This window comes from Serratia microhaemolytica (assembly GCF_004011885.1).
Taxonomy (GTDB): Bacteria; Pseudomonadota; Gammaproteobacteria; order Enterobacterales; family Enterobacteriaceae; genus Serratia_G; species Serratia_G microhaemolytica.
In genome coordinates this window covers 1-56,322 of the sequence record NZ_SBEF01000023.1, presented here as the reverse complement: position 1 = coordinate 56,322, position 56,322 = coordinate 1, and the positions used below count along the sequence as shown (strand labels likewise).

At 48.9% G+C, this 56,322-nt stretch carries 47 protein-coding genes, 3 tRNA genes and 2 rRNA genes; 28 read left to right on the top strand and 24 right to left on the bottom strand.

Going from position 1 to position 56,322, the window contains the following annotated elements; genetic code table 11:
• The 3 genes from EOJ37_RS09210 to speA form a co-directional block, all read right to left on the bottom strand.
• Positions 1 to 329 (bottom strand): contractile injection system protein, VgrG/Pvc8 family (locus EOJ37_RS09210; protein ID WP_276318277.1); only part of this gene is annotated, 329 nt, incomplete at its 3' end.
• 46 nt (positions 330 to 375) lie between these two features.
• A complete protein-coding gene (locus EOJ37_RS09205; protein ID WP_127959629.1) occupies positions 376 to 726 on the bottom strand; it encodes a hypothetical protein in 351 nt (116 codons plus the stop codon).
• A 368-nt stretch (positions 727 to 1,094) separates the two neighbouring features.
• Positions 1,095 to 2,993: a biosynthetic arginine decarboxylase gene (gene speA / locus EOJ37_RS09200; RefSeq protein WP_127959628.1), complete on the bottom strand. Its 1,899-nt coding sequence runs from the start codon at positions 2,991 to 2,993 to the stop codon at positions 1,095 to 1,097.
• Between the two features lie 643 nt (positions 2,994 to 3,636).
• Here speA and metK point away from each other — a divergent pair.
• Entirely contained in the window at positions 3,637 to 4,791 is a 1,155-nt protein-coding gene (gene metK / locus EOJ37_RS09195) for a methionine adenosyltransferase (RefSeq protein WP_127959627.1), read from the top strand.
• Between the two features lie 150 nt (positions 4,792 to 4,941).
• Here metK and EOJ37_RS09190 read toward each other — a convergent pair whose 3' ends face one another.
• Positions 4,942 to 5,850: a LysR substrate-binding domain-containing protein gene (locus EOJ37_RS09190; protein ID WP_127959626.1), complete on the bottom strand. Its 909-nt coding sequence runs from the start codon at positions 5,848 to 5,850 to the stop codon at positions 4,942 to 4,944.
• 878 nt (positions 5,851 to 6,728) lie between these two features.
• Here EOJ37_RS09190 and cydA point away from each other — a divergent pair.
• The 13 genes from cydA to EOJ37_RS09125 all read left to right on the top strand — a co-directional run bounded on the left by cydA (position 6,729) and on the right by EOJ37_RS09125 (position 16,070).
• The gene (cydA, locus tag EOJ37_RS09185) at positions 6,729 to 8,297 is read left to right on the top strand and encodes a cytochrome ubiquinol oxidase subunit I (RefSeq protein ID WP_127959625.1); all 1,569 of its coding nucleotides are present in this window, start codon (positions 6,729 to 6,731) and stop codon (positions 8,295 to 8,297) included.
• A 15-nt stretch (positions 8,298 to 8,312) separates the two neighbouring features.
• On the top strand, positions 8,313 to 9,452 hold the full coding sequence (cydB, locus tag EOJ37_RS09180; protein WP_127959624.1) for a cytochrome d ubiquinol oxidase subunit II: 1,140 nt from the start codon (positions 8,313 to 8,315) through the stop codon (positions 9,450 to 9,452).
• A 17-nt stretch (positions 9,453 to 9,469) separates the two neighbouring features.
• Positions 9,470 to 9,583 (top strand): cytochrome bd-I oxidase subunit CydX, encoded by a 114-nt coding sequence (cydX, locus tag EOJ37_RS09175; RefSeq protein WP_127959623.1) that lies wholly within the window; start codon positions 9,470 to 9,472, stop codon positions 9,581 to 9,583.
• A 14-nt stretch (positions 9,584 to 9,597) separates the two neighbouring features.
• Complete coding sequence (ybgE, locus tag EOJ37_RS09170; protein WP_127959622.1) at positions 9,598 to 9,876, top strand: cyd operon protein YbgE; 279 nt, start codon at positions 9,598 to 9,600, stop codon at positions 9,874 to 9,876.
• 129 nt (positions 9,877 to 10,005) lie between these two features.
• Complete coding sequence (ybgC, locus tag EOJ37_RS09165) at positions 10,006 to 10,410, top strand: tol-pal system-associated acyl-CoA thioesterase (RefSeq protein WP_127959621.1); 405 nt, start codon at positions 10,006 to 10,008, stop codon at positions 10,408 to 10,410.
• The gene (gene tolQ / locus EOJ37_RS09160; RefSeq protein ID WP_206194040.1) at positions 10,407 to 11,096 is read left to right on the top strand and encodes a Tol-Pal system protein TolQ; all 690 of its coding nucleotides are present in this window, start codon (positions 10,407 to 10,409) and stop codon (positions 11,094 to 11,096) included. Before ybgC ends, tolQ begins: the two co-directional genes overlap by 4 nt.
• A gap of 8 nt (positions 11,097 to 11,104) precedes the next feature.
• Entirely contained in the window at positions 11,105 to 11,533 is a 429-nt protein-coding gene (gene tolR, locus EOJ37_RS09155; protein WP_127959619.1) for a colicin uptake protein TolR, read from the top strand.
• Positions 11,534 to 11,587: 54 nt separating this feature from the next.
• A complete protein-coding gene (tolA, locus tag EOJ37_RS09150) occupies positions 11,588 to 12,715 on the top strand; it encodes a cell envelope integrity protein TolA (protein WP_127959618.1) in 1,128 nt (375 codons plus the stop codon).
• Between the two features lie 130 nt (positions 12,716 to 12,845).
• Positions 12,846 to 14,138, top strand: coding sequence for a Tol-Pal system beta propeller repeat protein TolB (tolB, locus tag EOJ37_RS09145; RefSeq protein WP_127959617.1), 1,293 nt, complete (start codon positions 12,846 to 12,848; stop codon positions 14,136 to 14,138).
• 137 nt (positions 14,139 to 14,275) lie between these two features.
• Positions 14,276 to 14,806: a peptidoglycan-associated lipoprotein Pal gene (gene pal / locus EOJ37_RS09140; RefSeq protein WP_420820628.1), complete on the top strand. Its 531-nt coding sequence runs from the start codon at positions 14,276 to 14,278 to the stop codon at positions 14,804 to 14,806.
• A gap of 9 nt (positions 14,807 to 14,815) precedes the next feature.
• A complete protein-coding gene (gene ybgF, locus EOJ37_RS09135; RefSeq protein WP_127959616.1) occupies positions 14,816 to 15,544 on the top strand; it encodes a tol-pal system protein YbgF in 729 nt (242 codons plus the stop codon).
• Between the two features lie 327 nt (positions 15,545 to 15,871).
• Positions 15,872 to 15,947 (top strand) — tRNA-Lys (locus EOJ37_RS09130).
• A gap of 47 nt (positions 15,948 to 15,994) precedes the next feature.
• A tRNA-Lys gene (locus tag EOJ37_RS09125) sits at positions 15,995 to 16,070 on the top strand.
• Between the two features lie 162 nt (positions 16,071 to 16,232).
• Here EOJ37_RS09125 and EOJ37_RS09120 read toward each other — a convergent pair.
• The 8 genes from EOJ37_RS09120 to bolA all read right to left on the bottom strand — a co-directional run bounded on the left by EOJ37_RS09120 (position 16,233) and on the right by bolA (position 26,387).
• Entirely contained in the window at positions 16,233 to 16,616 is a 384-nt protein-coding gene (locus EOJ37_RS09120) for a ComEA family DNA-binding protein (protein ID WP_170174637.1), read from the bottom strand.
• Between the two features lie 384 nt (positions 16,617 to 17,000).
• The gene (gene ppiD / locus EOJ37_RS09115; RefSeq protein WP_127959615.1) at positions 17,001 to 18,884 is read right to left on the bottom strand and encodes a peptidylprolyl isomerase; all 1,884 of its coding nucleotides are present in this window, start codon (positions 18,882 to 18,884) and stop codon (positions 17,001 to 17,003) included.
• Between the two features lie 169 nt (positions 18,885 to 19,053).
• On the bottom strand, positions 19,054 to 19,326 hold the full coding sequence (hupB, locus tag EOJ37_RS09110; RefSeq protein ID WP_127959614.1) for a nucleoid-associated protein HU-beta: 273 nt from the start codon (positions 19,324 to 19,326) through the stop codon (positions 19,054 to 19,056).
• Positions 19,327 to 19,530: 204 nt separating this feature from the next.
• Positions 19,531 to 21,894, bottom strand: a complete 2,364-nt coding sequence (gene lon, locus EOJ37_RS09105; RefSeq protein ID WP_170174635.1) for an endopeptidase La — start codon at positions 21,892 to 21,894, stop codon at positions 19,531 to 19,533.
• 195 nt (positions 21,895 to 22,089) lie between these two features.
• Positions 22,090 to 23,361, bottom strand: coding sequence for an ATP-dependent protease ATP-binding subunit ClpX (gene clpX / locus EOJ37_RS09100; RefSeq protein ID WP_127959612.1), 1,272 nt, complete (start codon positions 23,359 to 23,361; stop codon positions 22,090 to 22,092).
• 250 nt (positions 23,362 to 23,611) lie between these two features.
• A complete protein-coding gene (gene clpP, locus EOJ37_RS09095; protein ID WP_127959611.1) occupies positions 23,612 to 24,235 on the bottom strand; it encodes an ATP-dependent Clp endopeptidase proteolytic subunit ClpP in 624 nt (207 codons plus the stop codon).
• A 306-nt stretch (positions 24,236 to 24,541) separates the two neighbouring features.
• Positions 24,542 to 25,846, bottom strand: coding sequence for a trigger factor (gene tig, locus EOJ37_RS09090; RefSeq protein WP_127959610.1), 1,305 nt, complete (start codon positions 25,844 to 25,846; stop codon positions 24,542 to 24,544).
• Positions 25,847 to 26,072: 226 nt separating this feature from the next.
• On the bottom strand, positions 26,073 to 26,387 hold the full coding sequence (gene bolA / locus EOJ37_RS09080) for a transcriptional regulator BolA (protein WP_127959609.1): 315 nt from the start codon (positions 26,385 to 26,387) through the stop codon (positions 26,073 to 26,075).
• 385 nt (positions 26,388 to 26,772) lie between these two features.
• Between bolA and ampG the strand changes: the two genes are divergently transcribed.
• The 6 genes from ampG to cyoE all read left to right on the top strand — a co-directional run bounded on the left by ampG (position 26,773) and on the right by cyoE (position 33,236).
• A complete protein-coding gene (ampG, locus tag EOJ37_RS09075; protein ID WP_127959608.1) occupies positions 26,773 to 28,251 on the top strand; it encodes a muropeptide MFS transporter AmpG in 1,479 nt (492 codons plus the stop codon).
• A gap of 189 nt (positions 28,252 to 28,440) precedes the next feature.
• Complete coding sequence (gene cyoA / locus EOJ37_RS09070; RefSeq protein WP_127959607.1) at positions 28,441 to 29,397, top strand: cytochrome o ubiquinol oxidase subunit II; 957 nt, start codon at positions 28,441 to 28,443, stop codon at positions 29,395 to 29,397.
• A gap of 4 nt (positions 29,398 to 29,401) precedes the next feature.
• Positions 29,402 to 31,393, top strand: coding sequence for a cytochrome o ubiquinol oxidase subunit I (gene cyoB / locus EOJ37_RS09065; RefSeq protein WP_127959606.1), 1,992 nt, complete (start codon positions 29,402 to 29,404; stop codon positions 31,391 to 31,393).
• Entirely contained in the window at positions 31,383 to 32,003 is a 621-nt protein-coding gene (locus tag EOJ37_RS09060) for a cytochrome o ubiquinol oxidase subunit III (RefSeq protein WP_127959605.1), read from the top strand. The genes cyoB and EOJ37_RS09060 overlap by 11 nt, the downstream gene beginning before the upstream one ends.
• Positions 32,000 to 32,338 (top strand): cytochrome o ubiquinol oxidase subunit IV, encoded by a 339-nt coding sequence (locus tag EOJ37_RS09055; protein ID WP_127959604.1) that lies wholly within the window; start codon positions 32,000 to 32,002, stop codon positions 32,336 to 32,338. Before EOJ37_RS09060 ends, EOJ37_RS09055 begins: the two co-directional genes overlap by 4 nt.
• A 16-nt stretch (positions 32,339 to 32,354) precedes the next feature.
• The gene (cyoE, locus tag EOJ37_RS09050; RefSeq protein ID WP_127959603.1) at positions 32,355 to 33,236 is read left to right on the top strand and encodes a heme o synthase; all 882 of its coding nucleotides are present in this window, start codon (positions 32,355 to 32,357) and stop codon (positions 33,234 to 33,236) included.
• Positions 33,237 to 33,371: 135 nt separating this feature from the next.
• Here the strand turns inward: cyoE and EOJ37_RS09045 are convergent, their stop codons facing one another.
• From EOJ37_RS09045 to cysJ, 5 genes are all read right to left on the bottom strand, one after another.
• Positions 33,372 to 33,863, bottom strand: a complete 492-nt coding sequence (locus tag EOJ37_RS09045) for a YajQ family cyclic di-GMP-binding protein (protein ID WP_127959602.1) — start codon at positions 33,861 to 33,863, stop codon at positions 33,372 to 33,374.
• Positions 33,864 to 34,326: 463 nt separating this feature from the next.
• The gene (ampE, locus tag EOJ37_RS09040; protein WP_127959601.1) at positions 34,327 to 35,181 is read right to left on the bottom strand and encodes a beta-lactamase regulator AmpE; all 855 of its coding nucleotides are present in this window, start codon (positions 35,179 to 35,181) and stop codon (positions 34,327 to 34,329) included.
• A 254-nt stretch (positions 35,182 to 35,435) separates the two neighbouring features.
• A complete protein-coding gene (locus EOJ37_RS09035) occupies positions 35,436 to 36,170 on the bottom strand; it encodes a phosphoadenylyl-sulfate reductase (protein ID WP_127959600.1) in 735 nt (244 codons plus the stop codon).
• 16 nt (positions 36,171 to 36,186) lie between these two features.
• Positions 36,187 to 37,902 (bottom strand): assimilatory sulfite reductase (NADPH) hemoprotein subunit, encoded by a 1,716-nt coding sequence (gene cysI, locus EOJ37_RS09030; protein ID WP_127959599.1) that lies wholly within the window; start codon positions 37,900 to 37,902, stop codon positions 36,187 to 36,189.
• Positions 37,902 to 39,698 (bottom strand): NADPH-dependent assimilatory sulfite reductase flavoprotein subunit, encoded by a 1,797-nt coding sequence (gene cysJ, locus EOJ37_RS09025; RefSeq protein ID WP_127959598.1) that lies wholly within the window; start codon positions 39,696 to 39,698, stop codon positions 37,902 to 37,904. The genes cysI and cysJ overlap by 1 nt, the downstream gene beginning before the upstream one ends.
• 586 nt (positions 39,699 to 40,284) lie before the next feature.
• Here cysJ and hutU point away from each other — a divergent pair.
• A complete protein-coding gene (hutU, locus tag EOJ37_RS09020; RefSeq protein WP_127959597.1) occupies positions 40,285 to 41,976 on the top strand; it encodes a urocanate hydratase in 1,692 nt (563 codons plus the stop codon).
• Entirely contained in the window at positions 41,973 to 43,508 is a 1,536-nt protein-coding gene (hutH, locus tag EOJ37_RS09015) for a histidine ammonia-lyase (protein WP_127959596.1), read from the top strand. Before hutU ends, hutH begins: the two co-directional genes overlap by 4 nt.
• Positions 43,509 to 43,643: 135 nt before the next feature.
• On the opposite strand, the gene gyrB is transcribed toward hutH, so the two are convergent.
• The 4 genes from gyrB to dnaA all read right to left on the bottom strand — a co-directional run bounded on the left by gyrB (position 43,644) and on the right by dnaA (position 49,796).
• A complete protein-coding gene (gene gyrB, locus EOJ37_RS09010) occupies positions 43,644 to 46,058 on the bottom strand; it encodes a DNA topoisomerase (ATP-hydrolyzing) subunit B (RefSeq protein WP_127959595.1) in 2,415 nt (804 codons plus the stop codon).
• A gap of 18 nt (positions 46,059 to 46,076) precedes the next feature.
• The gene (recF, locus tag EOJ37_RS09005) at positions 46,077 to 47,162 is read right to left on the bottom strand and encodes a DNA replication/repair protein RecF (protein WP_127959594.1); all 1,086 of its coding nucleotides are present in this window, start codon (positions 47,160 to 47,162) and stop codon (positions 46,077 to 46,079) included.
• A gap of 133 nt (positions 47,163 to 47,295) precedes the next feature.
• The gene (dnaN, locus tag EOJ37_RS09000; RefSeq protein ID WP_127959593.1) at positions 47,296 to 48,396 is read right to left on the bottom strand and encodes a DNA polymerase III subunit beta; all 1,101 of its coding nucleotides are present in this window, start codon (positions 48,394 to 48,396) and stop codon (positions 47,296 to 47,298) included.
• Between the two features lie 5 nt (positions 48,397 to 48,401).
• Positions 48,402 to 49,796, bottom strand: a complete 1,395-nt coding sequence (dnaA, locus tag EOJ37_RS08995) for a chromosomal replication initiator protein DnaA (RefSeq protein WP_127959592.1) — start codon at positions 49,794 to 49,796, stop codon at positions 48,402 to 48,404.
• A 470-nt stretch (positions 49,797 to 50,266) separates the two neighbouring features.
• On the opposite strand from dnaA, the gene rpmH reads away from it, so the two are divergent.
• The 6 genes from rpmH to EOJ37_RS08965 all read left to right on the top strand — a co-directional run bounded on the left by rpmH (position 50,267) and on the right by EOJ37_RS08965 (position 55,826).
• Positions 50,267 to 50,407 (top strand): 50S ribosomal protein L34, encoded by a 141-nt coding sequence (rpmH, locus tag EOJ37_RS08990; RefSeq protein WP_000831330.1) that lies wholly within the window; start codon positions 50,267 to 50,269, stop codon positions 50,405 to 50,407.
• Between the two features lie 18 nt (positions 50,408 to 50,425).
• Positions 50,426 to 50,785, top strand: a complete 360-nt coding sequence (rnpA, locus tag EOJ37_RS08985) for a ribonuclease P protein component (protein WP_127959591.1) — start codon at positions 50,426 to 50,428, stop codon at positions 50,783 to 50,785.
• Entirely contained in the window at positions 50,749 to 51,006 is a 258-nt protein-coding gene (gene yidD / locus EOJ37_RS08980) for a membrane protein insertion efficiency factor YidD (RefSeq protein ID WP_127959590.1), read from the top strand. Before rnpA ends, yidD begins: the two co-directional genes overlap by 37 nt.
• Before the next feature lie 2 nt (positions 51,007 to 51,008).
• The gene (yidC, locus tag EOJ37_RS08975) at positions 51,009 to 52,646 is read left to right on the top strand and encodes a membrane protein insertase YidC (RefSeq protein ID WP_127959589.1); all 1,638 of its coding nucleotides are present in this window, start codon (positions 51,009 to 51,011) and stop codon (positions 52,644 to 52,646) included.
• Between the two features lie 130 nt (positions 52,647 to 52,776).
• The gene (gene mnmE / locus EOJ37_RS08970) at positions 52,777 to 54,141 is read left to right on the top strand and encodes a tRNA uridine-5-carboxymethylaminomethyl(34) synthesis GTPase MnmE (RefSeq protein WP_127959588.1); all 1,365 of its coding nucleotides are present in this window, start codon (positions 52,777 to 52,779) and stop codon (positions 54,139 to 54,141) included.
• Between the two features lie 569 nt (positions 54,142 to 54,710).
• Positions 54,711 to 55,826 carry an alpha/beta hydrolase gene (locus EOJ37_RS08965; RefSeq protein WP_240651689.1) on the top strand — a complete coding sequence of 372 codons (1,116 nt, stop codon included), beginning with the start codon at positions 54,711 to 54,713 and terminating at the stop codon, positions 55,824 to 55,826.
• A 105-nt stretch (positions 55,827 to 55,931) separates the two neighbouring features.
• Here the strand turns inward: EOJ37_RS08965 and rrf (EOJ37_RS08960) are convergent.
• The 3 genes from rrf (EOJ37_RS08960) to rrf (EOJ37_RS08950) all read right to left on the bottom strand — a co-directional run bounded on the left by rrf (EOJ37_RS08960) (position 55,932) and on the right by rrf (EOJ37_RS08950) (position 56,314).
• Positions 55,932 to 56,047 (bottom strand): 5S ribosomal RNA (gene rrf, locus EOJ37_RS08960).
• 59 nt (positions 56,048 to 56,106) lie between these two features.
• Positions 56,107 to 56,182, bottom strand: a tRNA-Thr gene (locus EOJ37_RS08955).
• Positions 56,183 to 56,198: 16 nt separating this feature from the next.
• Positions 56,199 to 56,314, bottom strand: a 5S ribosomal RNA gene (rrf, locus tag EOJ37_RS08950).
• Between the last annotated feature and the right edge of the window lie 8 nt (positions 56,315 to 56,322).

Sequence of the window (56,322 nt, the reverse complement as noted above, 5' to 3'; positions counted from 1 at the left end):
ATGCGGCTGTCCTGTTTCATGGTGAGGCGCAGCATCGCCGGGCGCAGCGTGACACGGTAGACGGTGTAGTGGCGGTGGTGTTCGCTCTGGGTGATGTCGGCAACAATGCCGTTGACGGTGCGTTGCAGCACCCCGGCTCGGCTGAAGGTGAAGCTGCCCGCTTTCAGCAGCAGTTTTTCCAGCGGCAGATCGTCGCGTGCGCTGGTTAGGGTCAGCGACAGGGTGAACAGCGTGGAGAGCGCTTCATCCAGGGTAAACTGGCTGACGACAAAGGTGTCGGGGGGTAATCCGCTGATGTTGAAGTTAAAATGTATACCATTGTCTTGCATGAGTTTTCCTTCCTTAACAATCTATTTTTCGTCAGGGTAAGTCGCACTACATTGCCGGTCGTAGCCCCGGCTGGGCTAAAAATCTCCAATTGGTTTCGCCAGGGCGTGGCCCTAACCCAATGCTGTCGATGTTGGGGACGGCAAGCGATCGCCGGTAGCGGATGCTGTGATAACGGGATAACGGATGCTGTGATAACGAAGGGGGTGATAATGGATCGTGTGAAAACGGATTGAGTAAAAACGGATCGTGTGGGCACACTGATCGCGTGTTGGTCGCGTGATCGTTGATGAGTGGCATCGTAAAGCGCTCCATTCCCTTCTCTCCCTGTGCGCAGCCCGACTGGCGGCGTTTTTCCGTTGGTGGTGTTTGGTCACAGTGAATAGCTAAAAAAGTCACCCGCTCCTGAAGGGTGTTTATTGCTTCCCATGCTGTTATTTTCTCGCCACAATGTCAATAATTACTTATTTTTCATAAGGTAAAGTGTACTTTTTGTGTTTATGTGCGCTTTTTCACTGGGCGCTGGTTAGTGCCGCTTATGACTGGTTGTTTTTTAACTTTTTATTTATCTGATAGGCACCGAGGATTGCCCGTTATCGGTTCAATTAAAAAGACTATTGTGCTGATTTATCTTTTATTTCTTAAGTATTACTCTGTTAAAAAAGTAAATAATCAGCATCAATACCGCTATTGTGAAGTTATCTTGCTAGACGCGAAGGCTGTTGGACAAGAGCGGTGGTGTTGACACCACCGCTTGGAGTTAGCAACTACTCATCTTCAAGGTAGGTATAGCCATACAGACCAGACTCAAATTCAGCAATAAATTGCCGTTGCAGATCAGCACTGAGATCGGTTTTTTTCACTTGGTCACGGAATTTTGCCAACAGTGCTGACGGGTCAAGCTGCACATATCGCAGCATGTCCGCTACTGTGTCGCCATCATCAGAGATTTGGGTTTCGGTGCTGCCATCAGCAAAGACAAACACATCAACGGTGGCGCTGTCACCAAATAGGTTGTGCATATTGCCCAGTATCTCTTGGTAAGCACCGACCATGAAAAATCCTAGCAGGGGTGGGTTTTCAGGATCGTAAGGTGGCATTGGCATGGTGGTTGCTACGCCGTCACCATCAATGTAGTGGTGAATGCTACCGTCAGAGTCACAGGTGATGTCGAGTAGCACGGCTCGCCCTTCTGGCGGCTGATCTAGCCCCTCTAATGGCAGTACCGGAAACAACTGCCCAATGCCCCAGGCATCGGGTATCGACTGGAACAGCGAGAAGTTGAGGTAGAGTTTGTCCGCCATGCGCTCTTGCAACTCATCGATAATTGGGCGGTGCGCACGGTTGCTCGGGTCGAGTTGCTGCTGGATGTTATTGCAGATGTTCAGGTATAGCTGTTCGGCATAGGCTCGTTTGCTCAGATCCAATATGCCGTGGGTGTATTGTGTGTGAACATCGTGCAGATCCATCTGGCTGTCATGCAGCCATTCACGCAGCGAGCGGCGGTTGTCAGGCTCGCTCATCTCCTGCCAGGTTTCCCATAGGCTTTCTACCGCTCGCGGTGCATCATCTGCCGGTGGCTGTGGCTGGCAGAACTGGTTGCGTTCGACACCAATCACGTTAGCCACCAGTACGGTGTGGTGTGCAGTGACTGCGCGCCCCGACTCGGTGATCACCGTTGGGTGTGGTAGTCCATGTTCATTACAGGCGTCGCCAATGCCCCAGATCACGTTGTTGGCGTACTCATTCAGGCCGTAGTTGACCGAGCAGTCCGATTGTGAACGTGTTCCCTCATAATCAACCCCCAAACCACCACCAACATCAAAGCACTGGATATCGACTCCCAGCCGGTGCAGTTCAACATAAAAACGTGCTGATTCACGCACGCCGGTAGCGATGTCACGAATGTTGGCCAGTTGCGAACCTAGGTGGAAGTGTAGTAACTGTAAGCTGCTAAGCCGATTGGCGGCTCGCAGGGTTTCCACCAGGGTTAATACTTGGGTTGCGGCCAGGCCAAATTTCGATTTTTCACCACCGCTAGATTGCCACTTCCCTGCCCCCTGTGATGCCAATCGGGCGCGTACTCCTAAGCGTGGTACCACGTTTAGCCGTTCTGCTTCTTCCAGTACCAGTGCGATCTCCGACATCTTTTCGATCACTAGGTAGATTTTATGCCCTAGTTTTTCACCAATCAGCGCTAGGCGAATGTATTCGCGATCTTTGTAGCCGTTACAGACAATTACCGAGCGGGTCATACCAGCATGGGCCAATACCGCCATCAGTTCTGCCTTTGAACCGGCTTCCAGCCCGAGTGGTTCGCCAGAGTTGACCAGCGATTCGATCACTCGGCGGTGCTGGTTGACTTTGATCGGGTAGACCAGAAAGTAGCCGCCTTCGTAGCCAAATGCTTCACGCGCACGCTGGAAAGCGGCATTGATGGAGCGCAGACGATGCTGCAGGATCTGTGGGAAGCAGAACAGTGCTGGTAGGTGCAGCCCCTCTTGCTGTAGCTGTTTCACCAATTGGGCCAGATCGACCTGTGCTTCTGGCTGATCCGGATCAGGGCAGACGCTGATGTGCCCTTGTTGATTAATACCAAAATAGTTGTTGCCCCAGTAGGCGACGTTATAGGTGCGCAGCAACTTACTGGTATTTCGATCACTCATGACAACCTCCCACTTAGGGCATGATGGTAAATAATTGCTCAGCGATAGCCGTTGGCTGCCCTGTTCGCCAGGCGGATGAACGGCAATCTGTTCAGCAGGGTTTGCCAACCGACTGACTGACGTCGCGTGCCAGATAATAAGGGTACAACATGGATGGAGTCCCGTTGAGACAGGATAGAAAATAACACGCTAACACGGCAGTGCCGTTACGCTTAACCACGGTGTAGCTTGTGCTTCATCAATCCGTTAGCGTCATCACCACACCAATAGCCTATCGGCAGTGTATACCTGCACTAACAGATACCAAATGAAAATTGACTCACACTGCGTTAACCGATGAAAAAAAATGTTTCATTGCTGTTCGGTGCTCAATGTTGATCGCTCGCCGCGCAGTTGTGGTGCAAAAAGTGCTGGCAACCGGCGCTTGGCTTGCTTTAGAATAGCCGTCCAGATGTTAATCCATCTATACTTTTATATTGCTTAACGCGGCTAATCCCGATATAGCGTATTCCGCGTAATCATTTAAAGAATAGAAAAAAATTACTTAATCGTCGCACAGGCCGCCGTTTGCCCGTGGCAAGTGTCAGGTTGCTTGCGTGCCTGTGTTGCCGCTTTTTCCATTGAGTGCAAGGTAAAGAACACTATGGCTAAACACCTTTTTACGTCTGAATCTGTCTCTGAAGGACATCCAGATAAGATTGCCGATCAGATCTCTGATGCGGTGCTTGATGCTATTTTGGAACAGGATCCCAAAGCGCGGGTCGCTTGTGAAACTTATGTCAAAACCGGCATGGTGCTGGTCGGTGGCGAGATCACCACCAGCGCTTGGGTCGATATTGAGGAGATCACCCGTAAGACGGTGCGCGATATTGGTTATGTCCACTCCGATATGGGCTTTGATGCCAACTCTTGTGCCGTCTTGAGTGCGATTGGTAAGCAGTCACCCGATATTAACCAAGGTGTTGATCGTACCGATCCACTTGAGCAGGGTGCTGGTGACCAGGGCTTGATGTTTGGCTATGCCACCAATGAGACCGATGTGCTGATGCCTGCGCCAATCACTTATGCACACCGTTTGGTGCAGCGTCAGGCTGAGGTACGTAAGAAGGGTATTCTGCCGTGGCTGCGTCCTGATGCCAAGAGCCAAGTCACTTTCCAGTATGATGAAGGCAAGATTGTCGGCATCGATGCGGTGGTGCTCTCCACGCAACATGCTGAAGAGATCGCGTTGAAAGATCTGCAAGAGGCGGTGATGGATGAGATCATCAAGCCGGTGCTGCCGTCTGAGTGGTTGCATAGCAACACTAAGTACCATATCAACCCGACTGGCCGGTTTGTGATTGGTGGTCCGATGGGCGACTGTGGTTTAACCGGTCGTAAAATTATCGTTGATACCTACGGCGGTATGGCACGTCACGGTGGTGGCGCATTTTCCGGTAAGGATCCTTCGAAGGTCGATCGTTCCGCTGCGTACGCTGCGCGTTATGTGGCAAAAAATATTGTCGCTGCCGGGCTGGCTGATCGTTGTGAGATCCAAGTCTCTTATGCCATTGGTGTTGCTGAACCAACGTCAATTATGGTGGAGACGTTCGGTACTGAAAAAATTGCTAATGAGCAGCTCACCCTGCTGGTGCGTGAATTCTTCGATCTGCGCCCTTATGGCTTGATCCAGATGATGAATTTGCTACAACCGATCTACCGTCAGACTGCGGCTTATGGCCATTTTGGCCGTGAAAACCTGCCGTGGGAAGCGACTGATAAGGCCGAGCTGTTGCGTGAGGCGGCTGGTCTGAAGTAACCGTTGTCTCCATTGACCGGCGGCATCGCCGCATGTCGCCGGTTGCCTGTTCGACACAGTCACAGCACAAGGTCGCGCTGTCGCTTCAACAGCCTAACGCTGTTCACTGCTCAGTAGCCGTCGGTTGGCACCAATATCAACCTGCGCCATTCAACCACCACCATATAGCTTGCTGCGAAAACTGGGTGCCAATAGGTAGTCAAGACACCAGCGGCTCACTTTTCCTGCGCCTTCACTGCGTGCCGCCAGAAAAAGTTGTGTGGCATGTTTATGCCCCCGCATCGGTTTTTTGATCAGTGTGCCGCTATTCAGTTTGGGTGAGGCGAGATGATGCGGGATGTAGCCAATCGCCAGATTGCGCTCAATCAGTGCAATTGCCATGGCAAAGTCAGGCACAAACACCGGTTTCTGCCCTTCCAGTAACCACGCTTGCTGAGGGACAAAATTGATCGCCGTGTCACGAATGCATACCGCCGGATATTGCCGCAATGCGCTGTTTTCTAACGGTTGTAATTGGCTGGCCAGTGGGTGATTCGGCCCGACAACAAAATCCCACTCTAAATGGCCGATCGATTCACTGATGATGCCTTCGGTACTCGGTACCGCATGTGGCGCTCCAATCACTAGGTTAGCTTTTTTGGTATACAGCACATCCCAGCAGCCGTTATACACCTGACTGTCGATGGTTAAGCGTGTTGATGGAAAGGTCTGTTCAAAATCACAGATGAATTCAACAATCGCGGCAGTTGGCACAATATTGTTGACGGCAATGGTCAGTTCCTGTTCTACACCGCTGTGGATCAGTGTGGTGTTGCGGCGCAATGCATCGAGATCGTTGAGGATGGTCTTGCTGTGTTCAATAAAATACTCACCAGCGGGTGTCAGTTCAATGTAGCGCCCTTTGCGCAGAAACAGTTCAACCCCACAGCTCTCTTCCAACTTTTTGATGGTGTAGCTCAGTGCGGAAGGCACTTTGTTGAGGTGCTCGGCCGCGCTGGTAATGCTCTGGTATTTGGCTACCAGATGGACTACACGCAATGTCTCATCAGAGATAAACATAATCATTCCCTGCAAAAGAAAAAAGATCCGCAGATCGTCGCTCAGTCATCGTTCACTCTGCCGGATTATACCCTCAGCCGGAAAGCCTCCGCTAATCAGATTTCCCTTAGTCTGAGCCGTTAGCTACCGTGATTAATACTGATGCTAGGCTAAACGGCCGCCGTTAACCGGTTGCTAGACTGTTATTAGTATTAACAAACACCAAATTAATACATATCAATAACATATAAATAATAAGTTAATAAAAAATTAAGATCAATTAACAACAAAAGCAACAAAATAAATCCTATTTAATCTTCAATTAACAACTTGAACCCCAAATGAGTGTGACAAGTTAATTAATCGATTAATAATATCATGTTATGATCACATTGCTTTAGATCAAATTTTTTCCAATTACCTATTTTGGCTTATTTTTGACTTACAAACGAAACTCTAGCCATCATCATGTAAAAACCTATTTATTGTAGTGGCTTTGACGAGTATCATACCGACGGGTAACCGAGTCTGTTTGATCTTGTACATTGGTTAGCTGTTTTTTAAGCAACTCGTTTTTCCATCCTCAATCGCTACTTAACATTGAGCGAGTGGTTGTAGGCAGCAAGATTAGATAACTTTTGTTGTGCTCAGGGTATTTACTGCGAGGCATTAGCGGCTATTCTTGATCGAATAATACCGATAATTGCAAGTTGGATTCAGGGTCAACGCATTAATGCAGTTTGGGCGAATAGTATTCGTATTCATATAACTATCATATGTTTTAACACAATTTAAACAATATTTGCTGGTTTTGTGAAATCAACACTATCACTGAAAAAACTGTCATTCGATGCTGGCACCTTGAGGTTGAGTCTTCCTGCGAGGAGCAAGGAGTCAAGATGTTTGATATTGTCGAACTGTCACGTTTACAGTTTGCTTTAACAGCAATGTATCACTTCCTGTTTGTCCCATTAACGCTCGGTATGGCGTTCTTGCTGGCAATCATGGAGACGGTGTATGTCCTGTCAGGCAAACAGATCTACAAAGATATGACCAAGTTCTGGGGTAAGTTGTTTGCGATCAACTTCGCTCTCGGCGTGACCACTGGGTTAACGATGGAGTTCCAGTTCGGAACCAACTGGTCTTACTTCTCACACTATGTCGGTGACATCTTCGGTGCGCCTCTGGCGATCGAAGGGTTGATGGCATTCTTTCTGGAATCTACCTTGGTTGGGCTGTTCTTCTTTGGTTGGGATCGTCTCAGCAAAGTACAACATCTGGCCGTCACTTGGTTTGTTGCCTTAGGCTCAAACTTGTCAGCACTGTGGATCCTGGTGGCCAACGGCTGGATGCAGAATCCGGTCGCGTCTGATTTCAACTTTGAAACCATGCGTATGGAGATGCTCAGCTTCTCTCAACTGGTGCTAAACCCAGTCGCTCAAGTGAAATTTGTTCACACCGTTGCTTCCGGTTACACCACCGGTGCGATGTTTATTTTGGGGATCAGTGCCTACTACCTGCTGAAAGGTCGTGATTTGGCGTTTGCTAAGCGCTCATTTGCCATTGCTGCCAGTTTTGGTATGGCGGCGATCTTGGCCGTTATCGTGTTGGGTGACGAGTCGGGCTATGAGGTCGGCGATGTGCAGCGCACTAAGCTGGCAGCAATCGAAGCAGAATGGGAGACTCAGCCTCCACCCGCCGCCTTTACCCTGTTTGCTATTCCGGATCAGGAAAAGATGGAGAACCGGTTCTCGATCCAGGTTCCGTGGGCATTGGGGTTAATTGCTACCCGCTCTTTCGATCAACCCGTGATTGGTTTGCGGGATTTGATGGCAGAACATCAGGTGCGTATCCGTAATGGGATGAAAGCCTATCAGTTGCTGGAGCAGTTACGCTCCGGTAGTACCGATCCGGCGTTACGTAATGCATTTAGCGACGTAAAACAGGATTTGGGCTATGGCTTACTGCTTAAACGCTATACCGACAACGTTGTTGATGCCACCGAAGAGCAGATCCAGCAAGCTACGCGTGATTCGATCCCACGCGTTGCTCCGCTCTATTTTGCCTTCCGTATTATGGTGCTGTGTGGCTTGATTATGCTGGTTGTGTTTGCGCTCTCTTTCAGCAGTGTACTGCGTGGGCGTATTGGTCAGAAAAAATGGCTGTTGCGCGCGGCGCTGTTCAGTATTCCTCTACCTTGGATCGCGGTGGAAGCGGGCTGGTTTGTGGCGGAATATGGCCGTCAACCTTGGGCGATCGGTGAGGTGTTGCCAACCGCAATTGCCACGTCTTCACTCACCGCTGGTGATTTGCTGTTCTCTATGGCACTGATTTGTGGCTTGTATACTCTGTTCCTGATCGCTGAACTCTATCTGATGTTCAAATTTGCCCGTCTGGGACCCAGTAGCCTGAAAACTGGCCGCTATCACTTTGAACAACCGGCTGCCGCAGTGCAGGAATCGCACTAAACAGGAGTCCACGCTATGTTTGATTATGAAGTATTGCGATTTATCTGGTGGCTCTTGGTTGGCGTTCTGCTGATCGGTTTTGCCATCACGGATGGTTTTGATATGGGCGTCGGTATCCTGATGCGTGTTATCGGTAAAACTGATACCGAGCGCCGTATTATGATCAACTCGATCGCGCCACACTGGGATGGTAACCAAGTCTGGCTGTTGACCGCTGGCGGTGCGCTGTTTGCTGCCTGGCCAATGGTCTATGCTGCAGCATTCTCCGGTTTTTATATCGCAATGATCTTGGTGTTGGCCGCGTTGTTCTTCCGCCCGGTCGGTTTCGATTACCGTTCTAAACTGGAAAATAGCCGCTGGCGTAACCTGTGGGATTGGGGCATTTTTGTCGGCAGCTTTGTTCCAGCAGTGGTATTCGGGGTTGCATTCGGTAACTTGCTGCAAGGGGTTCCGTTTGAAGTTAACCAATACCTGCGTCTGTTCTATACCGGTAACTTCTTCCAATTGCTTAATCCGTTTGGTCTGTTGGCTGGGATTGTTAGCCTGACGATGCTGGTCACACAAGGGGCAACTTATCTACAGATGCGCACTACCGGCGAAATTCTGCTGCGTTCACGCGCAGCAGCACAGATCTCTGCGCTGGTGATGTCACTCTGTTTCCTGTTAGCCGGTGTCTGGCTGGTGAAAGGGATTGACGGTTTTGTCGTCACGTCAGTGCTCGATACCGCCGCCGAGTCTAATCCTCTGCGTAAAGAAGTTGCACACCAAGCAGGTGCCTGGCTGCTGAACTACCATAAGTATCCTATCCTGTGGGCGCTGCCTGCGTTAGGTGTGTTGCTGCCACTGTTGACTGCTCTGTTCTCGCGCTTGGCAAGCGGTGCAATGGCGTTCTTGTGCTCGTCACTGACCATCGCCTGTGTGATTTTGACTGCTGGGGTGACTATGTTCCCGTTTGTGATGCCTTCAAGCACACACCCTAATGTCAGCCTAACCATGTGGGATGCCACTTCCAGCATGTTCACGCTGCAGGTGATGACGGTGGTCGCGATTATCTTTGTGCCGATTGTGCTGTCGTACACCTGCTGGTCGTACTACAAAATGTCTGGTCGCTTGGATAAGCGCTTTATCGAACAGAATAAACACTCACTGTATTAAGTTTAGGGAGCTAAACCATGTGGTATTTTGCCTGGATCCTCGGAACGCTGCTTGCCTGTGCATTGGCGATTATTACTGCACTGGCGATCGAACACAGTGAAGAGTCAAACAAGCAGCAAGATGTTGAGTAAGCGGTCGTTTACTGATGACTAAGTTGCACTGTCTGATTAGAGGGTCCGTCAGGGCCCTTTCACTGCTGCTGGCACTGGTCGTAGCAGGGGCCATTTTTTGGGATCCAACCCGCTTCGCTGCCCGCACCAGTTCGCTGGAGATCTGGCAAGGCTTTTTACTGATGTGGGCGGTGTGTGCCGGGTTCGTCCACGGTGTCGGTTTCCAGCCACGCAGTCTGTTTTGGCGGCTGTTTTTTGCGCCATTGCCAGCGATTGTGATCTTGATTGCCGGTGTTATCTATCTGTTGCGCTGAGCCGATAACCTCAATTTCTGCTTTCACGCAACCGGAGTGCGCAAAGTAAACTGTGCGCACTTTTTTCATTCCCAAGGCGATCTCTCTTGAGTATAGTATCGAGCCAAGTCATATTGTTTTGGAAGTATTGTGAGCCATACGCTATTTCGATGGCCGGTGCGTGTCTATTACGAAGATACCGATGCCGGTGGGGTGGTTTATCACGCCCGTTATGTTGCTTTCTACGAACGCGCACGCAGTGAAATGTTGCGTCAGCGTGGCTTTCATCAGCAGCCGCTACTTGCTGAAGGCGTCGCTTTTGCTGTCCGCCGTATGACTGTCGACTATCTTCGCCCTGCTCGCCTGGATGATCTGTTGGAAATACAGACTAAAGTTATTTCAGTACAGCGTGCTTCGTTGACCTTTAAACAGTCTATCGTCAATAGCAGCGGCACTCTGTTAAGTCAGGCTGAAGTTTTGATTGCCTGTGTCGATCCACACCAAATGAAGCCAATAGCGCTTCCTAAGTCTATTGTCGCGGAGTTCAAGCAGTGACAGATATGAATATCCTGGATTTGTTCCTGAAAGCCAGTCTGTTAGTGCAGATTGTGATGCTGATTTTGATCGGCTTCTCTATTGCTTCTTGGGCAATCATTATCCAGCGCACGCGCATTCTCAATGCCGCCAGCCGTAATGCAGAAACATTTGAAGATAAATTCTGGTCGGGTGTTGAGCTTTCTCGCCTTTACCAAGAGAGTCAGCCACGGCGCGAGACGCTCACAGGCTCAGAGCAGATCTTCCATGCCGGTTTCAAAGAGTTCATCCGTTTGCACCGTACTAACAATCATGCGGCTGAATCGGTGATTGAAGGTGCCTCGCGAGCGATGCGTATTGCGATGAACCGTGAAATAGAGGCACTGGAAAATCATATTCCCTTTCTTGGCACCATCGGTTCTGTCAGTCCTTATATCGGGCTGTTTGGCACTGTCTGGGGCATTATGCATGCCTTTATTGCGCTTGGTGCTGTCAAACAAGCCACATTACAAATGGTGGCACCCGGGATTGCCGAAGCACTGATTGCTACTGCGATCGGCTTGTTTGCTGCCATCCCTGCGGTGATGGCCTATAACCGCCTCAATTTGCGCGTGAGTAAGCTTGAGCAAAATTATGACAACTTCATTGAGGAGTTTACGGCTATTTTGCACCGCCAAGCATTCTCTAAAGAGAATCAGCCGCAGTAGGAGCAGATATGGTAAGCAGAAATCGACGCTCTCGGCGCGAGCTAAAATCGGAAATCAACATCGTTCCGCTGCTGGATGTGCTATTGGTCTTACTGCTGATATTTATGGCTACAGCGCCGATTATTAGCCAGAGTGTGCAGGTTGATCTCCCCGATGCCGCAGATGCCAAAACCGTCTCCGGTAGCGAGAGACCGCCAGTGATCTTGGAAGTTGCCGGTGTTGGTCAATATACCTTGGTGATTGATAACTCGCGGATGGAGTCGTTAGTGCCAGCACAGATCGCCGTCGAAGCCAAGTCGCGCCTGGCATTAGAGCCAAAGACCGTGTTTCTTATTGGGGGTGCCAAAGATGTCCCCTACGATGAAATTATTAAGGCACTAAATATATTGCATCAAGCTGGCGTCACCTCAGTTGGTTTAATGACGCAGCCAATCTAACTGCAAACAGCAGTCAGTGTGATCCCTTTAATGACCCGTTTTTGAGATGCTACTTTGGTAAAAACAACAGGACAAAACCATAAACTAAAACGTGCAGTAGTGGTGTCAGTAATTTTGCATGTTCTGGTACTCGCGCTAATCATTTGGGGTTCTTTATATCAGAGAGCCGAAGTGAGTGCGGGTGGTGACGGCGTGGCAATTGATGCCATTATGGTTGATCCTGCTGCTTTGGCTGAACAGTATCACCGTCAACAACAGCAAGCCAGTGATCTACAGCGTGCCGAACAGTTGCGTGAAAAGAGGGCACAACAGCAGGCTGAGGAGCTACAGCAAAAACAGGCCGCCGAGCAGCAGCGCCTAAAGCAGTTGGAACGCGAACGTTTGCTGGCACAAGAGAAAGCAGAACAAGAAGCCAGAGCGCGTGCAGAGCAGCAGCGTATCGCCGCTGAGCAGCAAAAGGCAACTGAAGAGGCAATCGCTAAAGCGAAACAGCAGCAACAAGCGGCTGAGGCTGCCGCTGCTAAGGCGAAAGCCGAAGCAGAAAAATTAGCGGCTGCCCAAGCACTGGCACGGAAAAAGGCAGAGGAAGAGGCTAAGAAACAGGCTGAGGCGAAAAAACGGGCAGAAGAAGCACAACGTGCCGCAGTAGAAGCCGAGAAAAAAGCGGCTGAAGCCGCTAAGCAACGCGCCGCTGCCGAGGCAGAAAGAAAAGCAGCAGAACAAGCAAAGCAGCGTGCTGCTGCAGAACAAGCGAAAAAGGCGGCGGAGGCAGAAGCCGCCAAACAGTCTGCTGCGGTCGAGAACCTGTTTGGTGACTTGGCTGATGACAGTCGTGCCCCCCAAATCAGCAGCACCAATACCCCTGGTAGTGATAAACCAGCCGGCCAAGGTAGTGCTAAGACTGTCGGTGCGAGTGGTGTTGATGTTTCTGGTTATGCCAGCCAGATCCAGGCAGCGATTAGAGAAAAATTCTTTGATCCCACTCTGTTTGTTGGCAAGACATGTAGTCTGCATATTGCGCTTGATCCAGAAGGTAATTTTAAACAGATCACTGCAGTTGGCGGTGATGCAGTGTTGTGCCAATTGGCCATTTCTTCCGCCAAATTGGCCAATATTCCCAAACCACCGAACCAGGCGGTATATCAATACTTCAAAGATGCCGTTCTTGAATTTAAACCGTGATAATCTGGCGGGCAAAATGGCGCTAACCCGCTAGGTGGTGAGCCGGTGGTGACCCAACCAGGCAAAATAATGTTTACCCTGTTGATTGTGATGAATTAATGAGCACTTATGCTCTCACTCTGGAGACGAGATGAAGCGGCTATCTCAAATTTTGCTTACCCTGTTAGTTTGCTGTGCATTCGTTGTGCAGGCGCAAGTGCGTATTGAAATAACCCAGGGCGTCGACTCTGCACGCCCGATTGCGGTGGTGCCATTTAAATGGCTCGGTTCCAGCAAAGTGCCGGAGGAGATTGGCGCTGTTATTGCTGCGGACTTACGTAATAGCGGTAAATTTAATCCGATTGATGTCGCGCGTATGCCACAACAACCGGGTAGTGTTTCCGAGCTGACGCCTGCGGCTTGGGCGGCTTTAGGCATTGATGCGGTGGTGGTTGGTCAGATCCAGCCTGATGCCGATAACGGTTATCTGGTCTCCTATCAGTTGGTCGATACTGCTGCTGCACCGGGAACAATTCTGGCACAAAATCAGTATAAAGTGACGAAACAGTGGCTACGTTATGCTGCCCATACCGCCAGCGATGAAGTGTTTGAGAAATTGACCGCGATTAAAGGCGCATTTCGTACCCGTATTGCTTATGTCGTGCATACCAATACCGGCAAGTTGCCTTACGAGCTGCGTGTCGCCGATTATGATGGATACAATCAATTTGTTGTTCACCGTTCCCCTGAACCATTAATGTCTCCAGCCTGGTCACACGATGGCAGCAAGCTGGCCTATGTCACCTTTGAAAGTGGCCGTTCGGTGTTGGTGGTTAAGACTTTGGCCAATGGCAATGTACAGCAAGTTGCTGCTTTTCCTCGTCATAACGGTGCCCCCGCATTTTCACCTGATGGCACTCGCTTGGCGTTTGCACTGTCGAAGAGTGGTAGCCTGAACCTCTATGTGATGGATCTGCAATCTAGGCAGATCTCGCAAATCACTCGTGGCCGTAACAATAATACTGAACCAGTTTGGACGCCGGATAGCCAGTCGCTTATCTATACCTCTGATCTGGGCGGTCGACCACAGATTTATAAGATCAGTGCCAGTGGCGGTATACCGCAACGTTTAACCTGGGAGGGAGCACAGAATCAGAATGCCGATATCAGCGCTGATGGTAAATTCTTGGTGATGGTCAGTTCCAACCAGGGCAAGCAGCATTTGGTGAAGCAAGATCTGACATCTGGCAGTGTGCAACAACTTACCGATACTTTTCTTGATGAGACACCAAGTATCGCCCCCAACGGTACCATGGTGATCTATAGCTCGACACAAGGCTTAGGCTCAGTGCTACAACTGGTTTCCAGCGATGGGCGCTTCAAAGCTCGATTACCAGCAACCGATGGGCAGGTTAAATTTCCCGCTTGGTCACCCTATCTGTAACCAAGCAGACAAGAACTCGCGTTGCAGCTTCCATGTCACTGGGGCTGCATTAATCCACCAACACTGGCTTGGTGATGTCACCAATAAATTCCACACAAGGATCAAACATGCAACTGAATAACGTGTTCAAATCTCTGGTGATGAAAAATGTTGTCAGCAAAAGCATCGTGTTGACACTGCCGCTGTTTCTAGCGGTAGCTTGTAGTTCAAATACAGCCAGAACCGGTAGTTCGTCAGTCGACAGCAGCGCCAGTAACGGTGCTACTGGCTCAGGCGCTAGCGGCTATCCAACCCCACAATTGTCAATCGCAGAGCAGGCACGTTTGCAACGCGAAGAATTGCAAAGAAATAACACCGTTTACTTTGCTTTTGATAAATACGACATTAGTCCTGAGTTTGCCCAGTTACTTGATGCTCATGCTACTTTTCTGCGTAGCAATCCAACTTATAAAGTCAAAATAGAAGGGCACGCTGATGAACGGGGCACACCAGAATACAATATTGCTCTGGGGGAGCTACGGGCTAATGCGGTGCAAATGTATCTGCAAGGCAAAGGGGTGTTAGCTGAACAGATCACTATCGTCTCATTTGGCAAAGAGAAGCCGGCGGTGCTTGGCCACGATGAGACGGCATGGTCTAAAAACCGTCGAGCCGTTCTGGTGTATTGAGGTTAACCGATGAAAATGCGTTTAATCTTACCTTTGCTGGCGACTCTGCTGCTAACAGCCACACCATCCTTGCTACAGGCGGCAAGCAACAGTACAAACTCTGTTGCTGATCGCCTTACCTCGCTTGAGCGCATCAGTTATGCACGTGGGCAGTTATTGAATCAGATCCAGCGACAACTCTCTGATAATCAGCGTGATATCGATATGCTGCGTGGTCAGCTTCAGGAAACCCAGCATAAGCTACAGCAGTTAACTGAACAACAAAAACAGCTTTATCAGCAAGTTGAATCACTGACCCAAGTAGAGCAAAAACCAGAATCTGTAACAGCTGCAACTCCCGCACAAGCTGCTGCTGAACCCGCCAATGAGCACAGTGACTACAGCATTGCAGTGACGCTGGCGTTGGAGAAAAAACAGTATGATGAGGCAATCAGCGCGTTTCAGAGCTTTATCAAACGTTATCCTCAGTCAAGCTATCAGCCGAATGCCAACTACTGGTTAGGTCAGTTGTTCTACAACAATAAAGGACAGCGAGACGAAGCCAGCTATTACTATGCAGTAGTGGTCAAGAATTACCCCAATTCAGCCAAAGCACCGGATGCAATGTACAAAGTGGGTGTGATCATGCAGGAGAAGGGGCAACTGGAAAAGGCCAAAGCAGTTTATCAACAAGTGAGTAAGTTATATCCAAACAGCGAGGCAGCCAAGTTGGCCAAGAAACGCGTATCCAGCTTGTAGATAACCTCATCCAGACCACAGATTGATTGTGTTGCGGATGATTTAGCTCATCTTCTGGGCAGATAACAAGCAATCGAGTGTCATAGATGAAAATTTAGGTTGCACTGCCCGGATAAATTAGTAATATATGCCGCCGTTGCCAAGACATCTTGTTGAACGCTTGCAGCTGTCTGCCTGTCATCAATGCCGTTGTTTTTTAACAGCTAATTGATTTTTTGACCGGCAATTTGCCTGAGTGGTGATTTTTTTAATCAGCCAGTTTTTCAACTTATGGTGCTATAGCACGATTGCCGAAGAGCAGGTGATCAGTAGTTGGCAACGTGTGTTGGGTCGTTAGCTCAGTCGGTAGAGCAGTTGACTTTTAATCAATTGGTCGCAGGTTCGAATCCTGCACGACCCACCAATTCTTAAGATTTATCCACAGTAAGTAAGCAGTACCATCCTTACGATGGGTCGTTAGCTCAGTCGGTAGAGCAGTTGACTTTTAATCAATTGGTCGCAGGTTCGAATCCTGCACGACCCACCACTATCACTTTCCGCTGCTATCCATTGCCAAATCTGTGCTAATTGTTCCTGCTGTTAGCTGACGTCAGCGTCTTGTTATCACTTCGCTATGCTGCGGTTGATCACAGTAATGGCCAATATGCGGCTGTCGTATTGTTGCTAGTAAACAGCCGCAGTAAGTGGGTCAAATCTTTAAGCGATGGCGATTTCTCTCAATCAAGGCTGCACCGATACCTGGCACCTCCTGCAATTGCTCAATTTGCGTAAATGGCCCATTCTGCTCACGATAGCGCACAATCGCTTCTGCTTTTTTCAAACCGATACCGCTGAGTGTACTGGCCAGCTTCTCTGCACTCGCCTGGTTAATACTCACGCGGTTCTGTTCTTCTGCTATTGGCTTATCGCCACTGCTTTTACTGTTTGCCGCTGTTGTCGCTGGCGGCTGTTTGGGCTGAACTCTCTCTGCCGCTAAGGCGGACGAGCCGATGATAGCGATCAGTGCGGCTGACAGTAACATCCGTATTGCAATAGCAATACGGCTTAGGGTGCTCTGTTGGAAACGTGCCATTCTCTGTTCTCCTTGTGGTTAATTGCCAGCTTAACTTGCCGTAGAAATAGCAATTCATCAAACGGCAGAGTTAAAAGCTGGAAAGGATCACGAAGACAACGCTGAGTTATTGCATCAAATTAACAAATCGATGCGAGCGAGATCGCCCTTACCGCACTGCAACGCTTAAGTTCGGTGAAAAGCGTTCTGATAGCGATATCAGCGCTAAACGGATGGCAGCGAGTGTTGCCGGCAATAGATGCAGTATTGGAGAGTTGTCGCGACGGTGAAACAATCACGCCGCTGAGACGATGCGGGTAACAACTGTAGAGTAGGCAGGCGGATGCCTGCCTGAGAAACCGTCAGCTACCCACTGATGCAGATGAGCAGGAGACTGTTTGTAGATTAGCGCGGTGACTGTTCAGTGATACCCATTTTTATCGAGGCATCTTTGCGCAGATTGGCTAACAATGACTCCAAAGCAACGTTGGCCGCATTGTTCTCCATCTGTTGCATAAAGGTGTTCATCTTGTCTGCTGGTAGTTCGCCAGGTTTTACTGCATCAAGCGCAATGATCACAATGTTTCCTTGGCTATCTTGCGCTAGGCCATAGCTAACTTTACCCGCTGCGGGATGTGCTAATGAGAAGATAGTGTCAGACAACTGCCGATCTGCTTGTTCACGTGACATAGTCTGCCGTTCAGCAAATGTTAACCCAGCAGCTTTGATTGCTTCTTCGCCTTTGCCTTGGTTCAGCTCAACCAATAGCTTTTCAGCTTGTAGTCTAGCCTGTTGCAATGCCTTGTTGCGTTTCACTGTCTCCAGCACACGCGACTTCACCTTGTCGAATGGCTCAATCTCTTCTGGCTGATGCGCGACCACACGCAATACCAATGCACGATCACCTTCAACCGAAATGATATCCGAATTATTGCCCGGTGAGCCGCTATCACCAATCAGTGCATCAGAGAAGATAGCCTGAACAACTTGTTGGTAATTAAGCACCTCAGGCACATTATCTCGCGTAAACCACTCTGTCTGCACCGCCTTCAGACCCGCTGCCTCTTCAGCACTGGCTAAAGATTCATTGTCGCTGGTGACTGCTTCATTGATCTTCTGTTGCAGTGCATAGAAAGCATCAAGTGCTTTTTCTCTCTTCAGTAACTGGGTTATTTCGGCATGTACTTCGCTCAGTGGTTTGATCACTGGAGCTTTGATTTCATCCAAACGAACGATTAGATACCCTACTGAAGAGGAGATCACTGCAGACAATTGTCCCTTTTCAGTCAGGTTGGCTAGCTTCAGTTCATCACTCATCTCATTTGACGTCATCCAATCTAATGCGCCGCCATTACGCTTTGAGATGATATCTGTCGATTTTTCTTTAGCTAATTTGGCGAAATCAGCACCGTTCTGTAACATTTTTAGCACTGCTTGTGCTTCCGCTTCACTGGCAAGTTGGATGATGCGGAATTTTTTCTGTTCAGGTTGGCCGAAACTGCTCTGATGTTGTGCGTAATAGGCAGCGATGTCTGCTTCTGCAATCTGAATGTTCTGCTGCAACACATTGGCATCAAGCAGAATGTAGCTGACCTTGACCTGCTCTGGTGCCAAAAAGCTGTTCTTATTTTGGTCGTAATAAGCGCTGAGTTCCTCATCGCTAACACTCTGTTTAGCTTCTATCGCTTTCAGATCTAGTGTGGCGAGACGTACATCACGCTGTTGTAATAACAGCGAGATCACTGCTTGTGCTTCATTCGGTGGCACAATGCTGCCGAGGCTGAAACCTTCAATCATCTGCTGATTGATCAACTGCTGACGCATCGATTGGGCATAATTCTCGGCGCTGTACCCAAGACGGCCAATCAGTTCGAGATATTTAGCGTTGTCAAACCGTCCATCAGTTTGAAAGTAAGGCTCCTGTCGGATAGCCGCTTTGACCTGTTCATCACTGATATTCAGGCTGAGCTGTTTGGCATACTGATCAAGTAATACTTTGTCGATCAACTGTGACAATACCTGATAACGCAGTTGCTGCATGTAGCCTTCATTACTGGCTAGCATCGAAAACTGGTCACCCAGTTGCTGCTGTAGGGTATTGCGCTCACTCTGGAACGCCTGTTCTAACTGGGCTCTTCCAATCACTTGACCATTAACTTTTGCTGCGTAATCACTGGAACCACCAATGAGGTAATTACCGACGCCAGTCAATACAAATGACAGTACGATTAGACCCAGGATTATTTTTAGCACGACGTGGTTAGCTGCCGCGCGTAAATTGTCCATCATAGTGTGACAACTCTCCGCTGTGATGTGGATTAACAACCCTTGCGCAGGTTAGTTACCTGCAACAAAATAAAAAAGCGCATCCTGTTTGATGCGCCTGCTATCTTACCTTACCAGTATCGCCGCGTCAGTCGATTGTTGTTGCCATAACACGAGTCACTTGGCGTGGTAATCAGTTTACTGCGTCTTTCAGCGCTTTTCCTGGACGAAAAACAGGAACCTTGGTAGCTGCAATTTTAATTTCTTTACCGGTTTGTGGATTACGACCAGTGCGTTCAGAGCGTTCACGTACCGTAAAAGAACCAAAACCAACCAGTGCAACATCTGTTCCTTCCTGCAGAGATTCGGTAACGGAGTCCAGAATTGCATCCAGAGCCCTCCCTGCTGCGGCCTTAGAAATATTAGCACCTGCGGCAATTTTGTCGATCAGTTGTGACTTATTCACTCAATTATCCCCTATAGAATTCAAGCATCGCACCGAAAAAAATCCACGATGGCGACAACAAAGTTGTTATATCAATCCCACCATACCTTGGCAAGATATCAAATACCAAAGCAGGCCTAGCTAGCAGGCTCTAACTTAGCGGTATAAAAAAATGCTGGCAAGGGTTAAATGGATTGCCAGCATTACTTTTTTTAAAATATTTTGCTATTTATCACTATCTTTAACGACAGGCTGAGCGCCAAATGCCGGGTCCTGCAGCGCGATGCTCAGAACTTCATCAATTTTCTGTACTGGATGGATCTCCAGATCAGCAATCACATTGGCAGCAATCTCTTCCAAATCACGTTTGTTATCATACGGGATCAGTACTGTTTTGATTCCACCACGATGTGCCGCCAGCAGTTTCTCTTTTAGCCCACCAATCGGCAGGACCTGACCACGTAGGGTAATTTCTCCCGTCATCGCAACATCAGCACGTACTGGGTTACCGGTTAAACAGGAGACCAGCGCTGTACACATAGCAATGCCTGCACTTGGGCCATCCTTCGGTGTCGCACCCTCCGGCACGTGAACGTGAATATCGCGCTTTTCATAAAAATCAGCATTAATACCCAATTTCTCGGCTCGTGAGCGTACCACTGTCAATGCCGCTTGGATCGACTCCTGCATCACTTCACCTAATGAACCGGTGTAGGTCAATTTGCCCTTACCGGGCACACAGGCAGTTTCAATGGTCAGCAAATCACCGCCCACTTCTGTCCATGCCAACCCAGTGACTTGACCAACACGGTTCTCGGTGTCCGCGCGACCATAATCAACGCGCTGCACACCAAGATAATCTTTCAGGTTGTCACTGTTGATCTCAATCTGCTTGAGTTTTTTGTCCATCAACAGGGCTTTGACCGCCTTACGACACAGTTTCGAGATCTCCCGCTCTAGGCTACGTACCCCTGCTTCACGGGTGTAATAGCGAATGATGCCAATAATCGCGCTATCATCAACCGTTAACTCACCTTTTTTCAATGCATTGCGTTCAATCTGTTTAGGCAACAGATGCTTTTTGGCAATATTGAGTTTCTCATCTTCGGTGTAACCAGAAAGGCGAATCACTTCCATACGATCAAGCAGTGGCGCTGGGATGTTCATCGAGTTCGAAGTGGCGACAAACATCACATCAGAAAGATCATAATCGACTTCAAGGTAGTGATCATTGAAGGCGACATTCTGCTCCGGATCTAACACCTCCAGCAGTGCTGAAGCTGGGTCACCACGCATGTCTGATGACATTTTGTCGATCTCATCAAGCAGGAACAGCGGGTTTTTCACCTTCACTTTGGCCATTTTCTGGATCAATTTACCCGGCATTGAACCGATATAAGTGCGACGATGACCACGGATCTCCGCTTCATCACGCACACCACCCAGCGCCATGCGCACATACTCACGCCCTGTCGCGCGCGCAATAGATTGCCCAAGTGAGGTTTTACCAACCCCTGGCGGCCCGACTAAGCAGAGGATTGGACCTTTAATTTTCTTCACACGACTTTGTACTGCGAGGTACTCAAGGATGCGCTCTTTAACACGTTCCAGGCCGTAATGATCACTGTCGAGCACTTCTTGTGCTTTGGCGAGATCTTTCTTCACTTTACTGGCTGTGTGCCACGGCACCTGTAGCATCCAGTCAATGTAGCTACGTACTACCGTGGCTTCAGCAGACATTGGCGACATCATCTTCAGCTTTTGTAACTCGGCTTCGGTTTTCTCGCGTGCCTCTTTTGGCATTTTTGCGGCTTCAATTTTGCGTTTGAAAGCCTCTTGCTCATCCGGCGTGTTATCCATCTCACCGAGCTCTTTCTGGATCGCTTTCATCTGCTCGTTGAGGTAATACTCGCGCTGGCTCTTCTCCATCTGTTTCTTGACCCGGTTGCGGATACGCTTCTCTACCTGCAACAGGTCAATTTCTGATTCCATCATGCCCATTAGATATTCGAGCCGTTCAGCCACATCGGACATTTCAAGTACTGACTGTTTATCAGCCAGTTTCAATGGCATATGAGCAGCAATGGTGTCAGCCAGACGCGCAGCGTCATCGATGCTATTCAGCGAGGTCAGCACTTCTGGCGGAATTTTTTTGTTCAGTTTGATGTAACCTTCAAACTGATTGATGACTGTGCGTACCAGCACTTCCTGCTCTCGCTCTTCGATTGCAGGAGAAACAATATATTCCGCTTTGGCTGAAAAATGCTCACCGTTGTCTGACAGTGTGGTGATGCGCGCACGCTGTAGACCTTCGACCAGCACTTTGACTGTGCCGTCAGGTAATTTCAGCATCTGCAGGATGGTGGCTACGGTGCCGACCGAGAACAAGTCGTTAACACCAGGCTCATCTGTCGACGCCTCTTTCTGGGCGACCAACATGATCTTTTTATCGTAATCCATCGCTGTTTCAAGACAGCGAATCGATTTTTCCCGGCCAACAAACAGTGGTATCACCATATGCGGATAGACCACTACGTCACGCAGTGCCAGCACAGGGATTTCAATGCGTTCAGAACGCTCAGGGTTCATAGAGCTCTCTCTTAAGTTAATTTCCGCCAGGTCCAGGAGGAATTTCATGAGACGTAACCGTGGCGCGTTTCACAAAATCAGTTTCACGAATATATGGGGATGATTCTCTTGGATTCAACGGCAATCCGCTAGAGAAAAGCAATCATGGGGGAGCTTCTCCCCCATCTCACCATGAGCGGCTGGCTGACTGGCTAATCATTCACCAGAAGCATGAGCTTCCGGCTGGCTATAAATCAGCAACGGCTCAGACTGCCCGGCGATAACTGCTTCATCAATCACCACTTTTTCAACATCTGTTAGTGAAGGTAAATTATACATGGTATCTAACAATGCACTCTCAACGATCGAGCGCAGACCTCGAGCACCTGTTTTACGTCCCATCGCCTTCTTGGCTATTGCCGTCAGGGCTTCATCACGAAACTCAAGCTCAACACCTTCGAGTTTAAATAGCGCCTGATACTGTTTGGTTAGCGCATTTTTAGGCTCTCTCAGGATCTGGATCAGCGCTTCTTCACTCAGTTCACTCAGCGTAGCAACTACAGGTAAACGACCGATAAATTCAGGTATCAAACCAAACTTGATCAGATCTTCCGGTTCTACCTGAAGCAGCAGTTCACTCTCAGTCGCCTTTTCCGCTTCACCTTTTACCTTGGCAGCAAAACCAATACCTGAACCGCTATTCACCCGTTGACCAATCACTTTGTCCAGACCGGCAAAAGCACCACCACAGATAAACAGAATTTTAGAGGTATCAACCTGTAAAAACTCCTGCTGTGGATGCTTTCTGCCACCCTGCGGTGGCACGGCGGCAATAGTGCCTTCGATCAGTTTCAGTAATGCCTGCTGTACCCCTTCACCAGAGACATCTCGCGTGATAGAAGGGTTGTCTGACTTACGTGAAATCTTGTCGATCTCATCAATATAAACGATACCACGTTGTGCCTTTTCTACATCGTAGTCACATTTTTGCAATAATTTCTGGATAATATTCTCAACATCTTCACCGACATAACCCGCTTCGGTCAGCGTAGTGGCATCTGCCATGGTGAAAGGAACATCAAGCAGCCGCGCCAGTGTTTCGGCCAATAAGGTTTTACCGCTGCCGGTTGGCCCGATCAGCAGGATATTGCTTTTGCCAAGTTCGATCCCGTCACTGTTGTCACCATTGCGCAAGCGCTTGTAGTGGTTGTAGACCGCAACCGCCAATACTTTTTTGGCTTGCTCCTGGCCAATCACGTAACCATCCAAGTGATGACGTATTTCATGCGGCGTTGGCAGTGAGTTACGCTCGCGGTGTGGCGCAATGTCTTTCACTTCCTGACGAATGATGTCGTTACACAGATCAACACATTCATCGCAGATATACACCGACGGACCGGCAATCAGCTTACGCACTTCATGCTGGCTTTTGCCACAAAAAGAGCAGTACATCAGTTTAGCTGAACCGCTCTTGCGCTTATCTGTCATGGGTTAAACCTCTTATTTTGTTTTTGCCCCGCCGAATCCATGGTACAAGTACGGCCAAACACGGCAACTGAGAATGCAATCGGTAGTGAACCATGGCGACGATCAATACTATAGCCTATGCCTGTTTAGCCTATGCCTATTGGCTTTCAAGATGCTGTTCAAAGCACTGCTTCCATGAATATCCACTCAAATGGATGCGATAAACCACTGTCAGTGCGCATCTGGAAACAGATCAGTCTGCCATCCGCTGTTAGCTGCGGTGGGTCAGAATACCATCGACCAGACCGTAGTCCACAGCAGCCTGTGCATTCATAAAACGATCGCGCTCGGTATCGCGTTCAATCTGCTTGAGTGTCTGACCAGTGTGTTGTGCCATCAGCTCATTCATCCGTGCTTTGACTTTCAAGATTTCACGGGCATGAATTTCAATGTCTGTTGCCTGCCCTTGGTAACCCCCCAAAGGCTGATGGATCATTACGCGTGAGTTAGGCAGACAGAAACGTTTGCCTTTGGCACCGGCCGTCAGCAAGAAGGCTCCCATCGAGCAAGCCTGCCCCATGCAGATAGTGCTGACATCTGGCTTAATGAATTGCATGGTGTCGTAGATTGACATCCCCGCTGTGATCACCCCACCAGGCGAGTTGATGTAGAGGAAAATATCCTTCTCTGGGCTTTCAGCTTCCAAAAACAGCATCTGCGCTACAATCAGATTGGCCATGTAATCTTCAACTTGGCCAGTCAGAAAGATAATGCGTTCTTTCAGTAACCGGGAATAAATGTCGTAAGAGCGCTCCCCACGTGAAGTCTGCTCCACAACCATCGGCACCAGTGCCATGTTAGGTGCAACCTGATCTCGTTCGCCACGGTATGACATTACTTTCTCCTAATCGAAATTGTCTGGCAGCATTGTCTGTTGATTCTACTTTAGAATGCCTAAGATGACTATGCTCAAACGAGCCATTGCCGCTAGGGCAATCGGGCACATTTGTGCTGCGGTTGATAGCGCCAGCAGCGACTGTACCACTCAGTTTGACGCTGTTGCAGCATAGCCGATTTTGCCACGCACTAAAGAGATTAATCAGTCCAAGGACAAAATAAAAGCCCGTAACCGAAGGCTACGGGCCATTTGAAGTAACTTACTTACAGTTACAACTGTGGATTTTGCTCTCTCACACGGCGTTTATGCTGGTTGACCTGGATTCATCAACTCGCTGAAGGACATCACTTTTTCCGTTACTTTGCCGGTTACTAGCAGTGACTCAACCGCTTGCTCTTCCATCACCGCATTACGAATATTATCTAACAGTTGCTTATTCTCCATGTAGAAATCGATCACTTCTTTCGGATCTTCATAAGCAGAAGCCAACTCTTCGATCATCGTTTTCACACGTTCGTTGTCGACTTGCAGTTCGTTCTGTTTAATCACCGCATTCAACAAGATACCGACAGCAACTCGACGCTCTGCTTCAGCTTTGAACAGTTCTGCCGGTAGATTGGCTGCCTGCTGCGGATCGATCCCTGCACGCTCTGCCGCCTGACGACGCAGCACGTCAATCTCATCCATCACCACGGCTGAAGGAACGTCTACCGGATTCGCTTTCAATAATCCATCGAGGGTTTGGCTCTTGACGCGATTGCGCACCGCACCTTTCAGTTCACGCGCCATGTTCTTATGCACTTCAGCACGTAATGCGCTGAGAGTTCCCTCGGCAACACCAAAGCGTTTGATGAACTCTTCAGTTAACTCAGGTAGCTCACGCTGCTCAACTTTTTTCAGCACAATAGCAAACTGTGCCTGCTTACCTTTCAGGTTTTCAGCGTGATACTCGGTTGGGAAAGTGACATCAATCGTAAAGCTTTCTCCCGCTTTGTGACCAACAATGCCGGTCTCAAAACCAGGGATCATGCGGCCCAGCCCCATCTCCAGTACAAAATCACTTGCTTGGTTGCCTTCAAACGCTTCACCATCAATAGAGCCGGTGAAATCGATTGTAACGCGGCTGTCTGTTGTCGCTTCACGGTCAATTTCCTGCCAAGTAGCCTGCTGTTTGCGCAGCGCATCCAGCACAGTGTCAATGTCTGACTCTTCAATGCTGACCTGTGGTTTTTCTACTTCAATAGCTTCTAGCCCTTGCAGAGTGATTTCAGGATAAACCTCAAACTCAACTGCAAAAGTAAAATCGTTGCCCTCCTGATACTCACCAGGCAGATAAGTGGGTCTACCTGCCGGATTAATCTCTTCCTTGATCAGCGCCTGAATGAAGTGACTCTGCATCAACTCACCCAATACGTCTTGACGGATGGAAGCACCATAACGCTTCTGAACAATGTGTAACGGCACTTTCCCCTTACGGAAACCATCAATACGCACAGTCTTGGCTGCATCGATCAGTTCCTTTTTTATCGCCTGCTCAATCACTGCCGCAGGTATAGTTGTAGAGAGACGGCGCCCAAGGCCTTGAGTGGTTTCGACTGAAACTTGCATTTTGTTACCTCAAAAAAATCACCATGCTCGGTCAACTTTGTTCCAAGAATCAAAACGACAACATAAGAACCACGTTCTCTGATCTTGAGAGCATCCCGAAACTATTCTGGAAAATAAGACGACGCATTATAACGATGCAAGCGTAGCTCGTCGAGGATGTCAAGGCAGCACTTGCTATTTTACTGATGTATCTAATAAACAGACCGACGTTAACCCGGGAACTTTCTCACCGTTTTTTATCTGCACCACGGCAAGGTGGCGAGGATAATGTCTTGTCTTGCAAAGCGCTCCACTCATCCGGCAGATAAGTGTGCAGTGCCAACGCATGCACTCCCCCCGCTAACTCCTCCGCCAGTGCCGCATATACCGCACGGTGGCGAGCAACAAGACGTTGTTGCTGAAAACGTTCACTGACAAGCACCACTTTGAAATGGGTCTCTGAGCCGGCAGGCACGCGGTGCTGATGACTTTCATTAACCACTTCGAGATATTCAGGTGCGAATGCAACCCGCAATTTTTCTTCGATTTGTGCACCAATCATGAGAAGATCCTTGCAATTTTTCGCCGCTATTACCCCTGAAACGGGGTAACAAACAGATATTCTTTCATCAGACTATCAATCAACAACGCAGGGATGATAGTTGATGATATACAGAGCCACTATTATCGCGTTAGCCTATGCGAGGCTACAGAATAAAAAAATTTATGCAACTCTCAATCTCAATTGAATAAAACACCTTAACAATTAATCGCCGGTATACCACCAAAATTAAGCATACTGAATCCGTTCAAGGCAACAACGGTTAACGAATGGATTGAATCTGAACATCCTCAGACCGCACCATTTCACTGCTAAAAACGGCAAAGTGGTGATAATCTGCCGCAAATAGATCGCTCAGCACGCAACAGAGGTAAACAAAAACCCTATGTTAAAACAGTATCTCGATATTTTTACTCAACGTAATGCTTTTATGTTGTTGGTGCTCGGTTTTGCTTCTGGGCTGCCTCTAGCGCTCACCTCCGGTACCCTACAGGCATGGATGACGGTTGAAAATGTCGATCTGAAAACCATTGGTTTTTTTTCACTCGTTGGCCAGGCCTACGTTTTCAAGTTTCTCTGGTCGCCATTTATGGATCGCTACACTCCGTCATTTCTCGGACGACGACGTGGCTGGCTATTAATCAGCCAATTATCACTGATCGTAGCGATTGCCGCGATGGGTTTTATGAATCCATCACAACATCTGTGGTATCTGGCAGCGCTAGCCGTAGTGGTTGCATTCTGTTCAGCGTCTCAGGATATCGTATTCGATGCCTATAAAACCGATCTATTAAGCGCAGAGCAACGAGGGGTCGGTGCTGCGGTTTCGGTGCTTGGCTATCGTTTAGCAATGTTGGTCTCCGGTGGTCTCGCACTCTGGTTGGCTGATCGCTACTTAGGCTGGCAAAACACTTACTGGTTAATGGCCTGCCTGATGTTGATTGGTGTGTTTGCTACGCTGATGGCACCAGAGCCAACAGGTGAAATTGCTGCTCCACGTAGCCTGGAGCAAGCTGTCGTCACGCCGTTGCGTGACTTTTTTGGCCGCAATAATGCGTGGCTTATCTTGCTACTGATAGTGGCGTATAAGGTCGGCGATGCCTTTGCTGGCAGCTTAAGCACTACCTTTCTCATCCGTGGGATAGGTTTTGATGCTGGCGATGTGGGGCTGGTTAACAAAACGCTCGGTCTGTTTGCTACCATTTTAGGGGCGCTGTTAGGCGGAGTATTTATGCAACGCCTGAGCCTGTTCCGTGCGCTGATGCTATTTGGCATTCTGCAAGCAGTGTCAAATATTGGCTATTGGATACTGGTCGTCACCAGTAAAAACCTTCTCTCCATGGGCAGTGTTATCTTTCTGGAAAATTTATGCGGCGGTATGGGAACGGCAGCATTTGTTGCGCTACTGATGACCTTGTGCAATAAGTCATTCTCTGCCACTCAATTCGCATTACTGTCTGCTCTCTCTGCTGTCGGGCGAGTCTATATCGGCCCAATTGCTGGCTGGTTTGTGCAGGAGCATGGGTGGTCACTGTTCTATCTGTTCTCAATTGTGGCTGCACTACCCGGCTTGCTGTTACTGCTGATTTGTCGTCAAACGTTGGAATACACCCAGCGTACCGATGGTTTTATGCCACGTACCGAATTCGCCAACCTTTATCCCTGGGCTTTGCGCTTATTGGCAGCAGGTTGTGCGCTATTGTTGCTTTGGGTTCTGTTGCTGATTAGTAATGCGCTGGAAATCACACATGCACAAAACCTGGCGACAACGCTGTTACAATTAGGCGGATTATTGGCGGTAGCTGGTGTGATTGCAGGTAGCATTCTTGATTATTTTGCACTGCGCCGCACTCGATTAGCTTGACAAGCTTCTACACTGGTGCCACCTGGGATCTTGCGCACATTTCCGAGCGGATCCCAGTGTGTTTTTTTAACAAAAAGTGCCAATAAAGCACCCATGGTTTTTAAGTCCATTTACAATATATCAACCCCTGCGTAGAATCCCACGTCCATATGAAACGACAAATAGTACCTTAATAATTGGGGTCGTTAGATGAGATTGAGGAAATACACAAAAGCGTGTGGGGCTTTATCATTGTTAGTGCTTACTTCGGTGCTAGCTGGCTGTGATACAGTATTGATGAACCCACAGGGTGCAATCGGGGTCGAACAGCGCAAACTGATTCTGACAGCGTTGGGGCTAATGCTGATTGTGGTAGTGCCGGTTATTTTCATGGCGTTAGCCTTTGCCTGGAAGTATCGTGCAGCCAATCGACAGGCCAAATACCGACCTGATTGGTCACACTCAAACAAAATCGAGTTGGTTGTGTGGAGTGTTCCACTGATTATTATTGCGATCCTTGGCACAATAACCTGGAAAACAACCCACGAACTTGATCCCTTCAAACCGATCGTTGCTGATAAGCCGCCGATGACCATCGAAGTGATTTCATTGGATTGGAAGTGGTTGTTTATCTATCCTGAACAAGGGATTGCTACCGTAAATCAACTTGCTTTCCCGAAAGATGTGCCCATTGAGTTTAAAGTCACCTCCAATTCAGTAATGAACTCCTTTTTCATTCCTCAACTGGGTGGACAGATTTATGCAATGGCAGGGATGCAAACCAAACTACATCTGATTGGTAACACCGCTGGCGAGTATGCCGGTATTTCCAGCAGCTATAGTGGTGAAGGCTTCTCAGGCATGAAGTTCAACGCGATTGTCACCCCAACAGAGCAGGATTTTGCACTGTGGGTGGCTAAAGTGAAATCATCACCAAACACGCTCGATAGCGTCAGTGAATTTAATCAACTGGCACAGCCGAGCAAGAATAACCCTGTAAAGTACTTCTCTAGCGTCAAGCCAGACTTGTTCCAGCAAACCATCGCCAAGTTCATGGGGCATTCACATGGCCCAGCAGCTGCGCCATCCGGCACAGCACAGAGTACGCAACAGCACCATAGTATGCACATGGGCGAACATTCTCATCACGCCGGAGCCGAGGAATAATCTGATGTTGGGAAAATTGACACTTGATGCTGTACCATTCCATGAACCAATTATCATGGTCACTGTGGCAGCAATTATCATCGGTGGTCTAGCGCTGTTGGCGTTGATCACCTATCTAAAAAAATGGCGTTGGTTATGGAACGACTGGTTAACCTCGGTTGACCACAAGAAGATCGGCATCATGTACATCATTGTCGCTTTGGTGATGATGGTACGTGGTTTTGCTGATGCAATCATGATGCGCAGCCAACAAGCTCTTGCTTCGGCTGGCGAAGCGGGTTTCTTACCACCTCATCACTATGATCAGATCTTCACTGCTCACGGTGTGATCATGATCTTCTTTGTCGCCATGCCACTGATTGTCGGTTTGATGAACCTGATCGTACCACTTCAGATTGGTGCACGTGATGTGGCTTATCCGTTCCTTAACTCACTCAGTTTCTGGCTATTTGCTGCAAGTGTCGTGCTGGTGAATCTGTCACTCGGTCTCGGTGAGTTTGCCCAGACCGGCTGGTTAGCTTATCCTCCGCTTTCTGGTCTGGAATACAGCCCGGGTGTCGGTGTTGATTACTGGATATGGAGCCTGCAGATTTCCGGCCTCGGAACCCTGCTGACAGGTGTCAACTTCTTTGCCACCATTCTAAAAATGCGCGCACCAAGTATGCCTCTGATGAAAATGCCAGTTTTCACTTGGACCGCGCTCTGCTCAAACATTTTGATCATCATCTCGTTCCCAATCCTTACAGTAACCATTGCGCTGTTGACTCTGGATCGTTACATCGGCACCCATTTCTTTACCAATGATATGGGTGGCAACATGATGATGTACATCAACCTGATTTGGGCTTGGGGGCATCCTGAGGTCTACATTCTGGTGTTGCCAATCTTTGGTGTGTTTTCTGAAGTGACCGCCACATTCTCGCGTAAACGCCTGTTTGGCTACACTTCACTGGTTTGGGCGACTGTAGTTATTACACTGTTGTCATTTATTGTCTGGTTGCACCACTTCTTCACGATGGGCTCTGGGGCTAACGTTAACGCCTTCTTCGGTATTGCCACCATGGTTATCTCGATCCCGACTGGGGTGAAGATTTTCAACTGGCTATTCACCATGTATCGCGGACGTATTGTTTACCACTCTGCAATGCTGTGGACTACCGGCTTTATCGTCACCTTCTCAATCGGTGGAATGACAGGGGTGCTGCTGGCAGTGCCGGGAGCCAACTTTGTTCTGCATAACAGCCTGTTTTTGATCGCTCACTTCCACAACGTGATCATCGGTGGTGTGGTGTTTGGCTGTTTTGCGGCAATTACATACTGGTTCCCAAAAGTGTTCGGTTTCCGTTTGAACGAAAGCTGGGGCATCCGCGCTTTCTGGTTCTGGCTGGTCGGCTTCCTAATGGCTTTCCTACCACTTTATGTGCTTGGTTTTATGGGCATGACTCGACGTATCAGCCAAGACATTAACCCAGAGTTCCATCCTTGGCTGCTGATTGCTGCTGGCGGTGCGGTTCTGGTTGCTGTAGGTATCGCCTGCCAGGTGATCCAGTTTATTGTCAGTATTCGTGATCGTCACCAGAATCGTGACCTCACCGGTGACCCTTGGAATGCGCGTACTCTGGAGTGGTCAACTTCTTCGCCAGCGCCGTTCTACAACTTCGCCGTGATACCAGAGATTAACGATCGTGACGCATTCTGGGATATGAAACAGAATGGTCAGGCGTATAAAAAACCGGCCAAATATGAGCCAATTCATATGCCGAAAAATACTGGTGCCGGAGTAATCATCGGAGCCTTTAGCTTGGTGTTTGGTTTTGCCATGATCTGGCATATCTGGTGGATGGCTGTGGTCGGCCTGGTCGGCATGATCGTCGTCTGGGTGGTTAAAAGCTTCGATGAAGATGTCGACTATTATGTACAGGTCGATGAAATCGAACGTATTGAAAACCAACACTATCAACAAATCAGCACAGCAGGCGTAAACCATGGCAACTGATACTCTGACCCATAATCATAATCTGGCTCATGCTGAGCATGGGCATCACGATGCAGGTGAAACCAAAGTCTTCGGATTCTGGATCTACCTGATGAGCGACTGTATTCTGTTTGCCACACTGTTCGCCACCTATGCAGTGTTGGTGAATGGCGTTGCTGATGGCCCCTCTGGTAGAGATATTTTCGACCTGCGCTTTGTGTTGGTAGAAACTTTTATCCTGTTATTCAGCTCTATCACCTATGGTATGGCGATGATTGCCAGCAACCAAAGTAAGGTGGGTCAAGTCAATCGCTGGCTAATGCTGACCTTCCTGTTTGGTTTTGCCTTTGTCGCGATGGAGATCTATGAATTTCATCACCTGATTGCAGAAGGCTTTGGCCCAGATCGCAGTGCGTTCCTGTCCAGTTTCTTCGCACTAGTCGGTACTCACGGTCTGCACGTTACTGCTGGCTTAGTCTGGCTGATCGTAATGATGGTTCAGGTTAACCAACGTGGTCTCAATAGCACTAACAAAACACGCTTGATGTGCTTGAGTTTGTTCTGGCACTTCCTTGATGTGGTCTGGATTTGCGTCTTTACCGTTGTTTACCTGTTGGGGGTTATGCCATGAGTCATTCATCCCAGCACACTTCTCATGGTGGCGCCAGCCACGGCAGTGTGCGCTCTTATCTGACTGGTTTCATCCTGTCGATTATCCTTACCGTGATTCCATTTGCTATGGTAATGAACGACTGGGCATCGCAAAGCACCACGCTGGCGATAGTGATCGGTATGGCCGTGATCCAGGTAATAGTGCATTTAATCTACTTCCTGCATATGAATACTTCGTCACAAGAGCGTTGGAACTTGGTGGCGCTGGTATTCACTGCGGTGATTATCGGTATTCTGGTGGTCGGTTCACTGTGGATTATGTACAACCTTAACATCAATATGATGCTCGATTAGTCGCAAGGTTGGTGCCATGATCAAGCAATACCTGCAAGTAACCAAGCCTGGTATTATTTTCGGCAATCTTATTTCGGTAGTGGGCGGGTTTTTGCTGGCAGCCAAGGGCAGTATTGATTACCGGTTGTTTTTTGCGTCGCTACTCGGTGTGTCGCTGGTGGTCGCATCGGGTTGCGTATTCAATAACTACATTGACCGTGACATCGACAAAAAGATGGAGCGAACCAAAAACCGAGTATTGGTACAAGGGCTGATCAAACCACATATCAGCCTGATTTACGCTACCCTACTCGGTATTACTGGTTTTGTGCTGCTCTACACCTTGGCTAATCCGCTGGCGATGTGGCTGGCGGTGATGGGTTTCGTGGTTTATGTTGGTGTTTACAGCTTGTACATGAAACGCCATTCAGTTTACGGCACCTTGATTGGCAGTTTATCCGGTGCCGCGCCACCGGTGATTGGTTATTGTGCAGTAACGCAATCCTTTGATATGGGTGCGCTGATCTTACTGGCAATTTTCAGTCTGTGGCAGATGCCCCACTCCTATGCCATTGCGATTTTCCGTTTTAAAGATTACCAAGCTGCCAATATCCCAGTACTGCCGGTGGTGAAGGGTATCTCTGTGGCTAAAAATCACATCATACTCTACATTCTGGCATTTATGGTCGCTACCCTGATGCTGACACTGGGTGGCTATGCTGGCTACAAGTACTTAGCAGTCGCTGCGGCAGTTAGCCTTTGGTGGCTTGGCATGGCGTTACGTGGCTATAAAACTGAGAATGATGGTATTTGGGCGCGCAAACTGTTCGCGTTCTCGATCGTGGCAATCATCTCATTAAGCGTAATGATGTCGGTCGATTTCAGTGTCAACTCTGAGATGTTATTCAGCGCACTGTAACCACGCTGCTTACTCAACTGTTCGAACAGACGATATACGCTATTAAAACCGTTGCTGATGCTGAAATCAGCAACGGTTTTAAATAGTGATGATTTTTCACTGTCGTCAGTGACCATCTAAACTAATCACGGCGAACTAATCACGGAAGTTTTTAAACTGAAACGGTTGCCCTAGGTTACCCTGCCGCACCAGCGCCATCACACTTTGTAGATCATCACGCGACTTGCCGGTTATGCGCACCTCTTCACCCTGAATTTGTGCCTGTACCTTCAGCTTGCTCTCTTTGATCAACTTAACGATCTGTTTCGCCACACTGGTCTCAATACCTTGCTTTAACTTAGCGTCAACACTGTAAGTTTTGCCACTATGGGTCAACTCACTCGGGATCTCCAGCGCTGCACCATCGATATTACGCTTACTCAACTTCTCACGTAAAATATCAAGCAATTGTTGCACTTGGAAGTCTGATTCACTGGCAACCTTGATCAATTGACCCTTTTCATTTAGTTCAAAACTGGCCGTGACGTTACGAAAATCCCAACGGGTACTAAGATCACGTGTCGCATTTTCCACCGCATTACGCACTTCTTGCATATCGATTTCAGAAACAATGTCGAAAGATGGCATAAGTTTATTGCTCCAGATTATCTGTGCTGTGACCAGTAGAGAAGTTGCAAACAACCTCAGTAACACCATGCTGCTGTTGTCGGCTGCAACCACTGCTATTTAGTCGATAAGATTGACCGCCTATCTGATTAGGGCCATTTTAGCTGCCATTTTGTCCCTGAACAGTGCTAAAAATCGTGGTGCACGGCTATACGCTGCAATTTCTGCGCGCTGTGGGTGGTCCAAACTGACGGCAACAATGATGCCTACTGTAACAGGCTCTCAGTGGATTGCATGATACCTGCTTTGTCATTTCTGGCAACATGATGGGGGCAGTTTCTGATAGCGGTTATAGCAAAGCACCCGATGAATACCGGGTGAACCGGTATCTGTCAGTTTTACCTACCTGCCAAATAACGGGCCATAATCAACGCGCAAACGATTTGAATATTACCCGTTGATAATAGCAAGCGTGACCACATCACTATACTAATGCCCCATAAATGGTCAGTAATGCGATAGCTACCACGGCAAACAGGGTAACTTTTCGTGCTAGCAACACCGCAGCACGGGGGGTTTCTACAGCATCGATATGCGGCTCACGCGCTAAAGAGAGCTGAGCGAGGCAAGTGAGAACACGGTAGGGCGAGGTGTGCCGATCAATCAGTGAAGCAAACCAAGCTGGCAGAGCACGTTCACCATGACCAAGCAGAGCATAGGCGACCCCTGCTAAACGCACTGGGATCCAGTCAAGCCAACGTAACAGGAAATCGACCCCACTTTGTGCTCGCTGTAGCGGTGAGCAGTGGCGCGCCAACCAAGTTTGATAGGCGCGCAGGAAAGCATAACCTGCTAATGCTACCGCACCAAATGAACCACACAGCACAAACCAAAACAATGGTGCAAAATAGTAGCGGTAGTTAATCCACAATAGCGCATTCTGCAGTTCTCGTAGCCGTTCAACTTCACCGCCTTCACTCGGTAGACCGTGGATCAGTGCCAGTTCTTGTGACATCTGCTCCCTGGCGTCACTCTCGCCCTGCCTGGCTGCTTGCAGATAAGCACGATAGTGTTTGCGTGTGATACCTGCACCAAGGCACAGTAAGCCGATCAGGATCCACACCAGTAGCATGACCACACCGAAAAATAATCCTTTGACCAGCCAGAGCAGCAGCCATATCGATGCCATCCAGCCGGTACAGATCAGTAGCGTGTGACCGAAGGAGAAGTGTTTGAGACGTTGAAACACCACCTCAAGGCGGTGATCGAGATGCCAGACCTCGCCCAGTTTAAATAGTTGTTCCCATGCCAAAACCAGCAGTAGAGTAAACAGCGCCATCAATCGATCCTCTTGTCACCTATCCAAGCAGTTCGAGTCGACTAACCATTTTGAAACCAGTGAGAGTGTAAAACCGTCACACGCTTTAGCTTCCACACTCACGCGATATTCAAGCTGATGCCACCAAGTACGCTTACTGTGATAGGTTGTTAATGTTGTCTGCTCTCCATCATACCGCCTGCTGTGCGATAGACTCCAGTCATAGAGCGATAGGTTGATTCTAGCGTCTTGTCGACTGATGTGCTGCCTAATATTTATCCGATATGCAGACCACACTCACGTTTCAAGCCAAAAAAACGCGTCTGCTCTTCGCTCATGCCCTGCTGCCACTTCTGGGTGGTGTGTGTGTCACCGACCGAGAGGTAGCCCTGCTCCCACAGCGGATGGTAGTTCAAACCATGTTCGGTCAGATATTGATAAACCTGTCGATTACTCCAATCGATAATCGGCAACATTTTAAACACACCATGCTGCACTGCCAGTACCGGTAGATTGGCTCGGCTGCTTGCCTGCTCACGCCGTAAACCAGAAAACCAAGTTTGTGCGCCAAGAGTGCTCAGTGCACGCATCATCGGTTCTACTTTGTTGATCTGGTTATAGCTCTCAATACCTTCTAGCCCTTGCTCCCACAATTTGCCGTAGCGGGCTTCCTGCCAAGCAGGAGAAAGCTCCGCACGAAAAATTTTCAGGTTGAGATTTAACTGTTCTACCAAATGATCAACAAATTGATAGGTTTCTGGAAACAGATAGCCTGTGTCGGTCAGGATCACCGGAATATCAGGCTTAATACGCGTCACCAAATGAAGGCAAACCGCCGCTTGAATACCAAAACTGGAGGAGAGCACAAACTCTCCCGGTAGATGCTCTAAAGCCCATTCGACCCTGTCGATCGCTGAAAGCTGTTCCAACTGGCCGTTGACCATCACTAAGGCCAAGGCTTGCCCCTCCTTAGGCAAGGTGTTCAATGTTGCTAGATTGAATTGAGCCATCTTGTCTACCTCTTGTTTAATCCCAGAAGTCTTGTGCTGGATCCTGCACTGCACGGATGATGCCAGCACGCACAGTAAAATCGCCAAATCCTTCACCCACAGCCCGCTCAGTCGCCCAGCGGGCAATTAACTGATCAATAAGCTGTAGAATTTCATCTTGATGTATATTCTCGCGGTACATGCGCGCAATACGCGTTCCTTCGCGGTTGCCCCCCAAATGCAGGTTGTAGCGCCCTAATGCCTTGCCCACTAAGCCTAGCTCTGCCAAGAGTGATCGACCACACCCATTCGGGCAACCGGTCACGCGCATCACTATCGCTTCATCTGCTATGCCATGCCGCTGCATAATCTGTTCGACTTGGCTGACAAAAGTCGGCAAAAAGCGCTCTGCCTCAGCCATCGCCAGTGGACAGGTAGGGAAAGAGACACAGGCCATTGCATTTTTACGCAGTAGGCTGTGCTGATCGTCAATCAAGCCATGCTGGCGAGCCACTGTCTCGATACGCTGTTTTTCGCTCTCAGCAACACCAGCGACAATCAGATTCTGATTGGCTGTAAGACGAAAATCCCCTTGATGAATTTTGGCAATTTCTGCCATGCCGCTTTTTAACGGTCGCCCAGGCAGATCAATGAGACGACCATTCTCGATAAACAGTGTTAAGTGCCAGAGATCATCTATGCCTTTTACCCAACCGATACGATCGCCACGTTCAGTGAGCTGATAGGGGCGTGATGGTTGGAAGCTGATACCGGCGCGTCTCTCCACTTCGGCGCGAAATGCCTCAACACCAACACGCTCCAAGGTGTATTTGGTTTTAGCATTTTTACGATCAGTGCGGTTCCCCCAATCGCGCTGAGTGGTCACCACCGCTTCCGCAACCGCCAGGGTATGCTGAAGTGGCACATAGCCAAATTCAGTAGCCGTGCGTGGATAAGTATTGCGATTACCATGCTCGATAGATAACCCACCACCCACCAGCAGGTTAAAACCAACCAGGTTACCGTTCTCAGCAATAGCAATAAAATTCATGTCATTTGCGTGCAGATCAACCTCATTGTGTGGCGGGATCACGACCGTAGTTTTAAATTTACGTGGTAGGTAGCTGCTGCCGAGGATCGGTTCTTGATCGGTACTGGCGACTTTCTGCTGATCGAGCCAAATCTCAGCGTAAGCGCGCGTGCGTGGCAACAGATGTTCCGAGATCCGCTTTGCCCACTGATAAGCCTGTTGATGCAGGGCAGACTCTACGGGATTAGAGGTACAGAGTACGTTGCGGTTAACATCATTGGCGGTCGCCAGTGCATCAAGCCCCACTTGGTGCAGTAACTGGTGTGCCGATTTCAATTTCCCTTTCACAATGCCATGAAACTGAAATGTTTGTCGATTAGTCAGTCGGATGCTGCCGTAGAGTGTGTGTTGTTGCGCAAACTGATCTATCGCCAGCCACTGCTGCGGTGAAATGATGCCGCCAGGCAACCGACAGCGCAGCATCATTGCGTGGCGCGGTTCCAGTTTTTGCTCCGTCCGCTCAGCGCGTAGATCACGGTCATCCTGTTGATACATGCCATGAAAGCGGATCAGCAGGAAATTATCTCCGCTAAAACCACCAGTGAGGCCATTCTCTAAGTCTTCGCTAATGGTGCCACGCAGGAAGTTACTCTGTTGCTTCATGCGTTCGGCATCGGTTAACTCACCTTCCACTATCAGAGGTACTGGATGTTTATTGCTCATTAGTAGACATCTCGCTGGTAACGGCGCGCTACGCGCAACTCATTTAAAAACTCTTCTGCCAGTTCCTGACTCATGCCGCCATACTGTGCGATCAACGCCAGCAGTGTGGTTTCAATCTGTTTGGCCATCTGTTTGGCATCACCACAAACATAAATATGTGCGCCCTGCTGTAGCCATTGCCATAAGCGCGCCCCTTGTTGCTGTAACTTATCTTGCACATACACCTTATGTGGCTGATCACGCGACCATGCTAAATCGATGTGGGTTAATAACCCTTGTTTGACATAACGTTGCCACTCCACCTGATATAAAAAATCTTCACTGAAGTGTGGGTTGCCAAACAACAACCAGTTTTTACCACCTGCACCTTCCGCCTCTCGCTGTTGCATGAAAGCCCGGAATGGCGCGATACCTGTACCAGCAGCAATCATGATCACTGGGCTTTGCGGATTGACGGGTAAACGGAAGTGATCGTTGTGCTCGATAAAGATGCGTAACATCTCGCCCTCATGCAGGCGATCGGCCAAAAATCCAGAGGCAGCACCACTGCGCTGACGCCCATCAATCTGGTAGCGCACTACACCAACGGTAATGTGTACTTCATGTTCATTTTCTGCCTGTGATGAAGCAATCGAATATAGCCGTGGTGTCAGCGGCCTGAGTAACCCCACCAGTTGCTGAGCCGTCAACTTCATCGGCTGTTGGTACACCATATCAACAATCGGCGTCTGCGCTGCGTAACGCTGTAATTGATGTTTATCCGCCAATAAGTTCAGCAGCGTTGGATGCTGCGACAACGCGGCATATTTTTCGACTATTGGCACGGTATTTTGTGTCAGTTCCAGTTGGCAACTTAACGCTTGGCGCAACACGAAGCTGTTACCCGATAGCTCAATCTGTTCATCGCCAGATAGACCGACAAGTTGTAACAGCTCATCGATCAAGTGCGGATCATTCTCAAACCAGACGCCAAGCGCATCGCCCGGTTGATAGCGTAAGCCAGACTGTGCTAAGTCAATCTCGATATGGCGCACATCTTTGATTGAGTTGCGTCCGGTGATTTTCTGCTTCAGTGCCAACTGGGCATGCAGTGGCTGCTGCCGGGTATAGTGCTGACTGGCAGCCAGCAGGTTAGCGCTGGTGGGTAGATTGACTGGGGCGCTGTGGCTTACCTGCTGTTTTAACTGATCCAGTAATTGCCCACGCCAGGTCTCTGCCTGTGGCTGATAATCGAGATCAGCATCCACACGCGGCAGTAAACGTTGTGCTCCTAACTCAGCCAATCGGTCATCAAACTCCTTCCCTGCTTGACAGAATTTTGGATAGGAACTGTCGCCAAGACCAAACACAGCAAAATGCAGCGTGACCAGCGAGGGCGCTTTCTTGCTATGCAGGAATTTGTGCAGTGCTACCGCCTCCTCTGGTGGCTCACCCTCTCCCTGTGTTGAAGTGACCAGCACCAGCCAACGTTCTTGGGCAATCTGCTTGAATTTATACTCGCCGGCATTGACTAGCTTGACCGGAAGTTGCGCTGCCGATAGCACGTCACGCAACTGTTCTGCTAAACGGCGCGCGTTACCGGTCTGCGAAGCGGAAAGGATAGTGATGCTCTCTGGCTGTGCATTGGCAGGAACCGCCGCCGTTGCACTGCCCTGAGCATTCGGATTAGCCAACGCCCAGAGATAACCAGATAACCAGGCCAGTTGTGTTGGTGAGTAATGAGCAATTACCGCTTGCAGACTGGCAAGCTGTTCAGCGGTTAACGGGAGTAACGGGGTTGAAGTTTGCGTCGTCATCGCCTGCCAATATCCTATACTTAGTCAATCTGAGTGACTCTGCCTGCCGCCACGATCCACCGCTGCCCGGTAATCGCGCTTGTTAAGCTGTTGAGGAAGTCTGCTAGGGTACTGAGTGTTAAGCCAACGATTAAATAAGCTATCGCGATAAATAATAACCAAAATGACTATTGCTCATTTCATCGCTGCCACTCACTTAACGACCATCGTGCCCCCAATGATCATCACCCGCTCATTACCTTGCCGATTGTCCTGGCACTGCCCGCCGGATTCTTACACTAACCTTTCGGTGTTGTAATAATTATGTGAATTAATTGTGATATGCAACACAAAAATGAGACATGATGAATTAATTTTTTTTACCACCCCAGTATTCCATTACAGGGAAATATATTTTTTTAATGATAAAAATCAATATCAAAACCACATTCCAACCCGATTTATGCTGTGACTTTACTGTTAGCTAACACTCTTGAATGTACTTGTACATACATGTATATATTATAGCAATAATGACACTCTCCTACGCTCGGTGCATTGCCGCCAAGCAACGAGATCTACCTTGATATTGCATGAGGAAATCGCTGTGACAACCAATAACCGATTACGTAATGTTGATATCCGTGCTCCACGTGGCACTAAGCTGAACGCAAAGAGCTGGCTGACCGAAGCACCGCTGCGCATGTTAATGAATAACCTAGATCCTGAGGTTGCTGAAAATCCACATGAGTTGGTGGTCTATGGCGGGATTGGTCGCGCTGCACGCAACTGGGAGTGCTACGATAAAATCGTTTCAACACTCAAAACGTTAGAAGATGATGAGACACTGCTAGTGCAGTCGGGCAAGCCGGTCGGTGTGTTCAAAACCCACGCTAATGCACCGCGAGTGTTAATTGCTAACTCCAATCTGGTGCCACACTGGGCAACCTGGCAACACTTTAATGAGCTAGATGCTAAAGGGTTGGCGATGTATGGCCAGATGACAGCCGGTAGCTGGATCTACATTGGTAGCCAAGGCATCGTGCAGGGCACTTATGAAACCTTTGTCGAAGCCGGGCGCCAGCACTATGAAGGCAACTTGCGTGGACGCTGGGTACTCACTGCCGGCCTAGGCGGTATGGGGGGTGCTCAACCGCTGGCAGCAACATTAGCCGGTGCGTGTTCCCTGAATATTGAATGCCAGCAGAGCCGGATCGATTTCCGCCTGAAAACACGCTATGTCGATGAGCAGGCCAACGATCTCGATGATGCATTGGCACGGATAAAGAAATATACCGCCGCAGGTCAGGCGATCTCAATTGCGTTGTGTGGTAATGCGGCAGAGATCTTGCCTGAGCTGGTAAAACGTGGCGTACGGCCAGATATGGTGACCGACCAGACCAGTGCGCACGATCCACTTAATGGCTATCTACCCAAGGGCTGGAGTTGGCAAGAGTATCGCCGCCGTGGACCAATTGAGCCTTCGCTGGTGGTCACTGCAGCTAAACAGTCAATGGCCGAGCATGTCAAGGCGATGCTGGCGTTCCAGCAGATGGGGATCCCTGTCTTTGACTATGGCAATAATATTCGCCAAATGGCGAAAGAGATGGGCGTTGATAACGCGTTTGATTTCCCAGGTTTTGTACCCGCTTATATCCGTCCGTTATTCTGCCGTGGTATTGGCCCGTTCCGCTGGGCTGCGCTCTCCGGTGATGCCGAAGATATCTATAAAACCGATGCGATGGTGAAGAAATTGATCCCCGATGATCAACATTTGCACCATTGGCTGGATATGGCGCGTGAACGTATTAGTTTTCAGGGGTTACCGGCACGTATCTGCTGGGTTGGTTTAGGTCTGCGTGCCAAGTTGGGATTGGCATTTAACGAGATGGTACGCACCGGCGAACTCTCTGCACCAATCGTGATCGGTCGTGATCATCTCGACTCTGGCTCGGTGGCCAGTCCAAATCGTGAAACCGAAGCGATGAAAGATGGTTCTGATGCGGTTTCTGACTGGCCGTTACTGAATGCACTGCTAAATACCGCCGGCGGAGCTACCTGGGTTTCACTGCATCACGGTGGTGGTGTTGGCATGGGTTTTTCACAACACTCAGGAATGGTGATTGTTTGTGATGGTAGTGATGAAGCTGCGCAGCGGATTGCTCGCGTGCTGCACAATGATCCCGCTACGGGTGTGATGCGCCACGCTGATGCGGGCTACCAAATTGCGATTGACTGTGCCCAACAGCATAAACTCAATTTACCGATGTTAACTGACTCCCAGGGAGAGAAAGCATGAGAGCATTGACCATTCATCCAGGCCAAATGACACTGACCGAATTACGTCAAGTGTATCAACACCCGGTTCGGCTGACACTTGACCGTCAAGCCTACCCAATTATTGAGCGTAGTGTCGCCTGTGTTGAGCAAATTGTGGCAGAAAATCGCACTACCTACGGTATCAATACTGGCTTTGGTCTACTCGCATCGACCCGTATCGCGCGTGAAGATCTGGAAAACCTCCAGCGCTCAATTGTGCTGTCGCATGCCGCCGGTATTGGTGAGGCGACTGATGATAATCTGGTTCGTCTGATCATGGTACTCAAGATCAACAGCCTGTGTCGTGGTTTCTCTGGTGTACGCCTTGAGGTACTGCAAGCGCTGATTGCACTGGTCAATGCCGAGGTTTATCCGCATATTCCGCTAAAAGGTTCAGTCGGTGCATCAGGGGATCTGGCTCCCTTGGCGCATATGAGTCTGGTGTTGTTGGGGGAAGGAAAAGCACGTTTCAAAGGCGAATGGCTACCTGCACGCGAGGCGCTGAGTAAAGCGGGTTTGGTGCCATTAACCTTGGCAGCCAAAGAGGGGCTGGCGCTATTGAACGGTACCCAGGTTTCTACTGCTTTTGCCCTGCGTGGTCTGTTTGAAGCTGAAGATCTCTATGCGGCGGCAACGGTGATTGGTAGCTTGACCGTTGAGGCAGCGCTCGGTTCACGTTATCCGTTTGATGCGCGTATTCATGCTGTGCGTGGTCAGCAAGGCCAGATCGATGCTGCTGCTGCTTATCGCCACCTGTTGGGTGAACGTAGTGCCATCTCTGATTCACACCAGCATTGCGATAAGGTGCAAGATCCCTACTCACTGCGTTGTCAACCTCAGGTAATGGGTGCCTGCCTGACACAGATCCGCCAAGCGGCTACCGTGCTGGAGATTGAAGCGAATGCGGTCTCTGATAACCCGCTGGTGTTTGCTGAACAGGGTGATGTGTTGTCTGGAGGAAACTTCCATGCTGAGCCGGTTGCCATGGCGGCTGATAACCTGGCGCTGGCATTTGCCGAGATTGCATCACTCTCTGAGCGACGTATCTCATTGATGATGGATAAACATATGTCACAACTGCCACCCTTTTTGGTCGAAAATGGCGGGGTCAATTCCGGTTTTATGATTGCCCAGGTGACTGCCGCAGCGTTAGCCAGTGAAAATAAGGCGCTCGCGCATCCCGCCAGTGTCGATAGCATTCCTACCTCTGCCAATCAGGAGGATCATGTTTCAATGGCACCAGCGGCCGGGCGTCGTTTGTGGTTAATGGCGGAAAATGTGCGTGGCGTACTGGCAGTAGAGTGGCTAGCGGCTTGTCAGGGGCTTGATCTGCGTAAAGGGCTACAAACCACGGTTAGTTTGGAGCAGGCACGCACGCTACTGCGTAACTATGTTGCTTACTACGACCAAGACCGTTTCTTTGCTCCCGATATCGCCATGGCTGATCAGTTGATCGCTGCTGGACATTTAACCTCGCTAATGCCGGTCGGGATACTGCCCAGTTTGAACTAGTCAACCTGTGTTGAGACATATTGCTTTCAGAAGGTTATATGCACGGTTCCAACCGCAGGTAGATACTCTGCAGTCAGACAGGCGAGTGGGAGGTTCAACAGCGAACCTCCCTTATTCAATCAGTTCAGCCCAATATCAAATATCAATATTGGCTGCTTTTAATGCATTTTCTTCAATAAAGGCTCGGCGTGGCTCTACCGCATCGCCCATCAAGGTAGTGAACAGTTGATCAGCAGCAATCGCGTCTTTAACGGTGACGCGCAACATCCTGCGCTGATCCGGATCCATGGTGGTTTCCCACAATTGATCTGGGTTCATTTCGCCCAATCCTTTGTAGCGCTGTACTGATAGCCCGCGACGCGACTCTTTCACCAGCCACTCCAGCGATTGCTCAAAGCTACTCACTGGCTGACGGCGCTCACCGCGTTCAATAAATGCCCCCTGCTCTAACAAGCCACGCAGCTTGGCGCCCAGTGTGTCGATCTTGCGGTACTCTCCGCCATGAAAGAAATTGAAGTCAAGTGGATAGTCGGTATCAACACCATGCGTACGTACGCGCAGAACAGGTTCAAACAACTGGCGTTCACGGTTCTCGCTGATAACAAAATCGTAGCTGCTGCCATGCTGCTCAGTATCATTCAGTAGTTTCACCAGCGCTGCCATCCAAGCGTTAACACGGTTTTGATCGCTCAGTTCAGTTTCTAGCAAAGTAGGCTGGTAAATCAATGCATTAAGCAGGGCGCGTGGATAACGGCGCTCCATGCGTGCAATCAGTTTCTGCACGCTGTAGTGCTCTGCCACCAACTGCTCTAATGGTGCGCCCGCTAACGGAGGCGCTGCTTCATTCGGATGCAGTGTCGCCCCATCTAGTGCGATCGCGATCTGGTACTGATCCATCGCTTCATCGTCTTTGATGTACTGCTCCTGTTTGCCTTTTTTCACTTTATAAAGCGGCGGCTGTGCAATAAAAACATGTCCACGCTCAATAATTTCTGGCATTTGGCGATAGAAAAAGGTCAATAACAGCGTGCGGATGTGCGAGCCATCCACGTCGGCATCGGTCATGATAATGATGCTGTGATAACGCAATTTATCCGGGTTGTATTCATCACGTCCAATGCCACAACCCAGTGCAGTGATCAGCGTTGCTACTTCCTGTGAAGAGAGCATTTTGTCAAAACGCGCCTTCTCGACATTAAGAATTTTGCCTTTCAGCGGCAGAATTGCCTGGTTCTTGCGGTTACGCCCCTGTTTTGCTGAGCCACCCGCAGAATCCCCTTCCACTAAGTAGAGTTCAGACAGTGCCGGATCACGTTCCTGACAGTCAGCCAGTTTACCTGGAAGCCCAGCTAAATCGAGCGCACCTTTACGCCGCGTCATCTCGCGCGCTTTACGTGCAGCTTCACGTGCGCGCGCAGCATCAATAATTTTGCCAACTACCGTTTTCGCATCGGACGGATTCTCCATCAGATAGTCGACCAATTTATCATTCATCAATGATTCAACTGCTGTTTTCACTTCCGAAGAGACCAGTTTGTCTTTGGTCTGTGATGAGAACTTGGGATCGGGTACTTTGACTGAGATCACTGCCACCAAACCTTCACGCGCATCGTCACCGGTTGCGCTGATTTTAGCTTTCTTACTGTAACCCTCTTTCTCCATATAGCTGTTCAGCGTGCGAGTCATTGCCGCACGGAAACCAGCCAGGTGGGTACCACCATCACGTTGCGGAATGTTGTTAGTGAAGCAGTAAATGTTCTCCTGAAAACCATCGTTCCACTGTAGCGCGACTTCAACCCCAATCTCATCTTTCATGGTGGAGAAGTAGAACACTGTTGGGTGGATCGGCGTTTTGTTCTTGTTCAAATATTCAACAAACGCCTTTATGCCACCCTCATAGTGAAAGTGGTCTTCTTTATCGCTGCGTTCATCTTTCAAGCGAATCGAGACGCCAGAGTTGAGGAATGACAATTCACGCAAGCGCTTAGCTAGGATGTCATACTCAAATTCCGTGTTATTGGTGAATGTCTGGTAACTTGGCCAAAAACGCACCGTGGTGCCGGTCTGTTCGGTTTCACCAACCACCTTCAATGCCGCTTGTGGCTCGCCATGGTGATACGTTTGTTCATGCACTTTCCCTTCACGACGGATCACCAGTTCCAGTTTTTCTGACAGGGCGTTCACCACTGAAACGCCAACACCGTGTAAACCACCAGAGACTTTATAGGAGTTGTCATCAAACTTGCCACCAGCATGGAGCACAGTCATGATCACTTGTGCCGCAGACACCCCTTCCTCTTCATGAATACCGGTCGGGATGCCACGCCCATCATCCTGTACTGACACAGAGTTATCTGCATGGATGGTTACCTGAATATCACTGCAATAACCTGCCAGTGCTTCGTCGATTGCGTTGTCTACAACTTCAAATACCATGTGGTGCAGACCGGTGCCATCATCAGTATCACCAATGTACATGCCGGGACGTTTGCGTACCGCATCAAGACCTTTTAATACCTTGATACTTGAAGAGTCATAGGAATTCGACATCAACGTTTCTCGCTCATTTTAATCCTGTGGTTGAAGCTCTATTTTACCCTGTTCCACGTGGAACATCTTGCCCTTTTCATCCATCATGTCAGATACCTGTTCAGCACTGACTGCGCTGACAAAAACTTGTGCCTGAGTCGCTTTCAGACGTTCCGCCAACAAGCGACGATGATGGGTGTCCAGTTCAGAGGCAAAATCATCGATCAGATACAGGCAGCATCGCCCGCTCTGGCGGGTGAGAAATTCACCCTGCGCTAAACGCAATGCACACATCAGCAATTTAAGCTGACCGCGTGATAATAAATCCTCTACCGGTGTGCCCGCTGCACGAATGCGAAAATCAGCTTTATGCGGACCAAACGCGGTATAAGTTAATGCTCGGTCGCGTTCAAACTGGTTTTCCAACAGTTCAGCATAGCTGTGCTCTTTTGCCCAACCTCGCTGAAAAGAGAACGTCAACGCAAACCCGGGTAAAAACTGTTCGCAAGTGGCACTAATATCCGCTGCAATTGCTTCACTGTAAGCTGCGCGCCAGTCACTGATGCGTTCAGCCAGTGGGATCAGTTGTTGATCCCATACACGCAGTTCTGCATAACGGCGCACTTGGCGTAGCGCTGCATTGCGCTGTTTGAGTAGCCGTTTAAGATTGCTCCAAGCAGTGAAAAAACCTAGATCATTATGAAAACAGCCCCAATCCAGAAAAGCACGCCGATACTTCGGGCCACCATTGAGCAGGCTAAACCCTTCTGGAGTAATCAACTGCATCGGTAGTAGCTGAGCAAGTTCAGCCACTTTATGTCCGTCGTTACCGTCTATCCTGACCCGGCTATCGCCGTGACGACTCTTACTTAAGCCAAGCGATAACTGGCGCTCGGCTAACGCAATACGGGCATGTAGTACAAATTCAGGCTGTTCATGACGGATCACGCGTCCAGTCAACAGAGTACGAAATGCTCGCCCGTGTCCTAAAGTATAAACCGCTTCCAGCACACTGCTCTTGCCACTGCCGTTAGCACCAACTAAAAAATTGAATCCGGCTGCCGGTGCCATCTCTGCAGCAGCAATATTGCGGAAGTCTTTAATTAACAGACGAGTCAACGCCATAATAAGGCTACTTATTATGCAAACGTGCTGTTCGGGTTAGCACGACGGTGCGGTAACCCGTAACTGAGCACAAGCAACAGGAAGCAGATAGTGCGCCAGTAATGTGTAAGCCAGTTAAATCGCCAGCCATTGATTACAAACGCATTGGCATAACAACATAGGCCGCAGCCTGACTGGCGTTATCTTCGATCTGCACACTGGAGACGGCATCTATCAACAGTAAACGAACATCTTCACATTTCAGAGCATTAAGCACATCAAGCATGTAGCTGACGTTAAAGCCTATCTCCATTTCGCTACCGTTGTAGTTTACGTCAAGGATCTCTTCCGCTTCTTCCTGTTCTGGATTATTAGCGGTGATCCTCAGTTGATTCTGCTGCACGAACAGCCGCACGCCGCGAAATTTCTCATTCGATAAAATCGCAGCACGGGCAAAAGCCTGTTTGAGCAGTTCACAGTTGGCCTGCAATATTTTGTCGGGATTTTTTGGTAACACGCGACGATAATCTGGGAAACGACCATCAACCAGCTTGGAAGTGAAGGTAAAATCACCAACATGAGCGCGAATGTTGTTGCTGCCAATCTGGATCCGTAATGGTGCTTCACCACCATCCAACAAACGAACCAGCTCAATCACCCCCTTACGCGGTACAATCACCGAATGGGTCGGTAATGACTGGCCAAGTGGCATTGAGCAGACAGCCAAACGGTGACCATCAGTAGCCACCGTTCGCAGTTCTTCACCGGCAGTCTCAAATAACATGCCATTCAGGTAGTAACGTACATCCTGATGAGCCATCGAGAATTGCGTGGCGTCGATCAGCCGTTTTAACGTCGCTTGTGGCAAGGTCAGTTCGACCTCGCTCTGCCATTCACCTAAATTCGGGAAAGTCTCTGCTGGCAGGGTTGAAAGTGAAAAACGGCTACGGCCAGAACGCACCGACATGCGTTCCCCCTCTAAAGTGACGGTGATTTCGGCCCCTTCTGGTAGCCCTCGACAGATATCTAGGAATTTACGCGCCGGTACAGTGGTTGCGCCCGTCTGGTGCGGCAGAGAGAGAGTTACCCTTGCCACCATCTCCATTTCGAGATCGGTGCCTGTCAGCAGCAGGGTTCCTTCCGTCACTTGCAGCAGTAGATGCCCTAAAATAGGTGACGCAGGACGCCCCCCCAAAGGACTGCTCACTTGCTGTAGCGGTTTTAACAGATGCTCACGTTCAACGATAAATTTCATAGGGATTATGATGACAATGTTCTGATTAAATTGGAAAAATCTTCTTTGATGTCATGACTTTCTTCACGCAACTGCTCGATTTTACGACACGCATGTAGCACCGTGGTATGATCACGACCACCAAATGCATCACCAATTTCTGGCAGGCTGTGATTAGTCAACTCCTTCGCCAAAGCCATTGCCATTTGGCGTGGCCGCGCTACCGAGCGTGAACGCCGCTTCGAGAGCAAATCAGCAACTTTAACTTTGTAATACTCTGCTACCGTTTTCTGAATATTATCAATCGTGACAAGTTTTTCTTGCAGTGCAAGCAGATCACGCAATGCCTCTCGCACAAAATCAATAGTGATGGCTCGTCCAGTAAAATTGGCATTCGCAATCACCCTATTCAGCGCGCCTTCCAGCTCGCGAACATTGGAACGCAGGCGTTTGGCGATGAAAAAGGCCACTTCGCCAGGCAGGCGGATATCGTTTTCATCCGCTTTTTTCATCAGGATCGCTACTCGAGTTTCTAACTCCGGCGGTTCAATTGCCACCGTCAGCCCCCAACCGAAACGCGACTTCAGACGATCTTCAACACCGCTGATCTCTTTTGGATAACGGTCAGAGGTTAAAATAATCTGCTGGTTACCTTCCAGTAACGCATTAAATGTATGAAAGAACTCTTCCTGTGAGCGCTCTTTGTTGGCAAAAAACTGAATATCATCGATAAGTAGCGCATCGACTGAGCGGTAATAACGCTTGAACTCTTCTATCGCATTATTTTGTAATGCCTTCACCATATCCTGGACGAAACGCTCTGAATGCATGTAGACAACTTTAGCATTCGCCTTACGTGCCATGATGCCATTACCCACGGCGTGTAACAGGTGGGTTTTGCCCAGTCCGGTACCACCATACAGAAATAGCGGATTGTAAGCACCACCCGGGTTATCCGCTACCTGACGTGCTGCGGCACGTGCTAGCTGGTTCGACTTACCCTCAACAAAATTGTCGAATGTGTGCTTGGGATTGACATTGGAACGGTAAGAAAGCTCCGGCGGTGGTGCAGCATTATCCCAACTTGGACGAGCCGGTGCCGAGCTACGCGCCACCGGTGCAGTCGCTACCGTGCTGCTGACGGTAGAAACAGCAGCACTGACCGTTGGCAGCACAGGCTTACTGCCCACTTCAAAACGCAGCAACGGCATGTTGGCCCCACAGAAATCGCCAAGTAGCCTATTGATGTTATTTAAGTATTTATCACGAACCCAATCCAACACGAAACGATTGGGGGCATACAGTGCCAAGGTATTGTCAGTCAGTTCCGCCTGTAACGGGCGTATCCACATACTGAATTCTGTAGCGGGTAATTCATCCTGCAATCGGGCAAGACACTGCTGCCAAAGGGAAAGTGACACGGTGGACTCCACTCGAACAAGATCAATAATAAAGAAAACGCGACTTTTTTGTTACCTCCCCCGAAGTTCTCGTTTTGGGAGCGCGATCGTGACCGCCGATCATAACGTAATCCGCGCCAGAGATCTTCTTTTTAATCACAGATAATGACCTTTTTATCCACAGCCAGCAAGGTTGCTTGCATTTTAACCAAAAATTCCAAAACCTCTTAATCTTTAGGTGATATGCAAAACCAAGTGGTACTGTAAAGCGTAATGAATTTAAAGCAGTAACGCCGAATGAGCAAGCCGGATAGCGGCCAGTTTCACTATAAAAATTCAAAGGGTGTGTAATGTGAATTGACTCAGGCCGGTACAATTATTACAATCCCGCCTCTTTAATGTATTGTGCTTGTTCGCTCGGCCATTTGGTGTCGAACCGCAAGCGTACCTTGATTTACCCGTATTTCATTCAAGTTTAGGTAGAAATCGCTATGAAACGCACTTTCCAGCCGTCCGTACTAAAGCGTAACCGTAGTCACGGTTTCCGTGCTCGTATGGCCACCAAGAATGGTCGTCAAGTTCTGGCCCGCCGCCGTGCGAAAGGCCGTGCTCGTCTGACTGTTTCAAAGTAATAAAAGCTAATCCACTTAGTGGTTAAGCTCGCTTTTCCCAGGGAGTTGCGCTTGTTAACTCCCACCGAATTCACTTTCGTCTTCCAGCAGCCACAACGTGCTGGCACGCCGCAAATCACTATTCTCGGCCGCCAGAATCTGCTGGGGCATCCCCGTATCGGTCTTACCGTCGCCAAAAAACAGGTCAAACGGGCACATGAGCGTAACCGGATCAAACGCCTTACCCGCGAGAGTTTCCGTTTGCGTCAGCATACATTGCCGGCTATGGATTTTGTCGTTGTAGTCAAAAAAGGGGCTGCAGAATTAGATAACCATGCACTGACGAAAGCATTGGAAAAATTATGGCATCGCCACTGTCACCAGGCGCACGCCTGCTGATTGGCGTAGTAAAGGTATACCAGTGGCTGATCAGTCCGCTGCTTGGTCCGCGTTGCCGTTTTCAGCCAACTTGCTCTCACTACGCAATTGAAGCATTAGGGCGGTTTGGTATGCTAAAAGGCAGTTGGTTAACACTGAAACGCGTATTAAAATGCCATCCTTTGAACCCCGGTGGTGATGATCCCGTGCCGCCGAAAATCGATGATAACAGAGAACACTAACGATGGATTCGCAACGCAACCTTTTTCTCATCGCGCTACTGTTTGTCTCTTTTATAATCTGGCAAACCTGGCAGACGGACCATGCGCCGCAACCAGTTGTTCAGAATGTAGAGCAGAGCATCAATGCACCACTTGCTGACAATAGCAAGATAGCTGGACTCAGCAGTGACCGGGGCAAACTGATCACCGTTAAAACTGACGTGCTTTCGCTGCTGATAAATACCCAAGGTGGCGACATTATTCAGGCCAATTTGCTTGCCTACAACGATGCTCTCGGCTCTTCACAGCCTTTCCAACTGCTAGAGACCTCACCATTTTTTGTCTATCAGGCGCAAAGTGGTCTAACCGGTAGAGATGGGCCAGATAACCCTGCTAATGGCCAACGTCCACTGTTTGATGTTGAACAGAGCAGCTTTACCTTGGCTGATGGTGAAAGTGAGCTACGCATTCCGCTCACTTTCACTGGTAAGGATGGTTCGCTGTTTACTAAAACCTTCGTATTACGCCGTGGTGATTATGCCATTGGTGTTGATTACTCTATCGTCAATAAAAGCCAAGCCCCACTTGAGCTAACACTGTTTGGTCAATTGAAGCAGAACGTTGCTCTGCCTCAGCATCGTGATACTGGCAGTAGCAACTTTGCTCTGCACACTTTCCGTGGTTCGGCCTACTCAAGCAGCGATAATAAGTATCAAAAGCATGAGTTTGATAAGAAAGACGAGTTAAATATCACCACTCAAGGCGGCTGGGTTGCTATGTTGCAGCAGTATTTTGCTACTGCGTGGGTACCACACACCGAAGGGCTAAATACCTTCTATACCCGAAAGAGTGATGACAAAAACGTAGCGACTATCGGTTTTAAGTCGCTGCCAGTGGTTATTCAGCCAGGTACACAACAGAAACTGAGTGCTACACTGTGGGTTGGGCCTGAGTTGCAGGAGAAAATGGCAAACCTAGCACCGCATCTCGACCTGACTGTTGATTATGGCTGGTTGTGGTTTATCTCTCAGCCGCTGTTTAAACTGCTGAAGTTTATCAATGGATTTATCAATAACTGGGGCTTTTCAATCATCATCATCACCTTTATTGTGCGCGGGATCATGTATCCATTGACTAAAGCACAATATACCTCAATGGCGAAAATGCGCCTGTTGCAGCCAAAACTGCAAGCAATGCGCGAACGAATTGGTGATGACAAGCAGCGCATGAGTCAGGAGATGATGGCGCTGTATAAAGCGGAAAAAGTTAACCCACTCGGTGGCTGCTTACCTCTGCTGATCCAGATGCCGATCTTCCTAGCACTCTACTATATGTTAATGAGTTCGGTTGAGCTGCGTCATGCACCGTTTATTTGGTGGATTAAGGATCTCTCAGCACAAGATCCCTACTACATTCTGCCATTGTTGATGGGGCTGACCATGTTCTTCATTCAGAAGATGTCGCCAACCACAATTACAGATCCGATGCAGCAGAAGATCATGAACTTCATGCCAGTGATCTTCACTATTTTCTTCCTCTGGTTCCCGTCAGGTCTGGTGCTTTACTATACCGTCAGTAACTTGGTAACCATTGTCCAACAGCAAATGATCTACCGTGGACTGGAAAAGCGCGGTCTCCATAGCCGTGAGAAGAACGCATAATGACACAGTAAACCATCTGATGTTGCTTGTTACATACTAACGACCAACTGATCAGATAGCGTCGAAGGCGGTCTTATGGCCGCCTTTTTCTATCTCTGCTATTTTGTTTTGATTCAAAAGAGGGCCTGTTATGAATTGCACTGATACTATTGCTGCTATTGCTACCGCACCTGGAAGGGGAGGAATTGGCATTGTACGCATCTCTGGTTATCAGGCAAAACAGGTTGCACAACAGGTCCTGGGTAAATTACCCAAACCGCGTTACGCGGAATATCTACCGTTTCATGATAGCCAAGGTTCGGTGCTGGATCAGGGAATCGTGCTCTGGTTCCCGGCCCCTCACTCTTTTACCGGTGAAGATGTTCTAGAACTACAAGGTCATGGAGGGCCTATCGTTCTCGATCTACTACTCAAACAAATCATCGCTCTACCAGGTGTTCGGATTGCAAGACCCGGAGAATTCTCTGAACGCGCTTTCATCAATGACAAGCTTGATCTCACCCAAGCAGAAGCAATTGCTGACCTGATCGATGCCAGTTCGGAGCAAGCTGCACGCAGTGCGGTTCACTCATTGCAGGGGGCATTTTCCACTCGCATCAATCAATTGGTGGAAGCGCTTACTCACTTACGCACCTATGTTGAAGCAGCCATCGATTTTCCTGATGAAGAGATCGACTTCCTCTCAGATGGCCACGTTACTGCACAGTTACAGCAGATCATTGTCGATCTGGAGCAAGTACGTGCTTCTGCTCACGAAGGCAGGCTACTGCGAGAAGGGATGAAAGTCGTCATTGCTGGACGTCCTAATGCTGGAAAATCAAGCCTATTAAATGCATTAGCAGGTCATGAAGCGGCCATCGTTACCGAGATTGCCGGAACTACACGAGATGTTCTGCGTGAACATATCCATATTGATGGTATGCCACTGCATATCATTGATACTGCTGGCCTGCGTGATGCTAGTGATGAAGTGGAGCGCATTGGCATAGAACGAGCTTGGCAGGAGATCTCACAGGCAGATCGGGTACTCTTTATGGTCGACAGCACCACCACCACAGCAACCGAACCCACTGAGATTTGGCCGGAATTCGTCAGCCGACTGCCAGCAGGCTTACCTGTTACTGTCATACGCAACAAGGCAGATATCACGGGTGAAATGCTTGGTGTCAGTGAAGTGAATCGACATACCGTAATACGGCTTTGTGCTCGTACTGGTGAAGGAATTGAGCTATTGCGCCAGCATTTGAAACAGAGTATCGGTTTCAGTGGCAGTCTTGAGGGGAGCTTTCTGGCACGCCGTCGACATCTACAAGCCTTAGAACAAGCTGCAGAGCACTTACAGGAAGGTAACAGTCAACTATTAAGTCGCTATGCCGGGGAATTGCTAGCAGAAGAGCTGCGTCTGGCCCAGCAGTCATTAAGCGAAATCACTGGCGAATTTAGTTCTGACGATCTACTTGGACGCATTTTTTCCAGTTTCTGTATTGGTAAGTAAACACACCGCATACCTCTCTAGGCTAGCACTACGATGTTTATCACCGGGAAAGAGCAAGTGAAAATCACTATTGGATCACCAGCAAGCATATATCGGATGAAGATGTCGCAAAATAACAAAAATGCAAGATTAAATTTCAATATGAAAACAAAACCTAGATAAACATAAAACCCATAGGTTATAATGTGAGCCATTCGAGGCTATTTTTGACTTCTTCAATCAAAATTGCATCCATTAATTCCCAATAGTTTGCAACTTAATCCTGATGTTGTGACCTGCAATGCTGATTACTTAACGTTAGTGCAACATTGGTCACTGTTTGGTGTGATTAGGGCAGGTAGACTCCCGCTCAGCAGTAATGAAATTGCCCGAGAGCTGGACTTAGGTTGGTTGTATGAAAATAAGGAGAGATTATCATGTCGAAACAGGAACCAGGTGCTTTTAACTTATCTGCTATTCACTACCGAGTTTACTCCTTCGTTGCTGTCTGCCGCTGGTGATCAACGCTATTGCTAGCGCTATTAGCTGCCATCCAGCCTCTTTGCCTGACACAGAAAGAAAATAAAAAAATGAAATTTAAGAATTTTATTTTATCCACATTGATAACTCTTGGCTGTGCTCCCCTGATTGCCAATGAAATACACTATCCTGATGGTGAGCAGCCAATAGAGCGCCACATTCGTCATCCGCTCACGGTGCAACTGCCACGCAGTAGCCTCACTCCTGAAGATAAGAAAACAGAGGCGATGGCCCTCTATCTAAAATTGTTACGTGAAGATGAGCACAACATTTGGGCTCCTTTTCAGCTTGCGGCTGCATTAGCGGAAACCGGACAAACTGAACTGGCTGAACGGTATCTGCAAATCAGTGCTGACCGTGGATTGTGGTACTACTATAGCCTATTAGAGGAGCGTGCATTCAGCAATTTGCAACACAGTGATGTCTACCACTCAATCCTAGCCGAGACCAGAACACGCCATCAACAGTATGCAACGCAATTTGAAGGCAAATTCTTTTATACAACGCCAAATACTGCCACTCCAACCGAGGGGTGGCCTGTGATCGTCTATTTGCATCCTTATGGCAAGGCTGCAACCATCAGTCCAGAGGAACAGCAATTATTTACACGTGCCGGTATTGTTTTTATTGCCATCAATGGCACAGAGATGCTGGCAGAAGAGAGTTTTCGTTGGTCAAACCTTGATGAGAAGAAAACCCATCAAGTCATCTCTAGAGCACTAAAAGAGTTAGCAACAAAATACAAGCTGAATCAACACCAAATCTATCTCAGTGCTCATGGTCAAGGAGCATTACATGCGGCCAATTTACTGGCCAAATATCCTAAAACTTATGCAGGTGCCCTGCTAGCGTCACCATTAGGAGAACTACCACCCGCTCGCCAATCTCTAGCTAAAAACAAGCGCGTCCTGATCACGTCTTATGATCCCAAAAATGCACCACAGCTTTCACTTGTTGAACATTTTACCAAGTTATTCAATGAAAAAAATCAGGTTAAAGCTGAGCATATAGCATTGGATGACAGCAGCACACATAGCTGGCAAGAGCACTATTATCAATCTCTGAGCTGGGTGGTTGGTAAGGCATTACTTATCAGCCAATCTGAAATCGAATCGGGAAGCCAACATAGCTTTAGCAACGTGTTAGCACTAACCTCCGAGCATTGACCTGTTAAACGTCAAGCAGAACACGGAAGTATCAGTTGAAGAGATAAGCATTGAGCAAATAAAACAAAAAAACCCACATTCGTGGGTTCTTTTGTTTTATTTGGTGCTTGGCAGTGTCCTACTCTCGCATGGGGAGACCCCACACTACCATCGGCGCTACAGCGTTTCACTTCTGAGTTCGGCATGGGATCAGGTGGGACCACTGCGCTATCGCCGCCAGGCAAATTCTGTTTCTATATATTTTATTCGAAATTCTAGCTGACAAATCACTTCGCTAAAGTGGTGCTGATACCCAGATTCGAACTGGGGACCTCACCCTTACCAAGGGTGCGCTCTACCAACTGAGCCATATCAGCTTACTTCTTATTTGGTGCCTGGCAGTGTCCTACTCTCGCATGGGGAGACCCCACACTACCATCGGCGCTACGGCGTTTCACTTCTGAGTTCGGCATGGGGTCAGGTGGGACCACCGCGCTATCGCCGCCAGGCATGTTCG

Coding starts and splice junctions, on each gene's coding strand:
- ampG (WP_127959608.1), top strand. CDS start 26,773: ATGTTAAAACAGTATCTCGATATTTTTACTCAACGTAATGCTTTTATG.
- speA (WP_127959628.1), bottom strand. CDS start 2,993: ATGAGTGATCGAAATACCAGTAAGTTGCTGCGCACCTATAACGTCGCC.
- gyrB (WP_127959595.1), bottom strand. CDS start 46,058: ATGTCGAATTCCTATGACTCTTCAAGTATCAAGGTATTAAAAGGTCTT.
- cyoE (WP_127959603.1), top strand. CDS start 32,355: ATGATCAAGCAATACCTGCAAGTAACCAAGCCTGGTATTATTTTCGGC.
- dnaN (WP_127959593.1), bottom strand. CDS start 48,396: ATGAAATTTATCGTTGAACGTGAGCATCTGTTAAAACCGCTACAGCAA.
- ampE (WP_127959601.1), bottom strand. CDS start 35,181: ATGGCGCTGTTTACTCTACTGCTGGTTTTGGCATGGGAACAACTATTT.
- clpP (WP_127959611.1), bottom strand. CDS start 24,235: ATGTCATACCGTGGCGAACGAGATCAGGTTGCACCTAACATGGCACTG.
- cydX (WP_127959623.1), top strand. CDS start 9,470: ATGTGGTATTTTGCCTGGATCCTCGGAACGCTGCTTGCCTGTGCATTG.
- cydA (WP_127959625.1), top strand. CDS start 6,729: ATGTTTGATATTGTCGAACTGTCACGTTTACAGTTTGCTTTAACAGCA.
- ybgF (WP_127959616.1), top strand. CDS start 14,816: ATGAAAATGCGTTTAATCTTACCTTTGCTGGCGACTCTGCTGCTAACA.
- EOJ37_RS09120 (WP_170174637.1), bottom strand. CDS start 16,616: ATGGCACGTTTCCAACAGAGCACCCTAAGCCGTATTGCTATTGCAATA.
- EOJ37_RS09035 (WP_127959600.1), bottom strand. CDS start 36,170: ATGGCTCAATTCAATCTAGCAACATTGAACACCTTGCCTAAGGAGGGG.
- tig (WP_127959610.1), bottom strand. CDS start 25,846: ATGCAAGTTTCAGTCGAAACCACTCAAGGCCTTGGGCGCCGTCTCTCT.
- tolB (WP_127959617.1), top strand. CDS start 12,846: ATGAAGCGGCTATCTCAAATTTTGCTTACCCTGTTAGTTTGCTGTGCA.
- tolR (WP_127959619.1), top strand. CDS start 11,105: ATGGTAAGCAGAAATCGACGCTCTCGGCGCGAGCTAAAATCGGAAATC.
- rpmH (WP_000831330.1), top strand. CDS start 50,267: ATGAAACGCACTTTCCAGCCGTCCGTACTAAAGCGTAACCGTAGTCAC.
- ppiD (WP_127959615.1), bottom strand. CDS start 18,884: ATGATGGACAATTTACGCGCGGCAGCTAACCACGTCGTGCTAAAAATA.
- cysJ (WP_127959598.1), bottom strand. CDS start 39,698: ATGACGACGCAAACTTCAACCCCGTTACTCCCGTTAACCGCTGAACAG.
- mnmE (WP_127959588.1), top strand. CDS start 52,777: ATGAATTGCACTGATACTATTGCTGCTATTGCTACCGCACCTGGAAGG.
- metK (WP_127959627.1), top strand. CDS start 3,637: ATGGCTAAACACCTTTTTACGTCTGAATCTGTCTCTGAAGGACATCCA.
- EOJ37_RS09055 (WP_127959604.1), top strand. CDS start 32,000: ATGAGTCATTCATCCCAGCACACTTCTCATGGTGGCGCCAGCCACGGC.
- recF (WP_127959594.1), bottom strand. CDS start 47,162: ATGGCGTTGACTCGTCTGTTAATTAAAGACTTCCGCAATATTGCTGCT.
- ybgE (WP_127959622.1), top strand. CDS start 9,598: ATGACTAAGTTGCACTGTCTGATTAGAGGGTCCGTCAGGGCCCTTTCA.
- hutH (WP_127959596.1), top strand. CDS start 41,973: ATGAGAGCATTGACCATTCATCCAGGCCAAATGACACTGACCGAATTA.
- lon (WP_170174635.1), bottom strand. CDS start 21,894: ATGAACCCTGAGCGTTCTGAACGCATTGAAATCCCTGTGCTGGCACTG.
- EOJ37_RS09060 (WP_127959605.1), top strand. CDS start 31,383: ATGGCAACTGATACTCTGACCCATAATCATAATCTGGCTCATGCTGAG.
- EOJ37_RS09190 (WP_127959626.1), bottom strand. CDS start 5,850: ATGTTTATCTCTGATGAGACATTGCGTGTAGTCCATCTGGTAGCCAAA.
- cydB (WP_127959624.1), top strand. CDS start 8,313: ATGTTTGATTATGAAGTATTGCGATTTATCTGGTGGCTCTTGGTTGGC.
- cyoA (WP_127959607.1), top strand. CDS start 28,441: ATGAGATTGAGGAAATACACAAAAGCGTGTGGGGCTTTATCATTGTTA.
- cyoB (WP_127959606.1), top strand. CDS start 29,402: ATGTTGGGAAAATTGACACTTGATGCTGTACCATTCCATGAACCAATT.
- EOJ37_RS09045 (WP_127959602.1), bottom strand. CDS start 33,863: ATGCCATCTTTCGACATTGTTTCTGAAATCGATATGCAAGAAGTGCGT.
- EOJ37_RS08965 (WP_240651689.1), top strand. CDS start 54,711: ATGAAATTTAAGAATTTTATTTTATCCACATTGATAACTCTTGGCTGT.
- yidD (WP_127959590.1), top strand. CDS start 50,749: ATGGCATCGCCACTGTCACCAGGCGCACGCCTGCTGATTGGCGTAGTA.
- cysI (WP_127959599.1), bottom strand. CDS start 37,902: ATGAGCAATAAACATCCAGTACCTCTGATAGTGGAAGGTGAGTTAACC.
- clpX (WP_127959612.1), bottom strand. CDS start 23,361: ATGACAGATAAGCGCAAGAGCGGTTCAGCTAAACTGATGTACTGCTCT.
- yidC (WP_127959589.1), top strand. CDS start 51,009: ATGGATTCGCAACGCAACCTTTTTCTCATCGCGCTACTGTTTGTCTCT.
- bolA (WP_127959609.1), bottom strand. CDS start 26,387: ATGATTGGTGCACAAATCGAAGAAAAATTGCGGGTTGCATTCGCACCT.